42 protein-coding genes and 1 pseudogene are annotated in these 51,949 nt (G+C 64.5%); 11 read left to right on the plus strand and 32 right to left on the minus strand.

What is annotated here, in order from left to right; all coding sequences use genetic code 11:
• Both DF196_RS10040 and DF196_RS10045 read left to right on the plus strand, forming a co-directional pair.
• Positions 1 to 823, plus strand: an 823-nt coding sequence (locus DF196_RS10040; RefSeq protein WP_109057695.1) for a sensor histidine kinase, incomplete at its 5' end; no start/stop codon positions are given.
• 1 nt (position 824) lies between these two features.
• Positions 825 to 1,646 carry a response regulator transcription factor gene (locus DF196_RS10045; protein WP_109057696.1) on the plus strand — a complete coding sequence of 274 codons (822 nt, stop codon included), beginning with the start codon at positions 825 to 827 and terminating at the stop codon, positions 1,644 to 1,646.
• Positions 1,647 to 1,747: 101 nt separating this feature from the next.
• On the opposite strand, the gene DF196_RS10050 is transcribed toward DF196_RS10045, so the two are convergent.
• The 10 genes from DF196_RS10050 to DF196_RS10095 form a co-directional block, all read right to left on the minus strand.
• On the minus strand, positions 1,748 to 3,853 hold the full coding sequence (locus DF196_RS10050; protein ID WP_109057697.1) for a GmrSD restriction endonuclease domain-containing protein: 2,106 nt from the start codon (positions 3,851 to 3,853) through the stop codon (positions 1,748 to 1,750).
• Between the two features lie 215 nt (positions 3,854 to 4,068).
• Positions 4,069 to 4,743 (minus strand): GNAT family N-acetyltransferase, encoded by a 675-nt coding sequence (locus tag DF196_RS10055; protein WP_109057698.1) that lies wholly within the window; start codon positions 4,741 to 4,743, stop codon positions 4,069 to 4,071.
• A gap of 515 nt (positions 4,744 to 5,258) precedes the next feature.
• Positions 5,259 to 6,287 (minus strand): hypothetical protein, encoded by a 1,029-nt coding sequence (locus tag DF196_RS10060; protein WP_241519688.1) that lies wholly within the window; start codon positions 6,285 to 6,287, stop codon positions 5,259 to 5,261.
• A 223-nt stretch (positions 6,288 to 6,510) separates the two neighbouring features.
• On the minus strand, positions 6,511 to 7,536 hold the full coding sequence (locus tag DF196_RS10065) for an NAD(P)H-dependent amine dehydrogenase family protein (protein ID WP_109057700.1): 1,026 nt from the start codon (positions 7,534 to 7,536) through the stop codon (positions 6,511 to 6,513).
• A 276-nt stretch (positions 7,537 to 7,812) separates the two neighbouring features.
• Entirely contained in the window at positions 7,813 to 10,512 is a 2,700-nt protein-coding gene (gene acnA, locus DF196_RS10070) for an aconitate hydratase AcnA (protein ID WP_109057701.1), read from the minus strand.
• Between the two features lie 245 nt (positions 10,513 to 10,757).
• Complete coding sequence (locus tag DF196_RS10075; RefSeq protein ID WP_109057702.1) at positions 10,758 to 13,511, minus strand: HAD-IC family P-type ATPase; 2,754 nt, start codon at positions 13,509 to 13,511, stop codon at positions 10,758 to 10,760.
• Between the two features lie 162 nt (positions 13,512 to 13,673).
• The gene (locus DF196_RS10080; RefSeq protein WP_109057703.1) at positions 13,674 to 14,357 is read right to left on the minus strand and encodes a type 1 periplasmic-binding domain-containing protein; all 684 of its coding nucleotides are present in this window, start codon (positions 14,355 to 14,357) and stop codon (positions 13,674 to 13,676) included.
• A gap of 160 nt (positions 14,358 to 14,517) precedes the next feature.
• On the minus strand, positions 14,518 to 15,777 hold the full coding sequence (locus DF196_RS10085; RefSeq protein ID WP_109057704.1) for a class I SAM-dependent RNA methyltransferase: 1,260 nt from the start codon (positions 15,775 to 15,777) through the stop codon (positions 14,518 to 14,520).
• Complete coding sequence (locus DF196_RS10090) at positions 15,767 to 16,477, minus strand: DUF3159 domain-containing protein (protein WP_109057705.1); 711 nt, start codon at positions 16,475 to 16,477, stop codon at positions 15,767 to 15,769. Before DF196_RS10090 ends, DF196_RS10085 begins: the two co-directional genes overlap by 11 nt.
• Before the next feature lie 6 nt (positions 16,478 to 16,483).
• The gene (locus DF196_RS10095; protein ID WP_109057706.1) at positions 16,484 to 17,335 is read right to left on the minus strand and encodes a DUF3710 domain-containing protein; all 852 of its coding nucleotides are present in this window, start codon (positions 17,333 to 17,335) and stop codon (positions 16,484 to 16,486) included.
• 121 nt (positions 17,336 to 17,456) lie between these two features.
• Between DF196_RS10095 and DF196_RS10100 the strand changes: the two genes are divergently transcribed.
• A complete protein-coding gene (locus tag DF196_RS10100; protein ID WP_109057707.1) occupies positions 17,457 to 18,314 on the plus strand; it encodes an exodeoxyribonuclease III in 858 nt (285 codons plus the stop codon).
• Positions 18,315 to 18,557: 243 nt separating this feature from the next.
• Here the strand turns inward: DF196_RS10100 and DF196_RS10105 are convergent, their stop codons facing one another.
• The 5 genes from DF196_RS10105 to DF196_RS10125 form a co-directional block, all read right to left on the minus strand.
• Complete coding sequence (locus DF196_RS10105) at positions 18,558 to 20,573, minus strand: dipeptide ABC transporter ATP-binding protein (protein ID WP_109057708.1); 2,016 nt, start codon at positions 20,571 to 20,573, stop codon at positions 18,558 to 18,560.
• 22 nt (positions 20,574 to 20,595) lie between these two features.
• Positions 20,596 to 21,600, minus strand: coding sequence for an ABC transporter permease (locus DF196_RS10110; RefSeq protein WP_109057709.1), 1,005 nt, complete (start codon positions 21,598 to 21,600; stop codon positions 20,596 to 20,598).
• Positions 21,601 to 21,620: 20 nt separating this feature from the next.
• Positions 21,621 to 22,547 carry an ABC transporter permease gene (locus tag DF196_RS10115; RefSeq protein ID WP_109057710.1) on the minus strand — a complete coding sequence of 309 codons (927 nt, stop codon included), beginning with the start codon at positions 22,545 to 22,547 and terminating at the stop codon, positions 21,621 to 21,623.
• A 378-nt stretch (positions 22,548 to 22,925) separates the two neighbouring features.
• Complete coding sequence (locus DF196_RS10120; RefSeq protein ID WP_109057711.1) at positions 22,926 to 24,572, minus strand: peptide ABC transporter substrate-binding protein; 1,647 nt, start codon at positions 24,570 to 24,572, stop codon at positions 22,926 to 22,928.
• 244 nt (positions 24,573 to 24,816) lie between these two features.
• Complete coding sequence (locus DF196_RS10125; protein WP_109057712.1) at positions 24,817 to 25,779, minus strand: tyrosine recombinase XerC; 963 nt, start codon at positions 25,777 to 25,779, stop codon at positions 24,817 to 24,819.
• Between the two features lie 81 nt (positions 25,780 to 25,860).
• Here DF196_RS10125 and DF196_RS10130 point away from each other — a divergent pair, with 81 nt between their 5' ends.
• From DF196_RS10130 to DF196_RS10140, 3 genes are all read left to right on the plus strand, one after another.
• Entirely contained in the window at positions 25,861 to 26,688 is an 828-nt protein-coding gene (locus DF196_RS10130; protein WP_109057713.1) for an ABC transporter ATP-binding protein, read from the plus strand.
• A complete protein-coding gene (locus DF196_RS10135; RefSeq protein WP_109057714.1) occupies positions 26,685 to 29,600 on the plus strand; it encodes an ABC transporter permease in 2,916 nt (971 codons plus the stop codon). The genes DF196_RS10130 and DF196_RS10135 overlap by 4 nt, the downstream gene beginning before the upstream one ends.
• Before the next feature lie 103 nt (positions 29,601 to 29,703).
• Positions 29,704 to 29,961: a DUF6725 family protein gene (locus tag DF196_RS10140; protein ID WP_109057732.1), complete on the plus strand. Its 258-nt coding sequence runs from the start codon at positions 29,704 to 29,706 to the stop codon at positions 29,959 to 29,961.
• Between the two features lie 323 nt (positions 29,962 to 30,284).
• Here the strand turns inward: DF196_RS10140 and DF196_RS10145 are convergent, their stop codons facing one another.
• From DF196_RS10145 to DF196_RS13585, 15 genes and pseudogenes are all read right to left on the minus strand, one after another.
• Positions 30,285 to 31,331 carry a prephenate dehydrogenase gene (locus DF196_RS10145; RefSeq protein WP_241519689.1) on the minus strand — a complete coding sequence of 349 codons (1,047 nt, stop codon included), beginning with the start codon at positions 31,329 to 31,331 and terminating at the stop codon, positions 30,285 to 30,287.
• Positions 31,325 to 32,305, minus strand: a complete 981-nt coding sequence (locus DF196_RS10150) for a prephenate dehydratase (RefSeq protein WP_109057716.1) — start codon at positions 32,303 to 32,305, stop codon at positions 31,325 to 31,327. Before DF196_RS10150 ends, DF196_RS10145 begins: the two co-directional genes overlap by 7 nt.
• Positions 32,306 to 32,388: 83 nt before the next feature.
• On the minus strand, positions 32,389 to 32,814 hold the full coding sequence (locus tag DF196_RS10155) for an alcohol dehydrogenase (RefSeq protein ID WP_109057717.1): 426 nt from the start codon (positions 32,812 to 32,814) through the stop codon (positions 32,389 to 32,391).
• Between the two features lie 8 nt (positions 32,815 to 32,822).
• The gene (gene typA / locus DF196_RS10160; RefSeq protein WP_109057718.1) at positions 32,823 to 34,748 is read right to left on the minus strand and encodes a translational GTPase TypA; all 1,926 of its coding nucleotides are present in this window, start codon (positions 34,746 to 34,748) and stop codon (positions 32,823 to 32,825) included.
• A gap of 193 nt (positions 34,749 to 34,941) precedes the next feature.
• Positions 34,942 to 35,181, minus strand: coding sequence for a hypothetical protein (locus tag DF196_RS10165; protein WP_109057719.1), 240 nt, complete (start codon positions 35,179 to 35,181; stop codon positions 34,942 to 34,944).
• 71 nt (positions 35,182 to 35,252) lie between these two features.
• Entirely contained in the window at positions 35,253 to 36,695 is a 1,443-nt protein-coding gene (locus DF196_RS10170; RefSeq protein ID WP_109057720.1) for a purine-cytosine permease family protein, read from the minus strand.
• A 366-nt stretch (positions 36,696 to 37,061) separates the two neighbouring features.
• A pseudogene (locus tag DF196_RS10175) lies at positions 37,062 to 37,845 on the minus strand (NUDIX hydrolase); the annotation flags it as partial.
• A gap of 92 nt (positions 37,846 to 37,937) precedes the next feature.
• On the minus strand, positions 37,938 to 38,534 hold the full coding sequence (scpB, locus tag DF196_RS10180) for an SMC-Scp complex subunit ScpB (RefSeq protein WP_109057733.1): 597 nt from the start codon (positions 38,532 to 38,534) through the stop codon (positions 37,938 to 37,940).
• A gap of 107 nt (positions 38,535 to 38,641) precedes the next feature.
• On the minus strand, positions 38,642 to 39,523 hold the full coding sequence (locus tag DF196_RS10185; protein WP_241519690.1) for a segregation and condensation protein A: 882 nt from the start codon (positions 39,521 to 39,523) through the stop codon (positions 38,642 to 38,644).
• Between the two features lie 5 nt (positions 39,524 to 39,528).
• Positions 39,529 to 40,368, minus strand: a complete 840-nt coding sequence (locus DF196_RS10190) for a ParA family protein (RefSeq protein ID WP_109057721.1) — start codon at positions 40,366 to 40,368, stop codon at positions 39,529 to 39,531.
• Between the two features lie 301 nt (positions 40,369 to 40,669).
• Positions 40,670 to 41,599: a site-specific tyrosine recombinase XerD gene (gene xerD / locus DF196_RS10195; RefSeq protein ID WP_109057722.1), complete on the minus strand. Its 930-nt coding sequence runs from the start codon at positions 41,597 to 41,599 to the stop codon at positions 40,670 to 40,672.
• Between the two features lie 223 nt (positions 41,600 to 41,822).
• Positions 41,823 to 42,206, minus strand: coding sequence for a 50S ribosomal protein L20 (gene rplT / locus DF196_RS10200; RefSeq protein ID WP_109057723.1), 384 nt, complete (start codon positions 42,204 to 42,206; stop codon positions 41,823 to 41,825).
• A 53-nt stretch (positions 42,207 to 42,259) separates the two neighbouring features.
• Positions 42,260 to 42,454 carry a 50S ribosomal protein L35 gene (gene rpmI / locus DF196_RS10205; RefSeq protein WP_109057724.1) on the minus strand — a complete coding sequence of 65 codons (195 nt, stop codon included), beginning with the start codon at positions 42,452 to 42,454 and terminating at the stop codon, positions 42,260 to 42,262.
• Positions 42,435 to 43,193 carry a translation initiation factor IF-3 gene (gene infC / locus DF196_RS10210; protein WP_109057725.1) on the minus strand — a complete coding sequence of 253 codons (759 nt, stop codon included), beginning with the start codon at positions 43,191 to 43,193 and terminating at the stop codon, positions 42,435 to 42,437. Before infC ends, rpmI begins: the two co-directional genes overlap by 20 nt.
• 244 nt (positions 43,194 to 43,437) lie before the next feature.
• Complete coding sequence (locus tag DF196_RS13585) at positions 43,438 to 45,192, minus strand: spermidine synthase (protein WP_241519691.1); 1,755 nt, start codon at positions 45,190 to 45,192, stop codon at positions 43,438 to 43,440.
• Between the two features lie 98 nt (positions 45,193 to 45,290).
• Here DF196_RS13585 and DF196_RS10220 point away from each other — a divergent pair, with 98 nt between their 5' ends.
• The 3 genes from DF196_RS10220 to ybaK all read left to right on the plus strand — a co-directional run bounded on the left by DF196_RS10220 (position 45,291) and on the right by ybaK (position 47,926).
• On the plus strand, positions 45,291 to 46,016 hold the full coding sequence (locus DF196_RS10220) for a thiamine diphosphokinase (protein WP_109057726.1): 726 nt from the start codon (positions 45,291 to 45,293) through the stop codon (positions 46,014 to 46,016).
• A gap of 216 nt (positions 46,017 to 46,232) precedes the next feature.
• Positions 46,233 to 47,291 carry a type I glyceraldehyde-3-phosphate dehydrogenase gene (gene gap / locus DF196_RS10225; protein WP_109057727.1) on the plus strand — a complete coding sequence of 353 codons (1,059 nt, stop codon included), beginning with the start codon at positions 46,233 to 46,235 and terminating at the stop codon, positions 47,289 to 47,291.
• Positions 47,292 to 47,416: 125 nt separating this feature from the next.
• Complete coding sequence (gene ybaK, locus DF196_RS10230) at positions 47,417 to 47,926, plus strand: Cys-tRNA(Pro) deacylase (protein ID WP_109057728.1); 510 nt, start codon at positions 47,417 to 47,419, stop codon at positions 47,924 to 47,926.
• A 3-nt stretch (positions 47,927 to 47,929) separates the two neighbouring features.
• On the opposite strand, the gene DF196_RS10235 is transcribed toward ybaK, so the two are convergent.
• Both DF196_RS10235 and DF196_RS10240 read right to left on the minus strand, forming a co-directional pair.
• Positions 47,930 to 49,234: a zinc-ribbon domain-containing protein gene (locus DF196_RS10235; RefSeq protein ID WP_109057729.1), complete on the minus strand. Its 1,305-nt coding sequence runs from the start codon at positions 49,232 to 49,234 to the stop codon at positions 47,930 to 47,932.
• Positions 49,235 to 49,396: 162 nt separating this feature from the next.
• The gene (locus DF196_RS10240) at positions 49,397 to 50,410 is read right to left on the minus strand and encodes a 4-hydroxy-3-methylbut-2-enyl diphosphate reductase (protein ID WP_109057730.1); all 1,014 of its coding nucleotides are present in this window, start codon (positions 50,408 to 50,410) and stop codon (positions 49,397 to 49,399) included.
• Between the two features lie 156 nt (positions 50,411 to 50,566).
• Here DF196_RS10240 and DF196_RS10245 point away from each other — a divergent pair, with 156 nt between their 5' ends.
• Positions 50,567 to 51,514: an aldose 1-epimerase family protein gene (locus DF196_RS10245; protein WP_109057731.1), complete on the plus strand. Its 948-nt coding sequence runs from the start codon at positions 50,567 to 50,569 to the stop codon at positions 51,512 to 51,514.
• A 165-nt stretch (positions 51,515 to 51,679) separates the two neighbouring features.
• Positions 51,680 to 51,754, plus strand: a complete 75-nt coding sequence (locus DF196_RS14220; RefSeq protein ID WP_003817083.1) for a 50S ribosomal protein bL37 — start codon at positions 51,680 to 51,682, stop codon at positions 51,752 to 51,754.
• Positions 51,755 to 51,949: the final 195 nt, after the last annotated feature.

The raw sequence follows: 51,949 nt of genomic DNA on the forward strand, positions 1-51,949 counted from the left end.
CCTAGTGATGCTGGCGCAGGAGCCGACCATCATCATCACCGCGGTCGTCACGGCCCTGGTGGCCTCCGCCATCGCCATCCTGACCGGCCTGCACATCCGTTCGAGGGCCCGTCTGCGCACGGCGAACGCGGTGGCGAGCGCGGCCACCGACCATGCAGCCACGTTGCAGTCCGACCTCAACAACCAGCAGCTGGCGGACGCCATCGCCGCCGAGGCGCATGACACGCTCGCCCATTCGCTGTCGCTGATGGCGCTCAACGCCAGCGCGCTCAAGGCGGAGGCTGACAAACTCGGGGACTCCCCTGAGGCGCGCGCTTTGGCCGGCAAGGCGGAGGATATCCGCAGGCAGTCGGCGGGCGCTCTGGATGAGGCGCACGCGATCATCGACATGTTGCGCAACCCGCAGCAGGCGTGGGAGCAGCTGGCTCCGAGCGACGACACCTCACTGACGCGCGAGTCGCTGGACGCACTCATCGCCGACGCCCGCAATTCCGGCACACAGCTCAACACATGGATCGACATCCAACAGCTGAGCGGATTGGACGAGACCATCGGCAAGGTGGCGTACCGGGCCGTGCAGGAGGGGCTGACCAACGCGCGCCGCCATGCACCGGGAGCACCGGTTTCGCTGGAGATCACAGCCGGTCCGGCCACGGGCGTGCATCTGCACATCAGCAATCCGATGACGCAGACGGGTTCCACGCATGGTGCCGGTCTGCCGGGGCTTGCGGCGCGCGCGCAGTCGGTGGGTGGCCAATGCCGGTACGGCGTGGACGAGCGGCACCTGTTCCATGTGGACGTGAGGCTGCCCTGGCGTGGCTAAGATGGCTAGCGTGAGTGAGCAGAGCGAGGCATCGAAGACGGTTGAGGATTCGGCACAGACCACGGACAGCGGGGCTGCGCCCGGTTCCGGAGGTCGTCCGACAGGTTCCGGGCACGACTCCGATCATGCGGATACGACCGGTGAGTCCGGGGCTACAAGACCGATCCGCGTGAGCGTCATCGATGACGATCCGATGATCTGCCAGGCGATGAGCCTGATTCTTACCGACTATTCGGACGGGCGGTTGGCCGTGGCCTCCACGTCCACGGACGGTGAGACGTGCGTGCGCCGGGCGGCCGAGGAACGGCCGGATGTGGTGTTGATGGACATCGCCATGCCGGGCGTGGACGGCATCGAGGCCACGCGGCGGCTGCGGGCGCTCCCCCATGCGCCGCATGTGCTGATTCTGACGTCGCTGAGTCCTTCGGGGACTGTGGAGCGGGCCATCGAGGCGGGTGCCGAGGGATTCGTCTCGAAGACGGATGCGCCGGACGAGATCATCCGCCGCATCATCGGGGTCACGTCAGGCGCGCCGCAGTTCAACACCGCGAGCCAGCGCCAGCTCATCGACGAACTGAGCCGGACGCGCTCGCGCATGCGTCGCGATGAGGCGCGGACCCTGCTCGATTCGCTGCCGGAACGCGAACGGGAGGCGGTGATGCTGGCCGCCGAAGGCTATACGAACGCGGAGATCGCCTCGCGGATGTTCATTTCCGAACGGACCGCGAAGGCGCACCTGTCCTCGGCGGCGGACCGGCTCAATATGGGTCGTGTGCAGATGGCGCGCCTCGTGGAGCGGGCCGACCTGCCGGCACGGCTGTAGCGACGATAAGACCGCCCCGCAGCCGGCTTCGCCAAAAGCCCGTCGGCAAAAGACAGCCGTCTGACCCAGCCATTGGCTGAGTCGGGCCGACTTCACTCGAGTCACTGGGTCTTCAGGCGGAACTGCTTCCAGATGTCGCTGAGTTTCTGGCCGTTGGAGGCGCGCTTCCACACATCCAGTCCCCCGCCGCGACGTCCGCCGGCTGCGGCACGGGCCGCGGCGGTGGGCGTGGGGTATTCGGAGCCGTCGTCCAGACGCAGACGCCCGTTCTCGGTGACGGTGGCATACCAGCGTTCGCCCTTGCGCGGACGATCCCAGACCAGGCGCTCGCCCGGCGTCAGCAGCCCGGCCTGAATCACCTGGCGGATGGTCACGCGACGCGAGCCGCGGGAGGCCTTGGTCGCGCCCTGCTGCAGCTCGGCGAGCGGCTGTGCGGTCAGGTCCTTGTTGTTGGCGTCGTACCGGATGCCCCAGTATTCGACGATGAGCCGGATGGTCTCCTCCTGCCGCCTCTCCAGCATGGTGGGCGTGCAGGCGTCGAAATGCTCGAGCTCCTTGGTGAGCGGGAAACGCTGGGAGTCAGCACGCAGCAGCATGCGGTCACGGCGCGGCAGGTACTCGCCGAGCTTGTCCAACTGGTCGCCTGGTCCTTGGACGAGCGCCATGTTGCCGAGACGGTACATCCAGAAATCATGGTTGTCCTGCGTCCAATCGGCGAACGACACGGCGCGTTCGATGTCCAACGGCATGATCGGCAGCGCGCTGAACCGGCGAGGGCGCGGCAGCGGGGCTCCGGCCAGCTGTTCGTTGGCGCGGATGAGCAGCAGACGGATCAGATCGCCGTCACCCTGCATCTCGCCGTGGAGGCGGACCAGCGCGCCTTCGCGGTCGGCGTCGCCTACGCGCAGGCCGTTGATGCGCTCCACCAGATAGCCCTTATCCAGGTCGCGCACGGCGGCGTTCGCGAAGCCGCGGCGCTCCAGCGTGCCGGTGCGGTTCAGCGTGCGGATGCCGGTCACCTGTTCCAAGGCCTTGAGAATGTCCAGCAGGCGTTGGCCGTCATGCGCGCCAAGCGCCTCGAGCGTCATGGTACGGCGGGCCGAACGGGCACCGCGCTGCACGAACGGCGAGACGTCCGGGTTGCCGAGTTCGCGGTACGAGTGGACCAGCGCCCACATGGCCACGGGCTTCCATTCGTGGATGCGGTAGTCGTTGAGCGCTTCCAGACCGTGACGTACCTCGGGCGGCAGGATGGTCTCGCCCGGCCGGTCGATGATGCGCCAAGCCATGGCGTACGGGGCCAGCACGTCGTTGATGAACGAGGCGGTGGTGCCGGTGTTGAGGTACGGCTGGAGCACCTCGGACAGGAAGTCCTCGATGAGCTTGTCCGTGGCGGGCTGGTGGGTGAGGATGAGGTGCAGGTAGGAGAAGAACTCCTCGATGGTCTGCGGGTCGTCGCCGAGCGGGTCCACGATGTCGTCCCAGCGGGCGGCGTAGGCGTCGAGTTCGGCGGCGGCGAGGCCGGAGGTGGCGCGCGCCTTGAACACGTCCGACGGGGTGAGCGGCAGACCACGCATGTTCATCACATCGAAGATGCGGTGCGCGCCGTCCAGGTCATCCGTGGTGACGATGACGAGCGTGACCTCGTTGACCAGGTATTGGGCGAAGCGCTGGCGTTCGGACGGACGCCAGTTGGAGATCTCGTCGTACGTCTTCTTGATGTTGTGCACGATGTTGCGCTGGGCCGCCGTGGCCAGGTCGTCGTCGTTCATGTCGAACACGGATTCGAGGTTGTCCTCCTGCACGTGTTCGCGGAAGAACGCGGCGTCGCGCTCGCGTAGGGTGAGGCGGGGCTCGTTGATGATGCCGCGCAGCTTGTCGCCGGGTTCGACCAGCAGCGCATCCAGCTGACGCATGAGGTCCGGGTCCTGCTCCAGATCGCGCAGCACGGCGATGATGATGGACAGGGAGACCAGTCGCTGTTGGCCGTCGATGACCATATACCGGTTCTCCGATTCGCGCACCAGGATCAGCGAGCCGAGGAAGTACGGCGTGCCGGGCGTGGCGGAGGCGTCCTTGAGATCGCCCACCAGCTGCAGGATATTCTCCGGCTTCCAGATGTACGCCCTCTGGAAGGACGGGATGGTGAACCGGAAATCGGGGGTGAACACCTTCCCCAGCGGCAGTTCGTTCGCTTTGATCGCCATATTGATCGCCCCTTCGTCGCCGGGTGTCTTGCTTGTCCGTTCGTCCTTGCCCCGGCTTCTCCAGCCTACCAGCGTTCGGTGTGACGCGACGGATGTGGCGGGCAAAGCCAGGCAAGAACTTGTTCCGGGCTCCCCCTCAGTCGTTTTCGGCGACGGCTCCCCTCAGAGAGGGAAGCCGGAACAGTCAATCCCGGATTGGATTGGTTGGACGAACCTTATGCCCGGCCTTCGTAGAGGTAGAAGGATTCGATGGCCGGCTCGCCGTTTGCCGGGCTGTTTCGGCGGCGTGTGATCTCGGCCGCACGGGTGAGGCCGCGGTGCTCGTAGAAGCCGAAGTCGCAGGTATCGTCGGTGTACAGGAAGTAGTCATGGGCATGCTGCTCGCGGAAGGACTCCAGCAGGGTGTCGAACAGGCGAGAGCCGAGGCCAAAGCCGCGGGACTGCGGCGCGGTGACGAACAGGACCACCTCGGCTGGCAGATGATGTCCGGACATGCGGATGAGACGGCGTTCGATGGCGTGGATGGCCAGCAGATAGGCCACGTTCTCGCGTCCGTCGGCGGACAGGAGCTGAGCCGGCAGCAGGCTCAGATACCGTCGGTAATGCGCGTTCCACGGGCCGCGGGTGTCGCGCGCGGCCACTCGTCCGAGGATCATGCCCACCGGTTCGCCGTCCGCTTCGGCCACGAATGCGGTGGTGGTGCGGGACAGGCAGTATTCCCAGTCGGCCTGAGCGCCGAGCCGGCCGGCACGCTCGCCCTCATCGGCGTACCAGGCGTGCCGCACCATTTCGACGAGCGCCGGGTAATCGTCACGACGCAAGGTGCGAATAGTAATGGAATCGTAGGGTTGAGTTGATTGTGCTGCGATATTCGTAGTACTCGAAGTCATGATACTCAATTATGAGCATCAGCACCCGACATCGGCATATCGCGCAATGATTCTGCGTGGCGGCGATGACACTCCAAGCAGGGCACGCTCGCTCGATGTTCTCTCGGCCGCGCACCTCAATTGTCGATGGCCGGATAAGGACCCCCACTCGCCGAAAAGACCTTGCCCGCTGCCCCGGTGGACGTTTTTCACTCATAATCCACGCCTTGGGGCAGCACCATTGGCGGGAGCAAATTCGTCGGTTTTTCAAAACGTTGAAATGACGCGGTTTATCCGGGTCCGGCAATTGCCCCGGCAAGGCTTTTCCATCCCGAAACAGGCTTGCGTGGCAATCCCGCTGCCCCACCGCGTCATATCGCCACGAAAAGTTGCCGCTGTGGTAAGCTATCGTGCCACGATACCCCTCGAATCGGCACAATCCCTTCATCGGGGCAGAACAACCGTGATGCATAAGCCCGATAATCACCGCAGACACGCCGTTGATGGAGCCAATGGCGACTGTAAAGCCCAATTCGTTATTCCCCGACCGCCGATTCGGACCCTTCGGATTCGCAACGACGCCCAATCACCTTTTCCAAGGGCATGGGGACGACCGAGAAAACGAACCGCGCACCGGCCAGCGTTAGATGCCGCGCAACGTTGAAAGCGTATTCCGCCTTGGATACCTCATCGGCGAGGTTGGTCCCGGTGAGCGTGATGACGACCCATCCACGGTTGCGCAGCCATTCCCGCTTCTCCTGGTCGCGTCTCCACTGTGCCTTGTCGGTGCGATGCTGGTCGCCATCGTATTCAACGCCAATCCGGTATTGCGGCCATGCCAGATCAAGCGTCATCGCCGCGCCCGAAGCAAACCGCGCATCGGGAACCGCATATCCCGTATCAGGCATCGGTATGCCGTGCCGCAACAGGACAAGTCTGCTTTCGCTTTCCTTGGGCGACGCCACACGTTCCTTGAGCATCGCCATCGCCCGTAGGCATCGGGGCTTCCCCTTGAACGGCGGCAATCCGGTGATGGTCTCAAAGAAATTATGTCTAATCTCCGATTCATCGCGCCCGCGAGACAATGCCGGCTGGCTCGCGATGGCATGCAGCATCGAATCACCGAGCACGATCAGCGATTCCAACGTCAGGTAGGGGGCAAGCTGAGCCCACGTATGCGCCAGTTCAAGCGCGTATACACGAGATCCGATACGCACATTGCAGGCTGAAGGCAACGGCTTCCATGCATGCGCGCGTAGATTCGAATGATTGACCCGTATCCGGCGTTCCTTGCTGCTGGATGTGACGTGCAGTTCATCGGCATCGAGGCCGCACCCCGTCGGGACCGGCACGGATTGGAGGATCAGGGATGTGGTCATGCCGAACAGCAATGTCCGGCTGCATCGCCGGGCCGCTTCCGAGCAGCGAGACAACATTGCGGACTTTCGTTGGGCAAGACCGTCCTTCATGGACGGGGACGGGATGGGTGTTCCACCCGTGGCAGGTGTCTTGCCATCGGATTGCGAGGTCGGATATGGTCCGAATGAGGATACATTGACGTTCATGGAGGCAACGGTAGCCACAGCGCGCGGGAATCCGAACGAATTACGGACTATGTGACTCCATCTTGCGACACGATTGGCATAGGGATTGCAATGACGCCGATACGAGCGAGGAAATCACGTCTCCCCAGCCCCATATCGGCGTCATAAGGTGCGGCCATCTCCGCATACACCCTGGTGGGTTCGAACGGATGTCCGAGCCCACCAGGCCGTCAGCATGTCACGCTCACGCCACGTAGAGGGAGGCGGGGTAGGTGAGGTAGGAGATCTCGTCGAGCTGGTCGGCGGTCACGTAGCCGGCGGGGGCGTTGAGCACGTCGGGGATGCGGTTGACGATGGTGGCGCAGGTGTGCTCCACGGTGGCGGGCTTGACCACGTGGAACTCCACGTCGGGCTCGCCGGCGATGGTCCAGTCGCACATGTCGCCGTCATCCGGTCCGTAGACTTTGCCGATGCAGGCGGTCTCCAGCGTGATGCCCTGGTTGGTCTCCGTGGTCACCACGGCGGACATGCCCACGCACTTGCCGGCCGGGATCGTCTCGCCCATCGTGGCCGAATAGACGTCCTCGTCCAGGATGTAGGGCACGGACTTCTGGCTCTGGGAGCGGATGGTCAGGCCGAGCTTCTGTGCCAGGGACTCGTTGGAGTTCCACACGTAGGACGGCACCACGGTCTCCGGGTGGGCCAGTTCGGCCTCGAACTCCTCCGGGGTCAGGCCGCAGCCGTGCGCCTTGGCGAGCGCCAGGCCGTAGTCCTCGACGTTGTAGCTCACCGCACCGGTGATCTTCTTGATGGTGTGGCAGCCGGCGGCGACCTGCGCCACCATGTTCACCCAGAAGATGTCCTGCATGCCGGAGCCGAGCATGGTGGCGCCGGTTTCCTTGGCGATACGATCCAGACGGTTGGTGACGGCGGGGCTGGTGGTCCACGGGTAGATGCATTCCTCACAGGTGGTGATCACGCTGATGCCGCGGGACAGACACTGCTCGCACATCTTGGCGATCTCGTCCTCGAAGCTGAAGAGCGTGACGACCGCGATGTCCGCGTCGCACTCGTCCAACACGGCCTCGGCGTCGGAGCGGATCGGCACGTTGATCGGGCCGATGCCGGCCCATTCGCCGGCGTCCATGCCCACGACCGCCGGGTTCACGTCGATGGCGCCGACGATCTGGATGCCCTTCTCATGCATGTAACGAATCGTGTACTTCGACATCTTGCCGCAGCCGTACTGAATGGCCTTGATTGGTTGCATACCGCATACTCCTTTGCGTCGTTGCTGGAACAGTTGCGCTGGCCCCATCGTTGCGGGCCGGCCAACGGTTCTTTACTGTAGTGCGGTTTTGTTGCGAAATCGATGGAAATGTTACGTCGGAGTGTCGGAAAACGGATTGAATTGGATGTTTTGTTGCGAAATACGGGTTTTCGAGGTGATTCGGAAAGGAACAGCAGATGCTCCACGGATACGGCGAAGGCCGGCACCCGAAACGAATCGGATGCCGGCCTTCGTGCGGTCTCACTCTCGGTGAGCCTACTTCATGAGGTTGCGCAGGACGTACTGGAGGATGCCGCCGTTGCGGTAGTAGTCGGCCTCACCGGGGGTGTCGATGCGGACCACCGCGTCGAACTCGGTCTTGGAACCGTCCGCGTGCGTGGCGGTGACGTGGACCGTCTTCGGGGTCACGCCGTTGTTGAGCTCGTCCACGCCGGCGATGTCGTAGGTCTCGGTGCCGTCGAGGCCCAGGGACTTGTAGGACTCGCCTTCGGGGAACTGCAGCGGCAGCACGCCCATGCCGATGAGGTTGGAACGGTGGATGCGCTCGAAGCTCTCGGTGATCACGGCCTTGACGCCGAGCATCAGCGTGCCCTTGGCGGCCCAGTCGCGCGAGGATCCGGTGCCGTATTCCTTGCCGGCCAACACCACGAGCGGCGTGCCCGCGGCCTTGTAGTTCAGGGATGCGTCGAAAATCGTGGACGGCTTACCGGTGGTGAAGTCGTAGGTGTAGCCGCCGGGCGTGACCTCGTTGCCGGTGGAGGCGAGCAGCTGGTTGCGCAGGCGGATGTTACCGAACGTGCCGCGCACCATGACCTCGTGGTTGCCTCGACGGGAGCCGTAGGAGTTGAAGTTCTTCGGCTCCACGCCGCGCTCGGTCAGGTACTTGCCGGCCGGGCTGGACGCCTTGAACGCGCCGGCCGGGGAGATGTGGTCGGTGGTCACGGAGTCGCCGAGCAGGGCGAGCACGCGGGCGCCGTGAATGTCCGCGACCGGATCGGGCGTGGCCTTCATACCGTCGAAGAACGTCTGCTTGCGCACGTAGGTGGACTTCGGATCCCAGGCGAACAGCTCGCCTTCAGGCACGTCGAGGCCCTTCCAGCGGCGGTCGCCCTCGAACACGGAGGCGTAGTCCTTGAGGAACATCTCGCGGCTGACGGTGCCGTCCACCACGGCGGCGACCTCCTCGTTGGTGGGCCAGATGTCCTTGAGGTACACGTCGTTGCCGTCCGGGTCCTGGCCCAGCGGCTGCGTGGCGAAGTCGAAGTCCATGGTGCCCGCGAGCGCGTACGCGATGACGAGCGGCGGGGAGGCCAGATAGTTCATCTTGACGTCCGGGCTGATGCGGCCTTCGAAGTTGCGGTTGCCGCTCAGCACGGCGGTGACGGTCAGGTCGTTGGTGTTGATGGCCTCGCTGATCTCCGGCAGCAGCGGGCCGGAGTTGCCGATGCAGGTGGCGCAGCCGAAGCCGACAAGCTGATAGCCGAGCGCGTCGAGGTCGTCCTGGAGGCCGGCGGCCTTGAGGTAGTCGGCCACCACCTGGGAGCCCGGCGCAAGCGAGGTCTTGACCCACGGCTTGGGTTTAAGGCCCTTGGCGTGCGCGTTGCGGGCGATGAGGCCGGCGGCGATCATGACGGACGGGTTGGAGGTGTTGGTGCAGGAGGTGATCGAGGCGATAGCCACGTCGCCGTTGGTCAGGTCGAAGTCGCCGCGGAAGTCGGTGGACACGGCCACCGGTTCCTTGACGGTCTTCTCCGTCTCGTAGGCGGGCAGCGTGTCCTCGAACGTCTGCTTGGATTCGGAGAGGATGATGCGGTCCTGCGGACGCTTCGGGCCGGCGATGGACGGCACCACGGTGGACAGGTCGAGCTCCATGTATTCGGAGTATTCGGGCTCCACGTAGTTCGGGTCCTTGGCATCGCCCCACAGCTTGTTGGCCTTGGCGTACGCCTCGACCAGCGCGACCTGCTCGTCGGAGCGGCCGGTCAGGCGCAGGTAGTCGAGCGTGACGTCGTCGATCGGGAAGATGCCGCAGGTGGAGCCGAATTCGGGGCTCATGTTGCCGATGGTGGCGCGGTTGGCGAGCGGCACGGAAGCGATGCCCTCGCCGTAGAACTCCACGAACTTGCCGACCACGCCGTGCTTGCGCAGCATGTCGGTGATGGTCAGGACCACGTCCGTGGCGGTGACGCCCTCGGGGATGGAGCCGGTGAGCTTGAAGCCGACCACGCGCGGCACGAGCATGGAGATGGGCTGGCCGAGCATTGCGGCCTCGGCCTCGATGCCGCCGACGCCCCAGCCGAGCACGCCCAGGCCGTTTTCGGTGGTGGTGTGCGAGTCGGTGCCGACGCACGAGTCGAGGTAGGCAAGCTGGCGGCCGCGCTCCCCCGCCTTGATCATGATGACCTTGGCCAGGTACTCGATGTTGACCTGGTGGATGATGCCGGTTCCCGGCGGCACCACGCGGAAGTTGCGGAACGCCTGCTGGCCCCAGCGCAGGAACTGATAGCGTTCGCCGTTGCGCTGGTATTCGATGTCCATGTTGCGTTCGACGGCGTCCGCGATGCCGTACTTGTCGATCTGCACGGAGTGGTCGATGACCATGTCCGACTGGACCTGCGGGTTGATGACCTCCGGATCGCCGCCGAGGTCCTTGACCGCGTCACGCATGGTGGCGAGGTCCACGATGCATGGCACGCCGGTGAAGTCCTGCATGACCACGCGACTCGGGGTGAACTGGATCTCATGGCTGGGCTGTGCGGTGGGATCCCAACCGAGCAGCGCCTTGACGTGCTCGTCGGTGATGTTCGCGCCGTCGATGTTGCGTACCAGGTTCTCGACGAGGACCTTGAGCGAATAAGGCAGATGGTCGATGCCGTCGAGATTGGCGATGTTGTAGTAATCGAAGTCCTTGCCGGCCGCGGTGAGGGTGGCCAGTTGATCGTCGCGTAAGGACATGCTTCCTCCGAAATCATGAATCGGCTGTTGGTGCCGTTGATTATCCGCTTCAAATGGTACGGGTACGTTACTTTGCCTCTGGCGTGTCGGCTTGAAACGTGAGACAATATGCGGCTTGTTTCAGCCGGCTGCGGAGGAACGGCGGCTGCCAGCAGAAGGAAAGCGTGGGGAGCCGAGAAAGGCCCACGGAAGGACTCCCCTCAGTCGGCTACGCCGCCAGCTCCCTTCGGAGAGGGAAACCAAGTTTAGATACCGAGGCCTTGTTGGCGCCGGAAGCGCGTCAGTACGCGGCCAGCCAGCGGCACAAGCCACAGGCACAACACGAAGATCACGGCAGAGCCGGCGAGCGCGATGAGCGTGGCGGCCAGCATAGGTCCGGTGGGCAGGATCAGCGCGAAGAACCGGGCCACGAACGGGATGAACATGCCGATCACACCGGCGGCCGCGAACACGGCGACCAGCACGCCCCTCCAGCCGTTGAGGGGACGGGCCACACGGGCGAGCACGAATACGCCCATCACGAACAGGATGATGGCGCTGGTGGCGCGCAGGGTGGACAGGTCGGCCGGGGAATCGACCACATCCCAGCCCATGATGCCGGGCAGGAACCAGGAAGCGAGCAGCACGGAGAGCGCGGTGGCCACGCCGCCGGGCAGCGCGAAGCTCACCACTCGTTTGAGGAAGCCGGGGATGTAGCGGCGTGTGTTCGGCGCGAGCGCCAGGATGAAGGCGGGCATGCCGATGGTGAGCGCACCGATGTACGTGATGTGGCGTGGCAGGTACGGGTACGGGATCTGCGTGAGGACCACGCCGAGCGAGATCAGCGCGGAATACACGGTTTTGACGAGGAACAGGCTGGCGACGCGCTCCATGTTGGCCATGACCTGACGGCCCCGGGCCACCACGTCCGGCAGGTGGGAGAACTTCGAGTCGACAAGCACCACTTGGGCCACGGCCTTGGTGGCGGGGGCCGCGTTGCCCATCGCGATGCCGAGATCCGCCTCCTTCAAGGCCAGTGCGTCGTTGACGCCGTCACCGGTCATGGCCACCACGTGATGCCGTGTGTGCAGGGCCTGGACGATGGCCTTCTTCTGGTCGGGCAGTACGCGGCCGAGCACGTCCACGTGTTCGAGGACCTGGGCGAGCTCGTCGATGTCGGCTGGCAGCTCGCGTGCGTCCATTGCCACCGGTTCGCGGTCGCCGGTAAGCCTCACCTTGCGGGCGATGGCACCAACCGTGACCGGATTGTCGCCGGAGATGACACGGCAGCGCACGCCCTGCTCGCGGAACCAGGCGAGGGTGGCTTCGGCGTCGGAGCGGATGCGTTCGGCGCACAGGACCAGGGCGACCGGGGTCGCGGACGGGTCGAGTTGCGAGGTGTCGGGGCTGTCGGGTGCTGTCGATGGGGAGACCGCTGGTACGGTCGGCTGGGGGGATGTCGCCGTCGCGTCTGTCTCTCCGGTCGCTCCCCTCAGTCGCCTTTGGCGACAGCTCCCCTCGGAGAGGGGAGCCGGATTTTGCTTGGTTGCGTCGGCGGATTCGTCAACTGATTTCAGTCCGCCATGCGCCGAGCGCTGGCCTGCCGCGCTATAGGCAAGCAGGAGCACGCGGTTGCCATCGTTGGCATAGGCGTTGACCTCACGCAGGATGTCCGCGTAATCACCGTCCAATGCGGACAGGATGACTTCCGGGGCACCCATGATCCATACACCATCCGGTTTGACAACCGAACTCCATTTGCGGGAGGACGAGAACGGCACGCGCGAGTTTACTTCGCCGGGCGCATAGCCTCGCTCCCCCAGTCCGGCGAGCACGGCCTGGCCGGTGCCGTTGGGCTGTTCCTCGTCGCAGCAGTCGTAGAGCGCCTGGGCAATGGCCGGCTCGGATGCCGTCGTATCTGGCTCTTGGTCTGCGTCATTCTCGCGGCCCGCAGCAGCGGACAATGACGATATCGAATCGACGGACGATGGGCCAACAGACGGATGCAGGCCATACGCGGTCAACGGGATGATGCGGTCGAAGGCGATGCCGCCGTCGGTGATGGTGCCGGTCTTGTCGAGGTTGAGCGCGTCCACGCGGGCCAGGGTCTCCACGGATTCGAGCTCCTGGACCAGCGTGTTCTTCCGGGCGAGCCTGATCGCAGCGAGCGCGAAGTTCAGGGAGGTGAGCAGCACGAGGCCCTCGGGAATCATGCCCACCACACCGGCCACGGCGGAGACCACGGCCTGCCGCCATTCGCCGGTGGCCAAGGCCGCATGCCATCCGCCCACCGTGTGGATCTGTGAGAGGATGAGCAGCACGCACAGGGGCACCACGAGGAAGGTCATGAATTTCAGGATCGTGTTGATGCCCTTGTTGAGGTCGGAGACGGTCTTCTTGTAGACCTTGGCCTGTGCGGTCAGCGTGGCGGCGTACGAGTGCGCGCCGACCGCGTTGACCCTGACCAGCGCCATGCCGGAGACGGCGGTGGCCCCAGAGTAGATCTGCTCGCCCACGTCATGGCGCACGGTGCGCGATTCGCCGGTGAGCATGGATTCGTCCAGTTCCAGTCCCCATGTGCGCACGATCAGGCCGTCCGCGGGCACCTGTTCGCCCGAACGGATCCAGAGCAGGTCATCCATGACGATGCCGCTGTGCGGGACGGCCACGTCCTCGCCGCAGCGGCGCACCAGGAAGTCGGAAGCAACCAGGATGGAGAGCCTGTCCAATGTGCGCTTGGCTCTGAGTTCGGTGATGATGCCGATGCCGGTGTTGATGATGATGACGAATCCGAATACCGAATCCTTCCACGAGCCGGTGATGAGCACCAGCACCATAGCGGCAAAGATGATGCCGTTGAAGAGCGTGAATACGTTGGCGCGCACGATGTCCGCGAGCGAACGGGACGTGGAGGTCTTCACCGCGTTCGACTGGCCGCTGCCGACCCGTCGGGCCACTTCCGCGTCGGTCAGGCCCTGCTCGGGCACGTGGGGCATATGGACGGTTGCTGCTGCGCTCATGGTCTCCAGCCTACCGCGGGTCCGTTCGCATTGGGCCAAACCTCGGAGGTAAATACGATCGACTTCGTCGATACGGTATTTTCCGCGGCCTGCCGGCCGCTCTCCCACTACCCCTCAGTCGGCTTCGCCGCCAGCTCCCCTGACAAGGGGAGCCGAGGAATGTTAATTGCCGGTGTTGGTGGTGACGGCGATGGTGCGGTCGTGGGGCTCGTCGCGGATGATGGTCAAGGCGACGTCACTGATGGGCGTGGCTTCGGCGTCGCGGTCGTTGACGGCGAGGGTGGCCGCGTAAAGCAGATCGTTCTCCGGCAGGGCCACGGGGTTGAGCAGGGCCACGGGAATGCCGGCGTTGCGCGCATTGGTGAGGGCTTCATCCCAGCCTTGGCTGTTGGCGTCGGTCACGTTGATGCCGCTGATCACCACGAGTTTGACCGCACGCGCCACGAAGTCGTCCACGGCCTGCTGGGCGGTGACGGCGGCGGAATCCACCGTCACCGATGGCTCCGAGTCGGATTCGGCCGCGGTTCCCCCGGTTGTATTGGCGGCATCGTCGGTGCTCTTCCCCGTCGTATCGGACTTGGGACTGGTCTGTCCGGCGAGCGAAGCGTAGAAGACGTTCATGCCGGAGTCGGAGATGGCGTTGATGGCGAGCTTGTCCGCGGCGGGGTCCTCGGAGCCCACGAATCCCACGGTGGCGTCCGTGATGTGGACCGAATCGTGGGCGACCGCGGGCATGCTATCCTGCGTGTCGCCGACGGCCCGGCCGGCTGGCGCGCACGCCGTCAGCGACAGCACGGCGGCTGCCGCGGCCACGGCGGCGATCAGGGTTGGGATACGCGGTTTCATGGGTTCGCTTTCGGTTACGTTCGGTCTCTGCTCAAACTCAATCAACACGAATGGTGATGGGCTGCCCTCAGTCGGCTCTGCCGACAGCTCTCCTCCGAGAGAGGAACCAAGCAAGAAACCGACTCGGGACAGGCCCGATACACAACGTAATCGCGCACGGTCAGCGGACGAACAGGGCGACGGTTTCGACGTGATGGGTCATCGGGTAGATGTCGAAGGCGCGGATGCCCTTGAGCTGGTAGCCCTCACCGATCAGGGTGGCGGTGTCACGGGCCAGGGACGTGGGGTCGCAGGCGATGTACACCACCGACTTGGCTCCGGCCGCGGCGATCTGGCGGCATACCTTGGCACGGGCTCCGGCACGCGGCGGGTCGAGGACCACCACATCCGGTTTGGCCAGATGGGCCGGCACGTGGGCCAGTGTCTGGGAGACATCGCCGGCGCGGGCGTCCACGTCGTTGAGGTTCATGGCTCGCAGGTTGCGCTGCGCGTTGCGCACGGCCACGCGCGCGCCCTCCACGCTGAGCATGCGGGTGCGTTCGCCGGTCAGCGTGGCCAACGGCAGCGTGAACAGGCCGGAACCGGAGTAGAGGTCCCAGATGACGGGGGCCACGGCTCCCTGCAACTGTCCGTTGACGAGGTCGATCACATGCGTGCCCAAGGCGATGGGGGCCTGGCGGTGCACCTGCCAGAAGCCGTTGGCATCCACCCGGTAGGTGAATGTGGTGCCGTTGATGGCCACCTGCTCGGTAAGCAGCTGTTCGCCGGCGGTCAGTTCGCCGTCCACAAGCACGGCGTAGTTATCCTGCGCGCTTTCGGCATCGCCGCGCGGTTCGGGCACGGATAGGCGGATCTGCGAGCCGGGCTCGTAACCGCCGTCCCAGACGTGCTCGCGTTCGGCCACATCCAGCAGGGTGCGGGTGGCGAGCGGCATGGTGTCGATGGCCACGCGGTTGTGGGTGCCGCGCCGGCGCATGGAGGGGCGGCCCTCCTCGTCGGCGATCATCTCGATGCGGGTGCGCCAGTTGAGCCCGCCGAACTCCTCATCGCCGGGCATGCGGTCGATGGGCACGGCCACGTCGATATGGCCGAGGCGACTCATCTGTTCGGAAACGGTGACGGCCTTCCACCTGAGCTGGCCGGCGAGCGAGACGTGCACGAGGTCGGCGCCGCCCACTCCCCCGCCCATGGCCAGAGGTCCGGCGAGCGGCCATGCCGGCGTCACGCGGTCCTCGGACGGTTCGATGACCTCGACCACCTCGCCGGTCCAGAACCGGTCGTCGCGGTCGTGCGGCTCGTCCAGTTCGATCCGGTCGAGTTCGCCGGGCAGGGCGAATCGAACGAACACCACGCGGCCGTCGATATGGGCCACACAACGGCCCTGGTCGGCGTAACGTTCGATGCGGACCTCAGCTTGCATCGTTGTCCTTTCGGTAAGTGGCCTTGTGCCGGTGGAGCGGGGTGGCGATGATGAGATAGCTCACCCAGATCGCCAGCGCCCAGAACGGGATGCCCATGAGCAGGCGGGCCACGCCGAGCGCGGCCACGTGGTCGGTCAGGTACAGCGGCACCTGCACCAGCAGGCGCAGACCGAACAGGCCCACCCACAGCGCGGTGACGATCATGTACGCGCGCTTGAGCTCGGGGTCGTCCATCCAATCATGGAACCATGCCTTGAACCGTTCGGTGGGCATCTGGCGGATGAACTCCACCACGAATCCCAGTCCGGGCACGCGGATCAGCAGCGTGACGGACAGCAGCACGGCGTAGATGGCGTTGGTCAGGAAGCCCAGCATGTAGTAGTTGCGGGCCTCATGGCTCTTCCATGCCCAGATCAGGCAGATGCCCACGGCCACCAGGCCGGAGAGCGCGCCCATCAGCGACTGGCGCTGGATGAGGCGTGCGACCACCTGCACGATGGCGAGCACGGCGGACACGCCGATGGTGAGGTTCAGGTTGTTCGTGGCCACGAAGAGGACCACGAACACCACGCCCGGGAGCATGGACTCCACCACGCCGCGGGGGCCGCCGATGGCGTCGATGATCGAGAAGTCGTCGCCCTCGCCGGCGTCCGCCAAGGCCCCCAGGCCGGTGCGTTTCTTGTCTGCCTTGTCTGCCATGGACGCTTAGCGGACCTCGGAAAACATCGGGCCGCGCGACAGGGTGGTCTTGACCTCGGTGGTCTGGTCCTGGCTCAGCGGGCCCTTGGGCTTGTTGTCCGGGATGTCCTTGAAGTGTTCCTTGCCGTTCTCCTCCGCTTCGGCGGCGGCCTTGGCGGCCTTGCGCTCGGCCGGGGCGACCGGCGGGTGCATCGGGATGAGGTCGCGCGGGGCCAGCGGCTCCTCGCCGCGCTCCACCACGATGTCCGCGAAGAACTTGTTGAGGGCCTCGGTCTCCGGATTGTCCGGATCGGTGGCAGCCTTGCCGGAGAAGATGCCGCGCAGCATCCAGCGCGGGCCGTCCACGCCCACGATGCGGGTCTCGACGGTCTTGCCGCCCTTGACGTTCACCGGCAGCTTGAGCTCGGTGCCGAAGACGCCCTCGGCCTCGGAAGCGGCCTTGTTGGCTTCCAGCAGGTCGGCGCGCACGTCATCCCACAGGCCCATGGTCTTGGGGGCAGCAAAGGCCTCGATCTCCAGGCTGGAGGCACCGTAGGTGATGGTGGAGCCCAGGATCTGCTGGGTGGCGCGGTTGGCCTTGATGCGCAGTTCGATGCCGCGCAGGAACGGCAGGTAGTAGGCGCCGAGATCCAGGTAGTCGTCGTAGTCGGGCACATCCTCGTCATTGACGTCCCACGGGCCGCGCTCCTCGCCGCGGCCGGCGTATTCGTTCGACGGCTCGGCCAGTACGCTTTCCGCGCTTTCCGCCTTGGCGGCGGCGTTGGCGGCCTCGGCGGCCACCTTATCCTCGTCGATTGGCTCCGCTGCCTCTTCGGCTTCCTTCTTGGCCTTCTTCTTGCCGAATCCGAACAGTCCCATGATTCCTCATTTCGTATGACGGTTGCAACCTTGCTAACACTAGCACCCATGCTTAGAGAAAGCTGATTGCATGCTTCGTTCGCGCCGGGGTTTCGTAGGGAGGCCACCATACTATGGCCGCATGATCACCATTACCACTTCCAACGTCAATGGATTGCGGGCGGCCGACCGCAAGGGCATCACCACATGGGCGGGCAGGAATACGCCGAACGTCTGGTGTATGCAGGAGGTACGCGCACCTCAGCCGGACATCGATGCGATCTTCGGCAAATTCGCCTTTGAATATGCGCAGGCCGGTGCCATCGATTCGGCCGAGGATTTCACGCTGACCAATGAGGTCTGTCGTGTGAAGGGACGTGCCGGCGTGGCCTTGCTCAGTGACCTGCCGGTGGTCGGGCAACGGTATGGCTTGCCGGGACTCACCGAAGACGTGGATTCCGGACGTTGGATCGAAACCGATGTCCGTACGCCGCAGAGCTATGTGATCACCGTGGTCTGCGTCTACGTGCATGCCGGCAACACCGACGATCCGCTGAAGATGGAGCAGAAGTACCGTTTCCTCGACGCGATGCTGGTGCGTATGGGCGAGCTGCGCGACGAGGCGGCCCATGGCGGCAGGCAGGCCGTGCTGTGTGGCGACTTCAACATCGCACACACGCCGCTGGATATCAAGAACGCCAAGGCCAACGAGAAGCACGCGGGTTTCCTGCCTGAGGAGCGCGCCTATGTGGACCGGTGGCTGGATGAATACGAGTTCGTGGATGTGATGCGCGATCTGGCCGGGGACATCCAGGGCCCGTACACGTGGTGGAGCCAGCGCGGGCGCGCGTTCGACAACAACGTGGGCTGGAGGATCGACTACCAGTTCGCGACGCCCGAACTGGCGGAGACCGCGCGCGGCTTCGTGATCGACAAGGCACCGACGTACGAGATGCGTTGGTCCGATCACGCCCCGCTGACCATCACATATGACGTGTGATTCCTGGATGCAGCGGCCGGTTGGGTCGGCGGACATAGTGAGCGGCCATGCCGCAAAAGGCTCCCCTCTCTGAGGGGAGCTGTCGTCGCAGACGACTGAGGGGAGCTACAGTCCGCAGCTGGACCGATGCTCCCCTCAGTCAGCTTCGCTGACAGCTCCCCTCAGAGAGGGGAGCCAGAATATGGTTGAGGCCTCTTCCCGTTGCCGGGAAGAGGCCTCAACCACTATGAGTTAATCACGCAATCAGTCCAGGCCGAGCTTGAGCTTGCCGCCGGGGATGGCGTCGAGCAGGTCGCGCGTGTACTGCTTCTGCGGGTGGTCGAACACCTCGTCGGTGGTGGCGTGCTCCACGAGCTTGCCGTGCTGCATCACCACGACCTCGTCGGCGATCTGACGAACCACGGCCAGATCGTGGGTGATGAACAGGTAGCTCAGGCCCTTTTCGGCCTGCAGGTCGTTGAGCAGGTGCAGCACCTGGTCCTGGACCAGCACGTCGAGGGCGGAGACGGCCTCATCGCACACGATGACGTCCGGGTCGAGGGCCATGGCTCGCGCGATGGCGATGCGCTGGCGCTGGCCGCCGGACAGCTCGTTCGGGTAGCGGCCCATGACCGACTGCGGCATCTCCACCATGTCAAGGAGCTCCTTGACACGGTTGGCGCGCCACTTGGAATCGCCGATCTTGTGGATGCGCAGCGGCTCCTCGATGGAACGGTAGATGGAGTACATCGGATCCAACGAGCCGTACGGGTTCTGGAACACCGGCTGCACGTGGCGGCGGAAGTCCAGCAGATCCTTGGACTTGAACGTGGAGGTGTCGCGGCCCTCATAGAAGACCTTGCCGGAGGTGGGCTCGAGCAGGTGGAGCACCATGTTCGCCACGGTGGACTTGCCGGAGCCGGATTCGCCCACGATGGCCAGCGTGGTGCCGCGCTTGACGGAGAAGGACACGTCGTCGACGGCCTTGAACATCTCCTTCTTGCGCGGGAGCTTGAACTCCTTGGTCAGGTGGTCCACGGTGATGATGTGCTCGCTCTTCTCGAGCTCGTTCTCATCGGCCACCTTGTGATCCAGCAGGGCGTCGGCGTTCTCGCCGCGCTCCTTGGCGGAGATGATGCGCTGGGAGGCCAGGGACGGGGCCGCGGCCACCAGTCGCTTGGTGTACGGGTGCTGCGGGTGCTGGAGCACCTCGAGGCTCGGGCCGGATTCGACGACCTGGCCCTTGTACATCACCACGATGTGCTGGGCGCGCTCGGCGGCGAGACCCAGATCGTGGGTGATGAACAGCACGGCGGTGCCCAGCGAATCGGTGAGCATGTGCAGGTGGTCGAGGATCTTCTTCTGCACGGTCACGTCAAGGGCGGAGGTCGGCTCGTCGGCGATCAGCAGATCAGGACGGCAGGCCAGGCCGATGGCGATGAGCGCGCGCTGGCGCATGCCACCGGAGAACTCGTGCGGGAACTGGCGGGCACGGGTCGCGGCGTCCGGCAGACCGGCCTCGGAGAGCAGGCCGGCGATGCGGTCCTCCATGGTGGAGCCGGTCACGTACTTCTTGGCCAGGTACCAGGCCTGATCGTCGGCCACGCCGGCCTTGATGAGGTCGTCGGCCACACGCCAGCGGGTCTCGGAGCCCGGCACCCACTCGCTTTCGAAGCGGGCCACGGCCTTGTCGAACGCCTCGCCGGACACGCCTGCGGCGGTGAGGGCCTTCTTGGCCTCGTCCATCAGGGCGGGCAGGTCCTTGGAGCCGAGGAAGGTCTCGTCGTCGTTGCCCTTGAGCTCGACCGCGGCGTCCTCGCCGGCCAGGGCCTTGGCGAGGGCGGAACGCTTCTCGTGGGCCACGTCCATGTTGTTGGCCTTGAGGGCCTCCTTGACCTGGGTGCCGATGCGCCACACCGGGTTGAGGTTGCTCATCGGATCCTGGGGCACGAGGCCCATCTTGGTGCCGCGCAGCTTGTCGAACTCGGACTGCTTGGCACCGGCGATCTCCTCGCCGTCGAGCTTGATGGAACCGCCCACCACATGGCCGGTTCCGGGCAGCAGGCCCAGCACGGCCATGGCGGAGGTGGACTTGCCGGAGCCGGATTCGCCCACGATGGCCACCCACTGGCCGGGGTAGACGGTGAAGGAGGAGCTGCGCACGGCGTGCACCGGCTTGCCGGTGTCCGTGGTGAAGTCGACGGCGAGGTCCTTGACCTCGAGCAGCGGGCCGTGCTCCTTCTGCATGGCCAGCATCTGTGCCTTGGAGTTGTCAGTCATAATGTTTCCTCTACTCCCTTGCTCAGGCCGTACGGCTCTTCGGGTCAAGGGCGTCCTTGACGGCGTCGCCCATCATGATGAACGCGAGCACGGTGATGGCCAGTGCGGCGGACGGGTAGAACAGCACGAGCGGGTCGGTCTGCAGGTTGGTCTGGGCGCTGGAGATATCGCCGCCCCAGCTCACGGTGGTGGTGGGCAGGCCCACGCCAAGGAAGCTCAGCGTGGCCTCGGCCACGATGTAGGAGGCGAGCGACGTGGTGCCGATCACGATGATCGGGGCCAGCGAGTTCGGCAGGATGTGGCGGAACAGGTTGCGCATCGGGGTGGAGCCGAGGGCCGTGGAGGCCGTGTTGAACTCGAGGTTCTTGGCCTCGAGCACGGCGCTTCGCGCGATGCGGCAGACGCCCACCCAGCCGAAGAGGGCCAGCACGAGCACGATCTTCCAGATGGACTTGGAGGACTTGAACATCTGGAGGACCACGATGGCGCCGAGCAGCATCGGCAGGGCGAAGAAGATGTCGGTGACGCGGCTCAGGACCGCGTCGATCCATCCGCCGCAGAAGCCGGCGATGGCGCCGATCAGGGTGCCGATGAGCACGACCATCAGCGTGGAGAGCACGCCGACGGACAGGGAGGTGCGGGTGCCGTAGACCACGCGGGTGTACACGTCGCAGCCCTGCAGGTCGAAGCCGAAGGGGTGTCCGGGCTCGGACGGGCTCAGCGAGTTTGCCAGATCGCAGGCGTTCGGGTCCTGCTTGGTGAACAGGCCGGGGGCGAGGGCCACGATGATGATGAAGACGATGACCAGGCCGGAGATGATGAACAGCGGGTTGCGGCGCAGGGTTCGCCATGCGTCGGCCCACATGCTGGTGGCCGGGGCGGATTCGTCCACGGAGTCGACGTCCTGAAGCGGGGTCTCCTCGATGGGGGCCACGTAACGGTCCTGGCCGGGCAGGGTTTCCATGAAGTACTCGGTGCCGGGCTCGCCGGACTCGTTGAGTTCGTTTTCGGTGGTGTTGTTTGCCATTTCGTTCACTCCTCCCCTTCTCATGCGTAACGGATACGCGGATCGAGGGCCGCGTACAGCAGGTCGACGACGAGGTTGCACACCACGAAGATCAGCATGAGCAGCGTGACGATGGACACCACCAGGTTGGCCTCGCCCTTCAGGATGGACTGGTAGGTCAGGAAGCCGATGCCGTGGATGTTGAAGATCTGCTCGGTGATCATGGCGCCGCCCATCAGGCCGCCGATGTCCTGGCCCAGGTAGGTGACGACCGGGATCAAGGAGTTGCGCAGCACGTGGCGCAGCATGACCTGTCCGTTGGACATGCCCTTGGCGCGGGCGGTGCGCACGTAGTCCTCGGCGATGTTGGAGGAGATCTCGGCGCGGGTCAGTCGGATGATGTACGCCATCGAGACCGAGCCGAGCACCATGGCCGGCATGAGCAGGTCGAGGACCGTGGGGTCGGCGCCGGCGGTCACCGGCAGGATGGACCACTGGATGCCGAGCAGGTACTGCAGGACGAAGCCGGTGACGAAGGTCGGCACGGAGATGAGGAGCAGGGAGACGATCAGGATGACCGTGTCGTACCACTTGCCCTTCTTGAGGCCCGAGATGATGCCGAAGGTCACGCCGAAGATGGCCTCGAACACGAACGCCATCAGGCCGAGCTTGATGGTGACCGGGAAGGCGCGGGTGATCTCGTCGATGACGGGCTGGCCGGCGAAGGTGTTGCCGAAGTCGAGGGTCAGCGCGTTCTTCAGATAGATGAGGTACTGAATGATGAACGGCTGATCGAGGTGGTACTCTGCGCGGATCTGGGCCGCGACGGCTTCGTTGACGGGCTTGTCTCCGAACATGGCCTTGACGGGGTCGCCAGGCAGCAGGAAGACAAGCGCATACACCAGAAGCGTCGTGCCGAGAACCACGGGGATCATCTGCAGAATGCGTCGCAGAAGATACTTACCCATAACGGTTGCTCCTTATTTCATGAACCGGCCGTCAGGACACAGTGCACCCTTGCCGGTCGACAAATACTCCGATAGTCTACCCCATGCCCTGACGGAGGTGTGTAAACTCCCGTTAACTCGGCCGATTATTAGGCGTAAGCGACGTTGTTTGGCTGGTTTCGGCAGAGCATACGAAGCATACGAAAAGGCTCTGTTAAACCAAGATTGACATGAATTCCGCCGGACTACCCCTCAGTCGGCTTCGCCGACAGCTCCCCTGACAAGGGGAGCCAAGAATACTTGGTTTATAACAGAGCCTATGAAAAAGGGACGGGGATCATATGATCCTCGCCCCTTGGAATTACCGAACTACCGTCCGATGCTCAGATGAGTATCGACTCACTTCTTGGACATCTCGGTGTAGGTCGGGAGGTTCTGCCAGTCGAAGCCGAAGCCGGACTTGACGGACAGGGAAGCCACGCCGTTGGCGTTGGAGTAGTACAGCGGGATGGCCGGCAGATCCTTGAGGAGGATCTCCTGGGCCTGCTGGTACAGCTTGTTGGCCTCGTCGGTGGTCTTGGCGGCGGCGGCCTGCAGGCACAGCTGGTCGAAGGCGGAGTTCTTGTAGTCGCCATCGTTGGAGCCCTTGCCGTCGGCGGCGGCGGTGGAGTACAGCTGCCACACGTAGTTCTCGGCGGACGGGTAATCAGGCTGCCAGCCGGTACGGAAGGCGCCGGTCATCTGACGGTTGGTCACCGCGTCGCGGAACTCCTGGAAGGTCGGGATCGGGTTGGTGGCGGCGTCGATGCCCAGGTTCTTCTTGAGCTGGTTCACGACGGCGTCGTAGATCGGCTTGGCGCCACCATCGGCGTTGTAGGAGAAGGTGAGGGTGCCGGTGTACTTGGAGATGGCGTCGGCCTTGGCCCACAGTTCCTTGGCCTTCTTGGCGTTGAACTTCAGGTTGTCGGAGCCGGTCAGGGAGTCGGAGTAGCCAGGGGTCTTCGGGGAGGTGAAGTCCTTGGCGGCGGTGGCGTTGCCGTTGAGCACCTTGTCGATGATCTGGTCGCGGTCGATGGCCATGGAGATGGCCTCGCGGCGCAGCTGGCCTTCCTCGTCGTTCTTGAAGTGGTCAAGGGTGGACGGGATGGTGAAGGTCTGGATCACGGAGCCGGCCTCGGAGTACGGCTGGATCTTCTTGTCGGTCTTGAAGGTCTTGGTGAAGGCGGCCGGGACGGACTCCATCACGTCGAGGGAGCCGTTGTTGGACTGGATGTCACGGTAGGCGGCGGTGTCATCGGTGTAGACCTTGAAGGTCACGCCGTCGTTCTTGACATCCTCGTTGCCCTTGTAATCGGTGTTCTTGACGAGCTCGATCTGCTTGTTGTGGTCCCAGGACTTGAACTTGTACGGACCGTTGCCGACCGGGGCCTCGCCGAAGGCCTTCGGATCCTTGTAGAAGGACTCCGGCAGCGGGGCGAAGGCCAGGTAGCCGACCTTGATCGGGAACACGGAATCGGACTGGTTCAGATCCACGGTGAAGGTGGTGTCGTCCACGACCTTGAGGCCGGAGAGCTGCTCGTCACCCTTCAGGCCATCCTTCTGCAGGTCGTCGTAACCCTTGATGGTGGAGAAGAAGGAGGAGCACTTCTGGGCGTTCTTGGCGTTGGCCGTGTAGGACCAGGACTTGGTGAAGGACTCGGCGGTCACCGGGGTGCCGTCCGTGAACTTCCAGCCGGACTTCAGCTTGATGGTGTACTGGGTGGCGTCATCGTTCGGGGTGATGGACTCGGCCACTTCGTTGGAGGCGTTGCCGTCCTTGTCGAAGGAAACCAGACGGGAGAACAGCAGGTCGCCCGGCTTGCCGCCGCCGGTCTCGTTGGTGTTGCCCGGGATCAGCGGGTTCTGCGGCTCGGAGTTGTAGGCGTAGATGATGTTGGAGCCAGCGGTATTGCCGGAGGCGGTGTTGCTGTTGGAGCCGCCGCAGGCGCTCAGCAGCATTGCCATGGAGCAGGCCATGGCGGCGAAAGCAAGAGCTTTCTTCTTCATTGATTTCTCCTATTTTCCTTGACGTGCGGAACGTTATGCCCCGCCTCATGCGAACGGGGTCGGTTCCCCACGGCCGCATCCACTGCGGCACGCAGGAGGACCAACCCCGTTGCTGATTACTTGTATTGTCGCTCAATTTGCAGACAAGGAGGAAACTTTTTGTTACGTCCATGTAAAATCCATGCCGGCTTTTCGGCTTCATACAGCGTTTACGCAGCCACGTCGGGTAGTGTCCGCATGTTGGTCAGGCCCGGGGAAACGCCTGCATGTAGCGGGTTTTGAGCTGTTCGACGGAGACGTGCGTATAGCGTTGTGTAGTTTTCAAGGAGGAATGCCCCAGCATCTCCTGGACCTCCCTCAGATCGGCGCCGCCGTCGAGCATATGCGTGGCCGCGGAATGGCGCAGGGCGTGCGGGCTGATGTCCGGCACGCCGGCCGCGCGGGACTCTCGATGGACCACCTCGCGGGCGATGCGCTGGTTGAGCCGCCCTCCCCTGGCCCCGAGGAACAGGGCGCTGCCCGAACCGGCATTCGCGAGACGGGGCCTGCCCTGCGCAAGCCAGGCGTCAAGCGCGCGCATGGCCGGCGCCCCAAAAGGGACGACACGTTGTTTATTTCCCTTGCCGATGACCCTGATGGTGCGATTGAGCGCATCAATATCGGCGACGTCCAATGCGACCAGCTCGGCCACGCGAATGCCGGTGGCGTACAGCAGCTCGAGTATCGCGGCGTCACGCAGGGCTTCGGCCCGCCTGTCCGCCGTTGCTCTGGATTCTCCGTCGCACCCGGAATCATGCGTAGCGGAATCGGCGGGCGCAGAGCGAGCATCGGCATCGGCCCGTCGCATCAGCTGTTCGGTCTGCGCTTCGGTGAGCACGGCGGGCAGCGAATCGGGGATGGAGGGCGTCATCAGCGTGGCGGCGGGATCGGTGCGCGTCACCCCGTGGTCATGCGCCCATGAGAAGAACGCGCGGACGGCGACGGTCTTGCGGGCCATGCTGCTTCTGGCGTGGTTCCTGGATTCGACGGCCATCCAGGAGCGCAGATCGTCGAGCGTGATCTCATTCAGGTCCCCCACCCCGCGCCGTCCGAACAACGCCAGGCAGGATTCGAGGTCGGATCGATACGCTTTCAGCGTATTTTCGGACAGTCCGCGATTGGCTTTGAGATAGGCGACGAACGCGCCGATCGTCTCCTCGAACCGCATATCGCACCGCCTTTCCATCCGACCGTCCCGCACCTGCCCTCCGATAGACTATAGGCACGCATTCGATGGGATTGGGGCAGTATGGCACGGCACAACGCACAGCATAACGTACGGCACGGCGGACGGAATACGGAGACGGTCGGGAACGAGACCGAGCGCGAGGAACGTGATCATGTGGTGGCCCGCGCCGTGGATCTGGTCAAGACTTACGGGGATGCGGACAATCTCGTCACCGCGCTGGACCATGTGAATGTGGAGTTCGAGCGCGGCAGGATGACGGCGATCATGGGACCGTCCGGCTCGGGCAAGTCCACGCTGATGCACTGCATGGCCGGTCTTGACCAGCCCACTTCGGGTCAGGTGTTCGTGGAGGGGCTGGAGGTCTCGGCCATGAACCAGCGGCAGCTGACCCGGTTGCGCCGCCAGCAGATCGGCTTCATCTTCCAATCGTTCAATCTGGTGCCCACGCTTTCGGCCGAGGAGAACATCCTGTTGCCGCTGCAGATAGCCAGAAAGCCCATCGACCGCGACTGGTTCGATCAGGTGGTCAGGGTGGTGGGTTTGGAACAGCGGCTCACGCACCGGCCAAGCCAGCTTTCGGGCGGACAGCAGCAGCGCGTGGCCTGCGCGCGTGCGATGATGGCGCGTCCTTCGGTGATCTTCGCGGACGAACCCACCGGCAATCTCGACTCCCGTTCCAGCCGTGAGGTGCTGGGCTTCCTCAAGCGGTCCGTGGCGGATTACGGCCAGTCGATCGTGATGGTCACGCACGATCCGCGTGCCGCCTCTTACGCCGACCGCGTGCTGGTGCTGGCGGACGGGCACATCACGCAGGATCTCGACCACCCCACCTACGAGCGGATTCTCGAGGTGTTCGCGGATGGCAACGGCGACGGAGCGGCCGCATGATCCGTATTGGTCTGCGCGACGCCCGCGCGCATCTCGGGCGATTCGTCATGTCCATCATCGCCATCGCATTGGGCGTGAGTTTCGTGGTCGGCTCGTTCTGCTTCCGCGAGATGATGAACAACCAAGTGGACCAGATGATGGCCTCGAACTCGGACGCCGACGTGTACGTGCGCGGCAGCAAGGAACAGAAGGGCGCCTCGACGATGGGCGCCATGGGCTCCTCGTCCGATTCCGGTTCCGGTGGTTCCTCCTCTGATTCCTCCGAATCGAAGACCTATAACCGCATCGATATCTCCCTGACGGACGACATCGCCAAGGTCGAGGGCGTGAAGCGCGCCGAGGCCGTCTATCAGGTCTCGGGCCTGGTACTGGTGGACAAGAGCGGCAACGCCGTCTCCACAATGGGCGGCGCGACCAGCGCTCTGGGACTCAAGGACGGCACCTGGCGGTCGGCCACGCTGGTCAAGGGCCGGTGGGCGAAAACCAAGCACGAGATCGCGTTGCATACGTTCGCCGCCGAAACCGCGGGGCTCAAGGTCGGCGACACCACCAAGCTCGTGTATCCGGACGGCGCGGTGGATGTGAAGGTCGTCGGGTTGTTCTCCACCACGTCGTCGCAGGCGGGCGCGATCATCATCGGGCTCGCGCCGGAGGTGGCCAAGGACTACTTCCAGCAGCAGTCCGGGCAGGTCGGCACCGCTCGCTATCTCACCGTGTACGGTTCGGCGAACGGCGGACAGCCGCTCACCGAGGCACAGCAGCAGGAGCTCGCGGACCGTATCAACAAGGCGCTGCCGGCCGGGTCGAAGGCCGTGGCCATCACCGGGCAGCATGTGCGTGACAGCAACGCCGAGACCACCAAGAAGGCGCTCGGCTTCGTGCAGCCACTGATTCTGATCTTCGCGGTGATCGCGTTGTTCGTGGGTTCGTTCATCATCGCGAACACGTTCTCGATGATCGTGCGTGAATCGATGCGCGGCTACGCGCTGCTGCGGTCGATCGGGGCCTCCCCCGCCCAGGTGTTCGTGACGGTGGTGGTGCAGGCGATCGTGCTGGGACTCATGGGTTCGCTGATCGGCATCGGGCTTGGCTGGATCATGGTCAAGGGCATCGTGGCACTGATGGCGCATATGGGCACGCCAATGACCGGTTCCTCGAACCCGAGCGTCACGGATATGCTCGTGGGCCTGGTGGTGGGCGTGCTGGTCACGCTCATCGGCGCCTCCCTGCCGGCGCGGCGCGCGGCGATGGCCCCGCCGATCCAGGCGATGAACGAGACGGTGAACCCGGAGAAGCCCGTGTGGCCGCGCGGCGTGGCCGGCACGGCGATGATCGTGTTCGGCGCGGCCTCGTGGATGCTGTGCTGGCGTATCGCCGCCGCGAACAACGATGGTGGGTCCGTCTCGCCCTGGAGCTGGCTCAATGACGCGGCTTCCTCGATGGGCACCGGCTGGCCGCTTGGCGTGGGTGCCGGGCTGGTGGTCATCGGCGTGATCGTGCTCGCTCCGGCGCTGGTGGGTCCCACGAGTGTGGTGTTGGGCTGGATTCCGGCGCATGTGTTCCCGGTGACGGGCCGTCTCGCCACCCGGAACCTGGCGCGAGGCAAGCGCAGGACCGCGAATACGGCGGCCGCCCTGTTCGTGGGCGTGGCGATTGTGAGCTGTCTGGGCGTGGTGGCCTCCTCGGCGAAGGCATCCGTGGCCGGCATCGTGGATTCCGGACTGAAATCCGATTTCTCGGCCATGTCCGCATCCGACGGCCGCATTCCGGACGATGCCATCGAGGCGATCCGCAAGACCGACGGCGTGGGCTCGGTCTCGCAGTCGCGCATGCTCATGGGCGTCACCTACGGTTCGGGCGACGGCCAGACGCAGGCCATGACGTTCGCCGAGCAGCCGTCGCTGTTCACCAAGGTGTTCGCGCCGGTCACCCATGCGGGGGACGCGGACAAGGCGCTGCGTAACGGCGAGCTCGTGGTGGGCATCGCCGTGGCGAAGGACAACGGCTGGAAGGTCGGCGATACGGTGCGGGTCAACGGCCGGCAGGTGGTGGTCGACAAGGAGGCCACCGCCAAGGCGCAGGCCGAGTATCAGGCGCAGGTGGAGGCGAAGGTCTCCGGGTTGCAGGCCGAGGCCCAGCAGCTGCTCGCCTCCGGGGACGCGGCCGGCGCACAGGCCAAGGCTGCGGAGGCGCAGCAGTCCGCCGAGGATGCGAGGAACGTGGATCCAAGCACGCTGGTGAAGACGAAGACCACGGTCACGCATGTGAAGGTGCGGATCGGCGCGATCATCGAGAATTCGGTGTACCGGTCGATGGTGCTCATGAACGACGAGACGGCCGGCAAGGTCGCCAACGAGTACACGATGTTCACCATCATGCTGTTCGTCAACGCGGCGCGCGGCGAGGATCTGGGCGCGTTGAAGGCGCGGCTCATCAAGGCGGTCAAGCCGTATTACGTGGTGAACGTGCAGGACCGCGAGGAGTTCAAGTCCACGATGAGCACGATGGTCGACCAGATCCTGCTGGTGCTCTATGCACTGCTGGCTCTGTCCATCGTGATCGCGGTTTTCGGCATCGTGAACACGTTGGCGTTGTCCGTGTCCGAGCGCACCAAGGAGATCGGCCTGCTGCGGGCGATCGGCACCTCGCGCGCCCAGGTACGTGGCATGCTCGGCATCGAGGCGGCCATCATCGCCGTGTTCGGCACGGTGATGGGCATGGTGACGGGCGTCGCGGCCGGCGTCGTGATTCGCGCGGTGTACGAGGCGAACGGGTTGAGTTCGCTGAGCGTGCCGTGGGGGCAGTTGGGCGTGTTCCTGGCGCTTTCGATCGTGGTGGGATTGGTGGCCTCGGTCTCCCCCGCATCACGCGCGTTGAGGCAGCCGGTGCTCGATGCGGTGGCGGCGGAATGATTGCCGGTTCCGTGCGTCGCAATGCGTTCGGAGTAAGGTGGAACTACCGATATCGGGGTGTCAGGGCCGATACCCCGCGTGATTCATAAGGGGGATGATTCCGATGACCTTGCCGAGACAGATTCCGGTGGGCGCACGCATTGTGGTGCGTATCACCGATGGTGTGGACCCCACGGACGGGCGTATGAAGTTCCGTGATTTCGTGGGGCACGTGGTGTCTTGGGACGGCTACACGTTGGAGATGGTGCGCGATGCGGCCGCCAACGGCTCCCGCCCGGCCCAGAACGTGACCATCCACCAGGAGCAGATCGCCACGCTGAAACCCGTGCCGGAGCGGCCGCACGTGAAGCCGCGTCCGTAAGGAATCGGCCTACGGCCGATGCAGTGTTTCCCGCGTCCTTGAAAGGACGCTCTCCTACTACCCCTCAGTCAACCTGCGGTTGACAGCTCCCCTGACAAGGGGAGCCAAGGACTACATACAAATCTTGGCTCCCCTTGTCAGGACATCGCCGTGAGATAAACAGTCGGACTGTTTGTAGGCGATGTGCGAGACGACAGTCGAGCCAACAATCCGCGAACGAAGTTCGTCCGTAATTGCTGGTGAGCTGACTCGCGAAGCGAGTCTGAGGGGTAGTAGGGAGCAGCCAATGGCTGCGGAAGAATCCATCGGCCGCAGGCCGATTCCTATATCGCCGGGCGAATCTGGATCACGGCCTGATGGGGGTGGATGAAGCTGGTGATCGCTTCTCCCCTACGGGCGGAGAACAGGAGCGTCTGCTGCCAGCCGGCTTCGGGAATCTCCAATTCACGTGCGGGGAAGTCGCCCGCGGAACTTGTCTGGGCCTTGTATCTGCGGAACGGGTCGCCCGCGGCGAAGAACTTCCTGATGTGCGCGGCGGCATCGCCCTTCAGCGAACCGCCGCGCACGATACTGCCCTGATCCTGCTCGGCATGCAGCTGGTCGGCCATATCGGTCAGGCGCGAGGCCATGCGTCGCAGCAGCACCTCGACGTTGAGCGCGTCCTCCTCGACCATCGCACGGGTGCGGTCGGGGTCGGTCAAGGCCACGCGGGTCATGTCGCGCCAGCAGCCCGCCGCCAGCGCGGCCGCCACGTTCCGGTCCGGATTGGCGGTCAGCTCGTTGATGAGCGCGGTGGAGACCACATGCGGCATATGGGAGATCATGGCGGCGGCCTTGTCGTGGGTCTCGTCGTCCAGCACGATGATGCGGTTGCCCACACCCTCCGTGATCAACGAGGCCACGGCGAAGAACCGGCGGTAGTCGGTCGGCTCGTCCACGGTCACGGCCCACAGGGCGTCGTCGTACAGGCCGGGATCGGCAGCCTGCCAGCCCGACAGTTCGTTGCCGGCCATCGGATGCGCGCCCACGTACTTGTCCGCGAGTCCCGCAGCCTTGACCTGATTACGGACCATGCCTTTGACCGAACCGACGTCGGTGAGCGTGGTGGCGGGGTGTTCGTCGAGCAGGGGCTTCAGTTCGGCCAGAATCGCGGGCATGGCCTTGAGCGGGTTGCACAGCACCAGCACGTCCGGCTCGGCGGTCATGAGTTCGGCGAGTGTGCTCTTGCAGAAGATGCCGTCGGCTTCGGCCTGCGCATACGGGTGCGGACGATGATTCCAAGCCACGACGCGAATGCCGCGCTGGGCCAATCGCCTGGCCAGCGAGCCGCCGATGAGGCCAAGTCCTACAATGCCGACCGTATCTACCACAACAGTTCCTTTCGTACGCTTTCGGTGTGCTGCCATCCTTCCGGCATCCGCTCCGAATCGATGTGGATGCCTCCCTGGGGCAGCATCCACGCATCGACCGGAGGGTTGGGCCGTTCACGGCGCGGATAGACGGCCAACGTCTTCATCCAGATGCCCTTCATGGCCAGTATTTCCAGCACCTTCTGGAATCGCGGCTCCCAGGGCGCGGCATCTAACGTATCGATGAAGCTGTAGGTGCCGTCATGTCCCTTGATGGGGCGGGAGATGAAACTGGTCATGTTCAGTCCCGCGACGCGCAGGATGTCGAGGATGTTCGCCACGACGCCCGGACCGGTGGCAAGGGGAATGAACGTGATGATCGTCTCGAAATCGCTGGCATCGCCATGCTGGGCGCGGGCGTTCAGCTCCTGGACGACGTCACGTGGCGCGATGACCAGGAAATCGGTTCTGGCACCGTCGAAATCCTGCACGTGCTCGCCGAGCACATCGAGATCGTAGAGCGTGCCGCAGATGCTGGGACCGAGCGCCACCTGGCCGGGCTTCAGATCACGGCAGGCGGCGGCGTTCGAGGATGCTGGTTTGGGTTTGAGACGGTACTCGGCGATGAACTTCGTGCACTGAGCAAGTCCATGCGGATGCGCGCTCACCGGTTCGCCGGTGCAGTCGTAGATGCCGTGGCCACGCACGGTGAACGCATTGAATGCCACATCCACGCTGACCCGTGCGAATCCGGCCACATCGGTGGAATCAATCAACGCATCCAGGTTCGGGACCACGTAGCCTTCGACGTTGTTCTCCCATGCGATGACGCCCCAGCCTTGGCGTGATTGCACTGCGTTCATGATCGCCGGCACATCGGGAAGCGGTATGAGATCGAAATCTCCCATGGGGGCGAACTGCTCGGCGGCCGTCATCGCCGCCTGATGGGTGAAGGTGCCTTCAGGGCCCAGATAGAAGAGTTTCATGCGTGCCATAACGTTCTATGGTAGCGGGGCTTGAGCCGGTTGCGCGCGAGATGCCCACGACACGCGCGGCTGCGGCCGTGCGGACCCGTGGTTTACGCCTGTGACGTGTTGTCGCGGGACGGGATCGTGAACCAGCGGGCGGGCAGGACGAGCATGATCACCTGCACGAGCACGATGCCGTAGAGCCAGATGTATCCGGCGTGCTGGGAGAAGAACGGCATATCGCCTTGGAATCCGGCCACGATCAGCGCGTTGCCGGAGGTGGTGGCGAGGGCCAGCCCCCATGCCGTGGCGGATGAGGCGATGAGGTGCAGGGCGAGGCCCACCGCGCCGAGTCGCGCACGGGCGCACCATGTGGACAGGATGATGAGCAGGAACGCCAACGCCAGTCCGTACGGGATGTTGGCCGAGGCGCCCATGCGGTGCGCGAACGTGCCGATGAAAGCGGCGAACGCGCCGGCCAGAATCGTAATCAACGATCTGACCAGCGCGTTCTGTCGATGCGACCAAGGCAGCATAATGCCGCTTACTTAGTCTGGTTGTTCTGACGACGCTGCTTGGCGCGCCACTTGTACCAGTCCTCACGGCCGAGGATGATCTTGCGCACGCGGATGGACTCGGGGGTCACCTCCACGCACTCGTCCTCGTTGGCGAAGTCCAGGGACTCCTCGAGGCTCATCTTGATCGGCGGGGTCAGGGTCTCCAGCACGTCGGCGGTGGAGGAACGCATGTTGGTCATGTGCTTGGCCAGCGTGATGTTCACATCCAGCTCGTCGGGCTTGTTGTTCACGCCCACGACCTGGCCCTCGTACACCGGGGACTGCGGCTCGACGAAGAAGTTGCCACGGGCCTGCAGGCGCTGCATGGCGTACGGGGTGGCCACGCCCTGACGGTCGGAGACCATGGAGCCGTTCTGGCGGATGGTGATTTCGCCGGCCCACGGTGCGTAGCCCGCGGAGATGGAGGAGGAGATACCGGTGCCGCGGGTGGCGGACAGCAGGGCGGTACGGAAGCCGATCAGGCCGCGGGACGGCACGGTGAACTGCAGACGCACCCAGCCGGAGCCGTGGTTGGTCATGCCGTCCATGCGGCCCTTGCGGTCGGCCATGAGCTGGGTGACGGTGCCCATGTACTCTTCCGGCACGTCGATGGTGGTGTTCTCCATCGGCTCGTTGATCACGCCGTCGATCTTCTTGGTGACCACCTGCGGGCGGCCGACGGTCAGCTCGTAGCCTTCGCGACGCATCTGCTCGGCCAGCACGGCCAGAGCCAGCTCGCCACGGCCCTGGACCTCCCAGGCGTCCGGACGGTCGGTGGGCAGCACCTTGATGGACACGTTGCCGATGAGCTCGCGATCCAGACGGTCCTTGATCATGCGGGCGGTGAGCTTGTGGTCCTTGCCCTCGGTGCCGGCCAGCGGGGAGTCGTTGACGCCGAAGGTCATGGAGATGGCCGGCTCGTCCACGTGGATGAGCGGCAGCGGCTTCGGGTCGTTCGGGTCGACGATGGTCTCGCCGATCATGATGTCGTTCACGCCGGCGACGGCCACGATGTCGCCGGGGCCCGCGGAGGCGACCGGGATGCGGTCGAGGCCCTGGGTACGCAGCAGCTCGGAGACGCGGAAGTTCTCCAGGGAGCCGTCCACACGGGACAGGCCGTAGGTCTTGCCCTTCTCCAGGGTGCCGTTGTAGATGCGGACCAGACCGAGTCGACCGAGGAAGTCGGAGGAGTCGATGTTGGCCACGTGGGCCTGCAGCGGGGCGCCCTCCTCGTATTCGGGGGCGGGGATGTTGGAGATGATGGCCTCGAACAGCGGCTCGAGGTTGTCGTTGTCCGGCATGCCGCCGTCCGCCGGCTGGTTCACGGAGGCGTAACCGGCCTTGGCGGCGCAGTAGATGACCGGCATTTCCAGCAGCTGGTCGAGGTTCAGGTCGATGCCCTCGTGCTGCACGTCGTCGGCCAGACCGAGCAGCAGGTCGGAGGTCTCGCCCACGACCTCGGAGATACGGGCGTCCGGACGATCCACCTTGTTCACGCACAGGATGACCGGCAGCTTGGCCTCAAGGGCCTTGCGCAGCACGAAGCGGGTCTGCGGCAGCGGGCCTTCGGAGGCGTCCACGAGCAGGACGACGCCGTCGACCATGGAGATGCCGCGCTCAACCTCGCCGCCGAAGTCGGCGTGGCCGGGGGTGTCGATGATGTTGAGGGTGATGCCCTCCGGGTGGCCGTACTTGGCGGCCAGCGGGCCGGTGTACTCCACGGCCGTGTTCTTGGCGAGGATGGTGATGCCCTTCTCGCGCTCCAGATCGTTGGAGTCCATCACACGATCCGGGACTTCCTCGCGCTCGGAAAACACGTGGGACTGCTGAAGCATGGCATTGACCAGCGTGGTCTTGCCGTGATCGACGTGAGCCACAATCGCCACATTACGGATATCTCCACGAACCGCCATCGAAACCTCTCTTAATACTGATTCTTTTGCGTAATCGTTCGGTACTTGCGTACTTATGTACTTATCTGTTGGGTTTTGCTTCCCTGTACTTACACACAAACCGTCACGAGTGTACCGGCACGGCTTGACCAGCGCGTGATACGCGAATGGCCCGCACTCGTTCGAATGCGGGCCATGGAATGCGGGAAACCGGTCAGCCGAGGACGGCGGCGGAATCGGTGATGGTGATGAGCGGGGTGAACAGGGCCATCGTGTCGAGGGCACGCTGATGGTTCTCGGGGCTGGAGGCGGCGCAGGCGTCGGCGATCACGGGCAAGGGGGCGCCGGTGGTGTGGAAGGAACCGGCCGGGCAGGCCCAGTCGGACCAGTCGGATTCGGCGAACACCTTCTGGCGGTCGATGACGACCAGCCATTCGTCTGATGGGATGCTCATGTTGTCTCCTTTATGAATCTGTGCAATCCGTGCGGTTCATGCACCCAATGCGATTGCCGCACGGCCGGTTTTCAGTCCTGCTCCTGCTTGGCGATGTCGCCGCGCTGGAAGATGAGCGCGCCGAGCAGGCCGACGAGCAGGGCCACGATCACACCGAGGTTGGCGGACGCCCATGCGCCGTCCTTGCCGCCGAAGAAGCCGAGGAAGTAGCCCTGCCATTCAAGCCAGCTGGCGGAGGTGTTGACCACGAGCCCCCAGCCGAGCAGGGTGCCGACCACGAGGATCACGAGGGACTTGACGTTCCAGGCGCCGTAGCGGCCGGACGGCTTGTAGAGGTCGTCGGTGGCGTAGTCCTTGCGGCGCAGGAGCACGTCGGCGATGAACAGGCCGGTCCATACGGCCATCGGCACGCCAAGGGTGATGAGGAAGCCCTGGAACGGGCCGATGAAGGTGTCGGAGAAGAAGGTGACGTACACCACGCCGAGCACGGTCAGGGCGGCGGTCAGTCCGGCGGCGGCCACGCGCGGCAGTTTGATGCCGAAGCTCAGCAGGGCCAGACCGTTGGAGTAGTTGTCCATGATGGCGCCGGACATAAGGCCGAGCACGGCCACGATGGTGAACGGCACGAGGTACCAGGTGGGCAGGATGGAGGCCATGGCGCCGATCGGGTCGTTGCCCACGGCGTCGGCGAGGTCCTTGTTGGATACGGCAAGCAGGCCGCCGTAGATGACGAGCAGCACGGGGGCGAGCGAGGCTCCGAACGTGGACCAGAACACGATGCCGGCGTTGGAGGACTTGCGCGGCAGGTAACGCGAGTAGTCGGCGGCGACGTTCACCCAGCCCAGGCCGAAGCCGGTCATGACGAACAGGCAGGCGCCGAGCACGGCCGGTGCCGAGCCGCCCTGGGAGGCGCCCACGGCGGCGAAGTCGATGTGCGACCAGCCGAGGATCAGGAAGCCGATGGTCACCACGCCGCTGATGACGGTGATGGCCTGCTGGGCCTTCATGATGAGGTCGTAGCCGAAGATGCCGGCGACCACCACGAGTCCCACCACGATGATGGTGGAGATGATCTTCGGTGCGGCGCCGGATCCCCAGCCGAGGCGCTGGAAGGTGGAGGCGAGGGCGAGCACGGCGGTGGTGGTCAGCGAGATCTCCCAGCCGAGCGTGGCGATCCAGCTCAGCACGGACGGCACCTTGGCGCCTTCGACGCCGAAGGTGGCACGGGTGATGACCATAGTCGGCGCGTTGGCGCGCTTGCCGGCGATGGAGACGACGCCCACGAGCAGGAACGAGACGACGATGCCGATGATGGAGGCGAGGGTCGCCTGCCAGAACGAGATGCCGAATCCGAGCGACCAGGCGCCGTAGGACATGGCAAGCACGGAGATGTTGGCGGCGAACCAGGGCCAGAACAGGTCCTTCGGGCTGCCGTGGCGGTCGGACTCGGCGATGGTGTCGATGCCCTGTTCCTCCACGGAGAGCGCTGAGCTCTTCTCCTTGGCGTCACTCATAGTGAACCTTCTTCTCTTGTATTGGTGGTGTTTGTTCTATTGAACGGATTGCGTTGGTCTTGGCTCCCGGAGAGGGGAGCTGGCTGCGAAGAGGACTGAGAGGAGTACCGGGCTGACCGTGGCTCTCCCCTCAGTCTCACTACGTAGCCCGGCTCCCCGCGTAGAGGGGAGCCGGCGCGGGTGGAACTCACCCGTGGGCAGAGGGGATCAGCGGGGAGAGCGCATCATCGGTACGGGTTGATGTCCGGTCGGGATCGGGGCCGGTCCCTCGCGCTAACTCCGTCGTCCCCGGAGCATCCGAAGAGCCTTTGACGGCGGACGGCCCGCCGCTCCCCCACCCCGGTACGGCCATGTTCCCGGAATCCGGGGGCACATACCGGTAGACGGCTGCAGGCCGCTGGCGGCCTTCACGCACCTTCTCGCCGGTGTCCTCAAGGTCGCCGGAGGCGAGCATCTTGCGACGGAAGTTCGCCAGATCGAGGCTTTGGCCGGCGATGGCCTCGTACACGCCGTGCAGCTGGCGCAGCGTGAAGGTGGGACCGAGCAGCCGGGTGGCCACGTCCGAATATTCGATTTTGGAGCGCAGCCGGGCCAGCGCGTAGTCGATGATCTCACGGTGGTCGAAGGCCAGTGGCGGCAGGTCGTCCTCCGGGAACCAGCGAACGTTGTCGCCGTCCTCGAAATCCGCGGCATCACGCTGCTCGACCAGCGCCCAGTAGACGATGGAGACCATCGGCAGTCCGCCGCGCGAACGGGCCGGGTCGCCGAAGGTGTAAAGCTGTTCGAGATAGCGTGGATGCAGGGACGTGGTCGATTCAAGCGCCGAGTACGCCGACTGTTCCAGCGAACGGTCGGCCCTCAAATCGCCTCCCGGCAGCGCCCAATACCCCAGGAAGGGCTGTCGGATGCGTCTGACCAACGGCAGCCAGAGTCTCGAATGGGAGGCTGAAGCGCCGTGGGCCGCACCCCTTGCGGGAGCCCCCGGCGCTCCGGCCTCGGAGGCATGGCCCGAACCGTCGGCGTTGAGACCGCGGGCGGCATCGTTCGCATCGCGGGTGCCGCCCGAACGCGGCCCGAGCGTCAGAATCACCACGGATACGCCGACTTGCGGCGGCGCGCTGCGGCGCTCGGATACGTTGCCGAATCCCATGCCATACCTCTTTCCCTATGCGGAGCGTCCCCTTGGGCTCACAGCATAGCACTAGTTATAGTCACTGTGACTATAACTGTTCGAGGCGTGGATCAATCGGCGACCTCACTGGTCACATCGTCCACCGGCGGCAGGAACGGGGCCAGCGAGGGCAGGTCGTCAAGGGAGTCGAGTCCCATCTTGTCCAGGAACAGGGCGGATGTGACGAGCAGCGCCGCGCGCGAATCGGGATCGACGCCTTCCTCGCGCACCAAGCCACGCACGGTGAGCGATCGGATCACGCCGTCCGAGTTGACGCCGCGGATGGCGGCCACCTGAGCGCGCGTGACGGGCTGGCGATACGCCACGATGGCGAGCGCCTCCAGCGCGGCCTGGCTCAGCCGTGCGGTCTGTCCGTCGGTCACGAACGCGGACACGACCGGCTCGTAGACGGCTCGGCTCGCGAACTGCCAGCCGCCGGCGGTCTCACGCAGCTCGAAGCCGCGGGGCCGGACACCCGCGTCCGGGTCGCCTTCGTATTCCTCGCGCAGGGATTCCAATGCCAGTTCCACGGTCCGCTCTCCGCAGCCGAGCACGCGGGCCAGGTCGGCGGGGGTTTGCGGCTGGTCGGCGGCCATCAGCACGGCTTCCAGACAGGCAGGCAGGCCACCGGGATAGTCGGCTGAAGGACCGGACACGGCGAACGCCATCGGACGGCCCGCTTGCGGTGGCGTGTATGCGGTTTCTCCGCCGCCCAACGTCACGGCATCATTGGCGGACCGCGCACCGGAGCCAGCTTGCGTTTCCCGAATTCCCGTCATGCAAAGTCACCTTCCGAAATCGTCACATCGTCGCCGTTGCCGTCCGCCGCGGTGGCGTCGTCGTCCGCACCGGGGACCCAGCGCAGATGCAGATCCTCGAACGGCCCGTCCTGCCGGTATTGCAGCGAACCCTGCTTGAAGAACATGAGAATGGCCATGAACCGGGCCACCACTTCGATGCGGGTGGCGCAGTCGGAGGTGAGTTCCCGGAAGGACAGCGACCCGGCATCGTCGCCTCCGCCGCTCCCCCGCGTTAGCGCGGCACGCAGCCGGTCGCGCACCAGCAGGGATTGGGCCCGCAGGTCCACCAGCGGCACATGCAGCTGACGGACGGACACTTCCGAGGCGGGAGCGTTGGCGATCACTCGCGCGGCAAGACGGGCCAGGTCGTCCGGCGTCAGGGTCCAGACGAGTTCGGGCAGGAGCGAGGCGACCGCCTCGTCCACCATGGCGGGGTGCGGGAATCGTCCGGCGTTGAGCGTCATGCGCGCACGGAAGTCGGCGGCGGCCTGCTTATAGGCCCGGTATTGCAGGAGGCGCGCGAACAGCAAATCGCGTTCGCGCAGGGCCGCGAGGCTTTGCTCGTCGCGCTGGCCCTCCTCGTCGGCAGGCAGCAGAGCGGCGCTTTTGGCCTCCACCAGAATCGAGGCCACGTCGAGGAAGGCGCTGGCCTCGTCCATGTTGCGCGCGAAGTCCAGCCCGCGCACGTAGGCGAGGAATTCCTCGGTGATCGAGGAAAGCGAGACCTCCGTCAGTTCGAGGCGATTGTTGGCGATCATGCCGAGCAGCACGTCGAACGGGCCAGAGTAGACCTCGAGATTGACCCGGAAGCCGGTGCCGGACTGGGGCTCCGGCCCGTCCGGGCGGGAATCGGACACGCCGGTCACGCCACGATGCCGCGGGCGATGAGCTCGCGAGCCACGGCCCGGTACTCCTTGGCGGTCTTGTGTTCGGGGGCGTACACCGTCACGGGTGCGGCGGCCACGCTGGAATCCGGCAATTTGATGGAGCGGGAGATCACGGTGTGGAAGACCTTGTCCTGGAACGCCTCGTAGATGCGCTGGCAGACCTCCTCGCAGTGGAGGGTCTTGGTGTACATGGTCACCAGCACGCCGCTGACCTCCAGCGCTGGGTTGATGCGGGACTGCACCTTCTCGATGGATTGCATGAGCAACGCCACGCCACGCAGGGCGAAGAATTCGGCGGCCACGGGGATAATCACACCGTCCGCGGCGGTCAGCGCGTTCACCGTGAGTAGGCCGAGGGAAGGCTGGCAGTCGACGATGATGAGGTCGTATTCGTTCTTGACCTTGCGCAGCACGCCGTTGAGGATCTGTTCGCGGCCCACTTCGGTCACGAGCTGCACTTCGGCGGCGGACAGGTCGATGTTCGCGGGGATGATGTCGATGTTTTCGAACGCGGTGTGCTGGACCACGTCATGCGGGTCCACGGAGATATCGAACAGCGCGGTGTAGATGGTGTTCTCCACGGTGTTCGCGTTGATGCCCAGGCCTACGGTGGCGGCGCCCTGCGGGTCGAAGTCCACGATGAGCACGCGGCGTCCGTACTGGGCCAGCGCGCCGGCGATGTTGATGGAACTGGTGGTTTTGCCTACGCCGCCCTTCTGGTTGCACATGGCGATGACCCTGGCCGGGCCATGCTGCTGCAACGGTTCGGGGGCGGGGAAGGTTTCGTATTCGCGTCCAAGCAGATCGGTAGGCATACCGTCCACCTTATCAATATCCTCCTCGTCTTGCCCGGCAACGACATACGTTCCCGCCATAGGCAAAGTTCCCTGACGGAAATCCTCGCCCCGATCGTCGCGCCAATCGCCCATGTCAGCCTCCGTGTGTTCTTCCTCCTCCCAGCCTACTCGCGGGGCTCGGCCAGTGCGATGGTGCGGCAACGGAGCCGAACGTCGCCGCTCCGGGCCGGTCCCATGGTTCCCGATACCTTCTTGGCGGGGTTCTCGCCGCCAACCGGTTTTTCGTCCGGAACAATGACCGCGGGTGCCCGTCGGACGTTCATTTCGCCCGTGGATGCGCCATGAGGTAGGCCTCGATGAGGTGCTCGGGGCTCACGTGCGTGTAGATCTGCGTGGTGGTCACGCTGGCGTGGCCGAGCAGTTCCTGCACGGTGCGTACATCGGCGCCGCCCTGGATGAGGTGGGTGGCGAATGAGTGGCGCAGGGTATGCGGGTGGAGCGGACGGGTGATGCCGGCCTTCTCCCCCGCCTGCCGGACAATCTCCCAGATGGATTGGCGGGAGATGCGCCGGCCGCGCTTGTTGAGGAATACGGCACGGCGTTCGGGCGTTTTGGCGGTGGTTCGCCGTTCCAATTCGCCGCGGCCAATGTTGAGGTATCGGGTCAGGGCCTCGCAGGCGTAGCCACCAATGGGTACGAGACGCTGCTTGGAACCTTTGCCCATGAGCCGGGCGACGTGTCCATCAAGGTCGATGTCGTCGAGGTTCGCACCGGCGGCTTCGGAGACACGGCAACCGGTGGCGTACATGAATTCGAGGAGCGCCTTGTCACGCAGCTGGATCGGATCCGCGGCGGTTTCGGGCGGGGTGACCGCGTCCAGCAGACGCGCCACTTCATCGACGTTCAGCACGTCGGGCAATGTGGAGGCTCCTTTGGGCGCTTTGACGGAGGCGGAGACGTCGTCGGAGACCACGTGCTGGGCGAGGGCGAAACGATGGAATTCGTGCAGCGACGCGAGCCTGCGGGCTTTGGAGCGCGCGGACTCCCCTGCCGCATCCAATGCGGCGATGTAATCCTCCACGTCCTGGGTGCCGATGGCGGCGGGGTCCTCGATGCCCCGTGATTCCAGCCAGTCCACGTATTTGGCGATGTCCGACTCGTACGCCTTGACCGTGGCCGCGGCAAGGCCCCTCTCCACCCCGATGTGGGCGAGGAATTGTTCGGTGAGTCTGGCGAATGAGTCGGTCATGGTGTCTTATGGTAATCGGAATTGTCATTTTTTCTGGCTCCCCTCTCTGAGCGAGGCCAGAAAGTCCACATACGACGAAACCCCGCTCGATGAGCGGGGTTTCTGTCAAACAATCACATCAGTCCGTAGGACTGGCAATCACTCAGGCCTGACGCGCTTGACGCGCGTCCTTCGCAGCACAGCTGCTCACCTCGGCTACAGACAGTCCACTGGACTGTCTGTTTCACGCCTCGGCGGGAGCGTTGACGTCCTCAGGCAGAGCGGCCTTGGCGGCGTCGACGATGGTCTTGAAGGTCTCCGGGTCGGAGACGGCCAGCTCGGCGAGAGCGCGGCGGTCCAGCTCGATGCCGGCCAGCTTCAGGCCCTGGATGAAGCGGTTGTAAGTGATGCCCTCAGCGCGGACGGCAGCGTTGATGCGCTGGATCCACAGCTTGCGGAAGTCACCCTTGCGAGCCTTGCGGTCGCGGAAGTTGTAGTTAAAGGAGTGCAGCAGCTGTTCCTTGGCCTTGCGGTACAGGCGGGAGCGCTGGCCGCGGTAGCCGGAAGCCCTCTCGAGAACGACGCGACGCTTCTTGTGGGCGTTCACTGCGCGCTTGACACGTGCCATAATCTATTTCCTCAGCTTTCTAAAGTCTTGTTATTTCCGGGTGGGCCCTAAGCTCACTTCACCAGAAGCTGCTTGATCTTCTTGGCCTGGCCGCCGCGCAGGACATCGTCGGCGGACAGGGCGCGACGCTTGCGAGCGGACTTGTGCTCGAGGTTGTGGCGCATGGCGGAACCGACGTGCTTCACCTTGCCGGAGCCGGTGATCTTGGCGCGCTTGGAAGCGGCGGAATTAGTTTTCATCTTCGGCATTGCTGCCCTCCTTGCTGGTTTGCTTCTTCATATCGGAAGTCTGCGGGGAAACCGAGGCCTTGGCTTCGGCCACGGCCTGGGCCTGCGCCTCCTGCTTGGCGGCCAGGCGAGCGGCCTGGCGGGCCTGGCGTTCGGCGCGGGATTCCGCACCGCGACGGCGCTGCTCGGACTGGGTGTGCACCTTCTTGCCCTTCGGAGCGAGGGTCATGATGATGTTGCGACCCTCCTGCTTCGGCTTGGACTCGATGGTGCCGTATTCCGCCACGTCGTCGGCCAGACGCTGCAGCAGTTCCACACCGCCGATCGGGCGGGAGATCTCGCGGCCACGCAGCATGATGGTGACCTTGACCTTGTCGCCGCCGTTGAGGAAGCGGGTCACATGACCCTTCTTCACGTCGAAATCATGGTCGTCGATCTTGAGGCGGAAACGAATCTCCTTGATTTCCGCGGTGCTCTGGTTGCGGCGGGCTTCACGAGCCTTGATCTTCTCGTTGTACTTGAACTTGCCGTAATCGATGAGCTTGGCGACCGGAGGCTTCGCGTTCGGGGCCACCTCGACGAGATCGAGGTTTGCCTCCTTGGCCAGGTTCAACGCGACGGAGGTCGCGATGACGCCCACCTGCTCGCCCTTCGGGCCGATCAGGCGTACCTGCGGGACGCGAATCTCGTCGTTAATGCGTGGTTCGTCGCTGATGATGACTCCAATCCTCTGCTGTTCCTCGCGAGGCTCATCTGACAGTCAATTCAACGCGACAGGTTCATGGCAAGCCAAAGCCGACGCAATGCGCGCTTCGCAATCCGCGATATGCATTCACGAATCATCATGATTACCGTGCATGAAACAAACGGCAATCTGAAGGCTTATACCTTGAACCCGAGGCCTTGAAAGGCTTCCAGGTGGGGTTGCCCCGCTTTCTTGATTTCTCAAGCCAAATGGAAAGTCTACCACATGGCAGGACATCGCCGCCCCGCGTGTCGGAACATCACTGCACGGCGCGCAGCAGACCGCCGATGCCCTCGGTTTTCAGGATCTCACGGTACGGCCCGGCCTCCTCGGCGATGAGCTGGTCGATGGCGCGCATGCCGAGCACCTCCACCGGAGCCTTGTCGTCGGTCAGGATCAGCGAGGAATCGGTGGAGCCGGCCACCGGATCCGCCACCGGCGTCATGCGGCCGGCGACATCGCTCATGTACGCCGCGAGCTCGCCGTCGTGCGTGCGGTCCCATGTGGCGGCCCGCAACGCCTCGGCCTTGACGGCCTTCGCCATGCCGCTGGTGATCGGCTCCGAGACGGTGCCGATTTCGCCGGTCCTGCGCCGGGAGTCGCTGCATCCGTCGTACCGTGACAGCTCGTCCTTGGTGGGGGCCTTGGCGAACAGCTCCCGGTTGGTGGTGTTCGGCACGTCCGCCGTGAAGGTCGTGCCGAGACGGCATGACCCGTCGAACGTGTTGGCGATGGTGGTCTGCAGCGCCTCGTTGATGGAGCCGGCGCCGTCCGAGACCATGTTCATGTTGACCACCATCATGCCGCCGGGGTTGAGGTGCTCTCGCACCATGGAGAAGAATTCGTCCGAACTCATCTGGAAGGGGATGGTGATGTCCTGGTACGCATCGACCATGATCACGTCGTACGTGTCGTGCGCGGCGGCCAGCCATGCGCGACCGTCATAGGTGGAGACGGGCACGTCGGCCGGCTCGTCGAAGTAGGTGCCGGCCAGATCGGTGATCTTCCGGTCGATCTCCACGCCGGTGATCGCCATGTCCGGGTAGTACTGCCTGAGCTGGCGGGCGTACGTGCCGGTGCCCATGCCCAGGATCAGCGCGGATTCCGCCTTGTCGGCGAGCGCGGGCGCGGCGAGGGCGGTGTCGTAGTACATGCCGGTCAGCCCCTTGTCCTTCATCGTGACGGACTGGACGCCGAAGAGCACGTTGGTGGACAGGATCGTGCGGTCGGACAAGTTCTTGACCTGCAGGTAGTTGTATATGGACTCGCCCTCGTAGGCGAGGTTGGTCTCCCAGAACGCGAAGCCGGTGAGCGGCGAGACGCAGCTGGTGATCACGAAGATCACTGCGGAGACCACGCAGGCCACACGTTTGGCCTTGATGGAGATGAAGTAGGCCAGCGGGATGAGCAGCAGCACGCCGGAGAAGATGAGGAAGCTCACGAACGTGCCCACGGCCGGGATCGTGACGAACGTGGGCAGGAAGGTGCCCAGGATCGAGCCGACGGTGTTGCACGCGGACAGCCGGCCCACCACGGAGGCGTTGTCCTCCAGGGAGGTGGTGGCGAACTTGTTGAGTCCGGCGGTCACGGTGCCCAGCAGGAACAGCGGCGGCACGAAGATGATGGCGCAGCAGATGAACGCCGCGATGACGAGGAAGTTCGTGGAGACGGTGACGATGAGCAGGCCGGAGATGATGAGGATGAGGTACTTGCCGACCAGCGGAATGAGCGCGATCCACACGGCGGCCACCATGATGCGCAGGTACAGCTTGTCCGGGTTCGGGTCCTTGTCCGCCCAACGGCCGCCGAACACGGCACCCAGGGCGAGGGCGATCATGATGGTGCCGATGATGATGGTCCACACGATCTGCGAACTGGAGAAATAGGGAGCCAGCAGTCGGGACGCGCCCAGTTCGGCGGCCATCACGGACATGCCGGAGAAGAATTCGGTGACGTAGAGGAACACCTTCGATTTGAGGATGGGCCTTTCGCTCGCTTCGGTGATGTGCGCCATGCCGCTCCCCTGTTCTCTCCATCCGAATGATGTTCCGTCTCGCCCAGACTAGCAGCGATGGGCGGCGGCGAGCGGCACGGAGGGTTAGAGTTGGACGCATGAGCAAGGTGTGCGTGATTTTCGGTGCCGGCGAATACTACGCCGGCGATCCCGTGGTGCCGTCGGGCGCATATGTGGTGGCGGCCGACGGCGGACTTGACCATACGCGCGAGTTGGACGTCGCCCCGGACGTGGTGGTGGGCGATTTCGATTCGCTGGAGGGGCGTCGTCCCGCGGCCGGCACGCATACGATCGCGTTGCCGCCGCTGAAGGACGATCCGGACATGCTGTCCGCCCTGAAGGTCGGCTGGGCGGCTGGCTGCCGTGAGTTCCGCGTCTACGGCGGACTCGGCGGACGCATCGACCATTCCATCTCCTGCATCCAGCTCATGGCGTTGCTGTCCCGCCATGGCGCGAGTGGATACCTGTATGGCGACGGGCTGATCGTCACGGCCATCACCGACGGCAGGCTCTCCTTCCCCGCGCATCCGGTGCCCGAGGACGGACGCATGGTGTCGGTGTTCTCCCACTCCGACGTTTCGCTTGGCGTGAACGAGCCGGGGCTCAAGTACGAGCTGAGGGACGGCACGTTGACCAACACGGTGGTGCAGGGGGTCAGCAACGAGTTCCGCGACCAGGTCGACGCGGCCGTCAGCGTGGAGCACGGCACGCTGATCGTCACCTTCCCCATCGAGGTGGCGCTGCCCGAGGTGAGCCGGTTCCGCGCGTTCGACGGCGGCATCGGCGAGCTGGACACCGAAGTGTCCAAGCTGCTGGTCCGCTGAACCGCCCGCGAATCGCTTTTCCTCCCCTGCTCCCTACCGGCATATGGTCATGCGGAGAACGGAATGTGAACGCTCACAAAAAAACGTGCGATTTTGCCCAAAACGCATACTGCAACGTTGCCTTGTGTACAGACAAGGCATTAAAGTAACAAGCGTTGGTAAACAATGGCCCGGTGTGCGCATGCCCACCACGGCCACCCTACAAGGGAGAATTACATGACAGTTAAGATTGGTATCAACGGCTTCGGTCGCATTGGTCGTCTCGCCTTCCGTCGTATCTTCGAGCTGCAGGCTCGCGGCGGCCAGGCTGGTGACATCGAAGTTGCCGCCATCAACGATCTGACCACCCCGGCCACCTTGGCTTACCTGCTGAAGTACGATTCCACCCACGGCACCTTCCGTCACGACGACGGCACCCCGGTCGACGTCAAGGCCACCGAGGACTCCATCGTGGTGGACGGCAAGGAGTACAAGGTCTACGCCGAGAAGGACGCCAACAACATTCCGTGGGTCAAGAACGACGGTGTCGAGTACGTGCTCGAGTGCACCGGCTTCTACACCTCCGCCGAGAAGTCCCAGGCCCACATCAACGCCGGCGCCAAGAAGGTCCTGATCTCCGCCCCGGCCAAGGATGACGTCACCCCGACCGTCGTGTTCGGCGTGAACCACGACATCCTCAAGGCTTCCGACGTGATTGTCTCCGCCGGTTCCTGCACCACCAACTCCATGGCCGCCATGGTCAAGCTGCTGGACGAGAAGTTCGGCATCCGCGCCGGCTTCATGACCACCATCCACGCCTACACCGGCACCCAGATGCTGCTGGATGGCCCGCGTGGCACCAAGACCGGCCGCAACCTGCGCGCCGCCGCCATCAACACCATCGCCCACTCCACCGGCGCCGCCAAGGCCATCGGCAAGGTCGTTCCGTCCGTGAACGGCAAGCTGCAGGGCCACGCCCAGCGCGTCCAGGTCCCGGACGGCTCCGTCACCGAGCTGACCACCGTCCTGAACAAGGAGACCACCGCCGACGAGATCAACGCCGCCTTCAAGGAAGCCTTCGAGAACTGCGAGTACTACGGCTACAACGATGAGGGCATCGTCTCCTCCGATATCCTCGGCGACACCCACGGTGGCGTGTTCGACCCGACTCAGACCGACGTGAACAACATCGACGGCCTGACCCTGGCCCGCACCGTCTCCTTCTACGACAACGAGTACGGCTTCACCTCCAACATGATCCGCACCCTGCTGTACTTCGCCGAGATCTCCGAGTGAGTCTCGCCTGAGGTCGGCCCGGCCGCAAGACCGGTAGACGGATGGGTTCGCGGTTGCGTGAACCCATAGGTGTTTGATGAAACCCCCGCCCCGTGCGGGGGTTTCTTCGTAGTAGAACGGAAACCATGGCTAAGAAAAGCAAACATGACAAAGGTGCGGGATCCACGCCGGCGACCGTCCAATTGGAGAAGGCCGGCGTTGAGTTCCACGTGTACGAATACGAGCATTCGAACGATCATATGGACGACGGATACGGCGTGGAGGCGGCCACCAAACTCGGGCTTGACGAGCATCAGGTGTTCAAGACACTCATGGCGGACACCGGCTCGGAGCGCGTGGTGGGCGTGGTGCCGGTCAGCGGGCACATGGATCTGAAGGCCCTGGCCGCCGCCGTGGGAGCCAAGAAGGCCGCCATGGCCGATCCGAAGGTGGCCATGCGCGAATCCGGCTACGTGGTGGGCGGCATCTCGCCGCTCGGCCAGAAGACCCGCCACAAGACCGTGCTGGACGAAAGCGCGCTCCAGTTCGACGAGATCCTGGTCTCGGGCGGCAAGCGCGGCCTGTCCGTGGGCGTCAACCCGAACGACCTGTTGAAGGTGCTGGACGCCGTGGCCGCGCCGATCGGCACGTGGTGACGGCTACTCGAAGCTGATGGGCATGCAGTCGTTCTGGCCGAAGCCGTTGGAGCTGCACCAATCCCAGCCGGCATCGATGCTGCCGAAGGTCTCGCCGGAGAGCATCACGTAATATTCGGTGGTGCCGCTGCGCTGGTACTTCGGCCAGTCGCCCGACCACAGCAGTACCGTGTTCGGCCAGTCGTTCTTGAGATCGACGTACTGCTGCCAGATGTCCTGATAGGTCCAGGTCTTGCCGTCCGCCTGCATGTTGAGCTGCTTGCTGGACAGCTGCGTGGTGTAATCGCCGGTCAGGCCGCTCACCGCGGACTTGTCATGGCTGATCTGCCTGTCGATGGCGGCCTTGGCGACCTTTTCGCGGCCGTCCTTGTCGAGCGCGTCCGCGCCGGCGAAGTCCTTGGAATTATCCAGCTTGGCCTTGTCCCCCTGGGCGTCGGCACCGAGCTCGCCCGTGACCTCAAGGTTGTCCCAATCGGCCTCGCCGGGCACGAACCAGTACTGGGATTGCGCGAACGCCACGGAGGTCTCGGCGTCCTCGCCGGCCTTGGCGGTGAGCGGGTCGTCGGAGAAATCGTAGACGGCGTCGGCGAGCGTGTCGCTGCCGTCCTTGAGGGTGATGCGCACGGCGCTGTCATCGAGGTTCAGGGTGCTGCCGCTGCCGCAGGAGGCCGTGACCTTCAGACGCACCACCAAATCCTTGCCATGCATGTCATGGGAGTCGATGTTGAAATCCGGGGCATCGGTGCAGGCCTTGGCCTTGGTGTCGCCGGACTTGCCGGAACCGGATTTGCCGGACGTTCCGGCGCTTTGGGAGGACGCGGCCCGATTCTGCGACGTGCCGGACACCCTCGGATGGATCACCAGCACCCACAGCAACGCGCCGACCAACGCCACGGCCACCACCGCGGCCACGATGATGGCGGCGATCAGGCCTTTGTTCTGTTTGGGCTTGGGCTGCGATTGGGGCCGGGATTCGGCCGGCGTACCCGGCACCGGAACCGTGGCGGCACCGGTCGCAGGCTGGGTCGCGTACGGCAACGGCACGGACGGCGCGGGAACGGCGGACTGCACCGGCTGCGGCGCCTGCATCGAGGCGGGCTGCTGCATGGACGGGTCGATCATCGTGGGCTGTGACGCCAAATCGGCGGACGGTCCGGACTGCGCAGGGGCGGACTGCACGGAGTCGGACGGCGTGGTATCCGGCTGTGCGGTGCCCTGCACGGGCCAGTCATCACGCTCCTGACCACATTGCACACAGAATCGATCGTTCTCGCCGAGCTTTGCGCCGCAATTGGTGCAGAACCGCATGGCCCCTCCCTGTTTTAGGACTTCTCTCTACACCGTCATAGTAGAACCATCACCGCATCGGCACGTTTCGGCGGTCATGTTTTACGGGATTTCGCCTGCATCGATGGCATGAATAAGGGATGCCGGGACGATGCAGGACGATCGATTCCGCCGGACACCGGCTTATCGGACGAGCGCGCGTACCTGCGGCGGCAACACGAAATGCATGTTCTCCTTGATGGTCTCCACCGACCTGATGCCGGTGAACCCCCATCCGCGCAACGCCTCGATCACACCGGAAACCAGCTCGTCGGGCACGGAGGCGCCGGAGGACACGCCCACCGATTCCACGTCCTCGAACCATGAGGGGTCGAGCTCGCCGGCGTCGTCCACGCGATAGGCGCGACCGCGCTCCCCCAGACCTTCCTGGGCCACTTCCATGAGCCGCACGGAGTTCGAGGAGTTCGCCGAACCCACGATGACCACGCAGTCGGACTGCCGCGCCACCAGTTTGACCGCGGCCTGACGGTTCGACGTGGCATAGCAGATGTCGGAGCTCGGCGGCTCCTCGATCCACGGGAACCGGGCCTTGAGCGCGGCGATGGTGCCGGCCGTCTCGTCCACGCTCAACGTGGTCTGCGAGAGCAGCACGAGCTTCACGTCCGGGGTGAAGTCCAGCGATTCCACGTCCGACTCGTGTTCGATGAGGTGCACGTGCTCGGGGCTCTCCCCCACCACGCCGACCGCCTCATCATGCCCTTTGTGGCCGATGTAGACGATCTCGTAGCCCTCGCGCACGAACCGCAGCACCTCACGGTGCACCTTGCCCACGAGCGGGCAGGTGGCGTCCACCACGTGCATGCCGCGGCGCTCGGCCTCGTGCTTGACCTCGGGAGAGACGCCGTGGGCCGAGAACACCACGGGAATGCCAGCGGCGGCGGCCTCGTCGGGGATTTCGGCGAGTTCCTGGACGAACACCGCGCCCTGCGATGCCAGCTCCTCCACCACATGTCTGTTGTGCACGATCTGGCGGCGCACGTACACCGGCGGCAGCCCGTCCGCCCGGGAATCCCCGGACGATTCCGCGGCCTTGAGAATCGTCTGCACAGTCAGGATCGCACGGTCCACGCCCGCGCAGAATCCACGCGGATCGGCCAGCACCACGCTTTTGGTCATCGGAACCTCCTTGGCTTGCATATCGACCTCCAGTGTAGGGCATGGGCGAGGGCATCGCGATTGTTGCCGAAACGGAATGAACGCGCCGCCCGGTCATGCCGCGGACACGCTAGACTTGTCCGTTAGCGGTAACAATCGGTTACCGGTTCACACACATCTCACTACGGGAGTGATTCTATGACGAACAAGACGCCGCGCACCGGTCAGCAGTACAGCATTTCCTATGGTGATTACGCCGCCGTGATCACCGAACTGGGCGCCACCATGCGCAAGGTGACCTACCAGGGCAAGAACGTGATCGTGCCGCTGGGCCCGGACGATCCGGTGACCTGCTGCCACGGCCAGCTGCTGGTGCCGTTCCCGAACCGCATCGCCGGCGGCACCTATGAGTTCGAGGGCAAGACCTACACGCTGCCCATCGACGAGCATGACCGCAACACCGCCATCCACGGTTACGGCTACCGCGCCTTCTGGAAGCTGGAATCTCTGACCGAGACCTCCGTGACGCAGTCCTGGCGCGCCCCGTTCCTGCTGGGCTACCCGTTCGACGTGACCGTGACCGCCACCCATGAGCTGGATGCGGACGGCCTGCACATCACCGTGACCGCGCAGAACGACGGCGACGTGGACGCCCCGTGGGCCCTGGCCATCCACCCGTGGCTTGACAACGGCTTCAACGGTTACGGCGACGAGATCGACGGCCACAACGCCCAGTGCCACCTGACCGTGCCCGCCGATACGCATGTGACCGTGGACGAGAACCTCATCCCCACCGGCACCGAACCGGTGGCCGGCACCAAGTATGACCTCAACGACGACCCGCTGCTGGTCAACCAGCCGTTCGATGACGCCTGGACCGACCTGAAGCGCGCCGAGGACGGCACCGTGACCGCCACGTTCACGCGCCCCGACGGCCTGGTCATCAAGGTCGGCGGCGACGAGACCGTCACCTCCTTCCAGGTGTGCACCGGCACCGGCTTCCCGGCATTCCAGCACCCGGCCGGCACCGCCGTAGAGCCGCAGACCGCGTACGCCAACGCCTTCAACACCGGCAACGACCTCATCGTGTTGAAGCCCGGCACTTCCAGCACCACGAAGCTGTTCATCAAGGCCGAGCAGCACTGAGCCCATCTCTCCGACTCCACCATCTTGATGGAGCCGGCCTTCGACGGCGGACGAATCGCCGGTCAAACCGGCTTTCCGTCTGCCGTGTTGTGTCGTGTTGCATCCGGTCCGGAGAATGTGGCATAATTCCGAAGGCTTATTTTTTACTTAGCAAAGGAGTCCATCATGGGCATGCGCGGACGTAAGCGCAAGGATCGTCGTAAGAAGGCCGCCAACCACGGCAAGCGCCCGAACGCCTGATCCTGGCAGCGTTTAAAAACGTGAAAACCCACCTGAGCAATCAGGTGGGTTTCTTCGTATTCGGCCCGCTTCACAACATCGACTTCTACAAACCGATGCACAAATGAAACTATCCAACGGAACGGAGGTGGCCGGCCGGGGTATGCGGTTCCAGACCGTAGGCTTGGCCGAACGGCCTTGAGTGTGTCGGGGACC

Source organism: Bifidobacterium callitrichidarum (assembly GCF_003129905.1).
Lineage (GTDB): Bacteria > Actinomycetota > Actinomycetes > Actinomycetales > Bifidobacteriaceae > Bifidobacterium > Bifidobacterium callitrichidarum.

Bases quoted from the DNA above. Each gene is read 5' to 3' on its own strand.
- DF196_RS10045 (WP_109057696.1), top strand. From the start codon at position 825: ATGGCTAGCGTGAGTGAGCAGAGCGAGGCATCGAAGACGGTTGAGGAT.
- DF196_RS10050 (WP_109057697.1), bottom strand. From the start codon at position 3,853: ATGGCGATCAAAGCGAACGAACTGCCGCTGGGGAAGGTGTTCACCCCC.
- DF196_RS10055 (WP_109057698.1), bottom strand. From the start codon at position 4,743: ATGACTTCGAGTACTACGAATATCGCAGCACAATCAACTCAACCCTAC.
- DF196_RS10060 (WP_241519688.1), bottom strand. From the start codon at position 6,287: ATGAACGTCAATGTATCCTCATTCGGACCATATCCGACCTCGCAATCC.
- DF196_RS10065 (WP_109057700.1), bottom strand. From the start codon at position 7,536: ATGCAACCAATCAAGGCCATTCAGTACGGCTGCGGCAAGATGTCGAAG.
- acnA (WP_109057701.1), bottom strand. From the start codon at position 10,512: ATGTCCTTACGCGACGATCAACTGGCCACCCTCACCGCGGCCGGCAAG.
- DF196_RS10075 (WP_109057702.1), bottom strand. From the start codon at position 13,511: ATGAGCGCAGCAGCAACCGTCCATATGCCCCACGTGCCCGAGCAGGGC.
- DF196_RS10080 (WP_109057703.1), bottom strand. From the start codon at position 14,357: ATGAAACCGCGTATCCCAACCCTGATCGCCGCCGTGGCCGCGGCAGCC.
- DF196_RS10085 (WP_109057704.1), bottom strand. From the start codon at position 15,777: ATGCAAGCTGAGGTCCGCATCGAACGTTACGCCGACCAGGGCCGTTGT.
- DF196_RS10090 (WP_109057705.1), bottom strand. From the start codon at position 16,477: ATGGCAGACAAGGCAGACAAGAAACGCACCGGCCTGGGGGCCTTGGCG.
- DF196_RS10095 (WP_109057706.1), bottom strand. From the start codon at position 17,335: ATGGGACTGTTCGGATTCGGCAAGAAGAAGGCCAAGAAGGAAGCCGAA.
- DF196_RS10100 (WP_109057707.1), top strand. From the start codon at position 17,457: ATGATCACCATTACCACTTCCAACGTCAATGGATTGCGGGCGGCCGAC.
- DF196_RS10105 (WP_109057708.1), bottom strand. From the start codon at position 20,573: ATGACTGACAACTCCAAGGCACAGATGCTGGCCATGCAGAAGGAGCAC.
- DF196_RS10110 (WP_109057709.1), bottom strand. From the start codon at position 21,600: ATGGCAAACAACACCACCGAAAACGAACTCAACGAGTCCGGCGAGCCC.
- DF196_RS10115 (WP_109057710.1), bottom strand. From the start codon at position 22,547: ATGGGTAAGTATCTTCTGCGACGCATTCTGCAGATGATCCCCGTGGTT.
- DF196_RS10120 (WP_109057711.1), bottom strand. From the start codon at position 24,572: ATGAAGAAGAAAGCTCTTGCTTTCGCCGCCATGGCCTGCTCCATGGCA.
- DF196_RS10125 (WP_109057712.1), bottom strand. From the start codon at position 25,779: ATGCGGTTCGAGGAGACGATCGGCGCGTTCGTCGCCTATCTCAAAGCC.
- DF196_RS10130 (WP_109057713.1), top strand. From the start codon at position 25,861: ATGGCACGGCACAACGCACAGCATAACGTACGGCACGGCGGACGGAAT.
- DF196_RS10135 (WP_109057714.1), top strand. From the start codon at position 26,685: ATGATCCGTATTGGTCTGCGCGACGCCCGCGCGCATCTCGGGCGATTC.
- DF196_RS10140 (WP_109057732.1), top strand. From the start codon at position 29,704: ATGACCTTGCCGAGACAGATTCCGGTGGGCGCACGCATTGTGGTGCGT.
- DF196_RS10150 (WP_109057716.1), bottom strand. From the start codon at position 32,305: ATGGCACGCATGAAACTCTTCTATCTGGGCCCTGAAGGCACCTTCACC.
- DF196_RS10155 (WP_109057717.1), bottom strand. From the start codon at position 32,814: ATGCTGCCTTGGTCGCATCGACAGAACGCGCTGGTCAGATCGTTGATT.
- typA (WP_109057718.1), bottom strand. From the start codon at position 34,748: ATGGCGGTTCGTGGAGATATCCGTAATGTGGCGATTGTGGCTCACGTC.
- DF196_RS10165 (WP_109057719.1), bottom strand. From the start codon at position 35,181: ATGAGCATCCCATCAGACGAATGGCTGGTCGTCATCGACCGCCAGAAG.
- DF196_RS10170 (WP_109057720.1), bottom strand. From the start codon at position 36,695: ATGAGTGACGCCAAGGAGAAGAGCTCAGCGCTCTCCGTGGAGGAACAG.
- scpB (WP_109057733.1), bottom strand. From the start codon at position 38,534: ATGGCGTTCGCCGTGTCCGGTCCTTCAGCCGACTATCCCGGTGGCCTG.
- DF196_RS10190 (WP_109057721.1), bottom strand. From the start codon at position 40,368: ATGCCTACCGATCTGCTTGGACGCGAATACGAAACCTTCCCCGCCCCC.
- xerD (WP_109057722.1), bottom strand. From the start codon at position 41,599: ATGACCGACTCATTCGCCAGACTCACCGAACAATTCCTCGCCCACATC.
- rplT (WP_109057723.1), bottom strand. From the start codon at position 42,206: ATGGCACGTGTCAAGCGCGCAGTGAACGCCCACAAGAAGCGTCGCGTC.
- rpmI (WP_109057724.1), bottom strand. From the start codon at position 42,454: ATGCCGAAGATGAAAACTAATTCCGCCGCTTCCAAGCGCGCCAAGATC.
- DF196_RS13585 (WP_241519691.1), bottom strand. From the start codon at position 45,192: ATGGCGCACATCACCGAAGCGAGCGAAAGGCCCATCCTCAAATCGAAG.
- DF196_RS10220 (WP_109057726.1), top strand. From the start codon at position 45,291: ATGAGCAAGGTGTGCGTGATTTTCGGTGCCGGCGAATACTACGCCGGC.
- gap (WP_109057727.1), top strand. From the start codon at position 46,233: ATGACAGTTAAGATTGGTATCAACGGCTTCGGTCGCATTGGTCGTCTC.
- ybaK (WP_109057728.1), top strand. From the start codon at position 47,417: ATGGCTAAGAAAAGCAAACATGACAAAGGTGCGGGATCCACGCCGGCG.
- DF196_RS10235 (WP_109057729.1), bottom strand. From the start codon at position 49,234: ATGCGGTTCTGCACCAATTGCGGCGCAAAGCTCGGCGAGAACGATCGA.
- DF196_RS10240 (WP_109057730.1), bottom strand. From the start codon at position 50,410: ATGCAAGCCAAGGAGGTTCCGATGACCAAAAGCGTGGTGCTGGCCGAT.
- DF196_RS10245 (WP_109057731.1), top strand. From the start codon at position 50,567: ATGACGAACAAGACGCCGCGCACCGGTCAGCAGTACAGCATTTCCTAT.